Origin of the sequence: Herbidospora daliensis, from assembly GCF_001570585.1 — a bacterium.
GTDB classification, from domain to species: domain Bacteria; phylum Actinomycetota; class Actinomycetes; order Streptosporangiales; family Streptosporangiaceae; genus Herbidospora; species Herbidospora daliensis.
Genome location: NZ_BBXF01000005.1, coordinates 677952 through 733217, shown reverse-complemented (window position 1 = coordinate 733217; position 55266 = coordinate 677952). Strand labels below are relative to the sequence as shown.

Sequence of the window (55266 nt, the reverse complement as noted above, 5' to 3'; positions counted from 1 at the left end):
GCGCATCTCCCGCGATCTGAGGCCTGCTGCCGGCCGTCGTGAAGTCGAACGATCAGTGCGGGACCGACCCAACACTCTGACCAGATTGAACAACCTCGCCGCCTAGCAAAAGGCGAGGGACATGGGCCAGGCCACCCGCTGCTGGAGCAGACCGAGCCGAAGAGTCGTTCTGCTTCATAGGTGGTATCGCGCAAAACTACGTCGAGGTGAGACCCCGGGTGAGCAATCGCTTGTTTCCTGTGCGGACACGCCTATGAAACAGGCGTGTCCGGGTTGCCGTGGGCGTACCCTGTCTATGATCGGCTATCTGTCAGCGCCCTTTATTCCCAGCGTGAGCTCGATGTTGTTTAACGCCATGTCTTCGCGATGCCGGTCGCCGGTCTCGCGGTAGATCGGCCCGGCCTGAAGTGTGGGCGTTGATGGCTTTTTCAAAGCGCTGAATTTCGGCCAGCACGGTCCCGAGGTTGTTGAACGTCTGGCCTTCGCCGAGCCGGTCGGCGGTCTCGCGGCAGATATGCATGTTTGCTGGAAGGCGTCGATGGCCTCCTCAAACTCCTCATCTGCCGCAGCGCGAGCCCGGGAGTACCCAACGCCCGGCCTTCGCTGCGCCGATGGCCGAAGGCTTTGGCAGCGTGGAGAGAGATGGTAGCCAAGGTGATCCTCTATGGCTGGGCGCTATTGCGGGAGCTTCGGTGGAGATCAGGGAAGCCTGGGGCACTTGCTGGGCGTCTGCTTTACGGTGAGTGATCCCGTGATGACCTCGCCTGCTATGTGTGGGCGGGTTCGGCGCGGTCCCCCTGGTGACGAGGTATGGGAGTTGAGCGGTGGAGTCAAGCTGGCCAAGGCGGTCCAGGTTGTGCGCGATGAGCTGCTGGAGGCTGTCGTCGAGGGCGGCGCCGATGGTGAGATCGCGTTCACGGTGGGCCGATCGAGATGGAGTTCGCCATGAAGTTGAAGGCCGATGCCAAGGTCGAGGCCAGTTCAAGGCGTGGGTGGTAAGAGGCGATGTGGAGCCCGCGCTTCGCGGGGCCGGACGCACAAGGTCAAGATCACGCTTTCTCCCTAGCATGGCGACGGCGCGGATCTGCTAGTTGCCGCTCCTGCCGCTCCCGGGGAGTTGGGGCCGGGGAATGTTTCGCGGCACTCGGGCCGTCTGTGACCGCACCGGAGCGCTGAGCGCGTAAACGTCGTGCAGGCGCGCGGGTTGAGGATCGGCCCAAGAGGTTAGGGCAGGGCGGATGGGTGGGGTCAATGGAGCGGCAGCGGGTGGTGGCCGTCACCGGGGCGGACGCGCTGATCACCTTGAGTCTGGTGCTCAGCTCCGCTCGTGTCACCGGGCCTGAAGGGTCGCCGGTGACGTTGTTCCAGCCGGGTCGTGAGCCGGTGTTTCAAGGCCGGGCGGTGTGGGTTCAGGAGTTGCCCGATAATGATCAGAGCATTATCGGGGTGATCATCGCTTTCCTGCTGGAGATCGACACCGACAACTCCGCCCTCGTCGTAGAAGAATTCACGCGTTCACCGGCCAGTAGATCCCCAACAGAGTGATCGACCTTCAATCCGCGGTCACCGAACTTGCAAGCGTGGACTGACGTTGATGAAGCCCGCCTCAGGACTCTGTCGAACGGTGGTCAGAGCGAACAGCACGCCAGCCTCACCGGCTGGCCGGCCGGCGCCGGGTCGGCCGATCCGATCGCCGCGTTGTGCACGCTCGGGCCGGGCGACTGGAACCACTACTCCGACGAGATCCGGTGGTGGCCGACCGTGCTGCCCTCTCACCGCGAGGTGGTCGCCGCCCACCTGCTCGAATGCTTCGCGGCGGGCGTCCGGACGAACCGGGCCCGGGTGTCGGCGCTCCGGGCGCTCGTCCAGGGGAGCGGCCCGGTCGGCCGCGCGACGGCGAGCGCCGTCACGATGGTGCTCGGCCACCAGGATCCCCAGAAACGGCACCTCGCCGTCGAGGCGATGAAGATCCTGGCCGTACGCGGCGAGCTCGCCGCCCCCGACTTCGGCTGGGCCCTGGGCGAACTGGCCGGGGCGGGCGCCGTGCTGCTGAACCGGGCCACGCCCGCCCTGGAGGAGCTCGTGCTGACGGGAGCCCACCGGGAGACGTGGGCGCTGCTGGCCGAGGCGCTGCCCCTGCTGCTGCGCCGCCGCGGGCGGCCCGTCCACGGGCTGGCCGGCCTGCTCGACGTCGCGGTCAAGGCGGCCGTGCTCGCGGGCGCCCGGGGCGAGGTGCCGGGGCTGGCCGAGGCGGTGGCCCGCAAGGGCGCCAGCCGGGTGACCGACACGGCCCGTCGCCTCCTCGACGTGCTCGGCCCGCCCGAACCGGCATCAGCGCAGGTGAGGGCGGGCAGCTGAGAGTTTCACAGGCGACCTGCGCTTCCTCGGCGGCGTAGGGGAGTTCGCTGGCCTGCCGACCAGCCGGGGCGGAGCATCCGGGCATGAGACTGCGCATGTCCCTGATCGCCGGAGCGCTGCTCGCGATCATCACCCCGCTCCCGGCCTTCGCGGCCGATACGACCCCGCCGTCGCGCCCCGGCGGCCTGATGTCCTGCCCGCCGCCGAGTTCGCAGGGCGGCATGGTCGGCATCTGCTGGACGCCCTCGACCGACGACAGCGGCTCGGTGGCCGGGTACGACGTGTACCGGCTCACCTCGACGGGGTTCGTGAAGACCTCCTCGCCCACGAGCAGCCCCACCATCGTCGGCGGGCTGACGCTCGGCCGGGCCTACTCCTTCTACCTCGTCGCCCGTGACCTGTCGGGCAACGTGAGCGCGCCCTCGTCGTTCATCACGCTGACCGCCACCACCGGCATGCAGACGCCCACCCCGTCGCCCGAACCGGGCGACACCCAGCCGCCGAGCCAGCCGCAGAACGTGCGCGACGGCTGCCTGTGGGACTTCCCCGGCACGGCGTTCTGCTGGGACGCCTCCACCGACAACGTGGGCGTGACCGGCTACGACATTTACCGGGAGTCGATCTCGGGCGGCTGGATCAAGGTCGGCAGCGTCGGCACGCAGTACCGGATGTTCAACGAGGGCGGCCTGGTCACCGGCCAGTACTACACCTACTCGGTGGTGGCCAGAGACGCCGCGGGCAACGTCAGCCCCCCGTCGACGCCCACCCCGATCCTGGCCCGGCAGGGCCTGCCCACCCCGTCGCCCAGCCCCACTCCGACCCCGAGCCCGACGCCGACGGCGGGCCCGTGTGAGGTCTCCTACGACAGCGCGATGTGGTCGACCGGCATGGCCGTGTGGATGTCGGTGAAGAACACCGGCACGACGCCCATCAGCATCTGGAGCCTGGAGTTCGACTTCCCCGACGCGGGTCAGCGCTTCGTGTCGGGCCACAACGCGAACTGGTCGCAGTCGGGACGCCACGTGACCGCCCGCAACGTCGCCTGGAACGCCCAGATCGCGCCGAACGCGACGATGAACCTCGGCTTCAACGGCTCCCACACGGGCCTGAACCCCGAGCCGACGGCCTTCACGCTCAACGGCATGAGCTGCGTGGTCAGGCCCTGACAGGCCGGGTGCCGGTGTCCGTCCCGGGACATCGGCACCCCCTACGCGGCGCGCCGCCGCCGGACCACGACGACCAGGTCGACGAGGGCGATCAGCGCCAGGATCGCCATGATGACGCCCAGCACCACGAGGCCGAGCAGGAAGGCGACGACCGCCAGGGCGCCGCAGACGACCAGCCCGAAGATCGCCAGCACCATCCGGAGGCCGAGTGCGCTGCGCGGGCGTTCGGACGTCGGCGAGAAGGTCTCCCAGAACCTGTCGCCGATCCTCTTCCGGTCGATGGGCCCCTCCTTCCGGTGGTCCCTCCCGTCCACGTTAACCAGGCCCCCCATCCCCCGGCAAATGTGACGAAGTGCATAAAGTGGCTGGTGAAGGCCACGATCAGGACGGGGGGCGTTCGCCCATGGCCAGGTTGCTCTTCATGATGCCCGCGGCGTCGTACTGGACGCTCAAGGACGGGACCCGGCACGCCACCGGATACTGGGCCGAGGAGTTCGCGGCCCCCTACCGGCTGCTCACCGAGGCGGGGCACCAGATCACCGTCGCCACCCCGCGAGGGGTGATCCCGACCGTCGACATGATGAGCCTGCGGCCCGACATGGCGGGCGGCGCGCAGGCGGCGCTCGACCTGGAGGCCACCATCCGCCGGGCCGAGGAGCTGCGGCGGCCGATCAGGCTCTCCGAGGCGCGGCTGGACGACTACGACGCCGTCTACTGCCCCGGCGGGCACGGCCCGATGGAGGACCTGTGCGCCGACCCCGACGCGGGGCGGCTGCTGACGGCGGCGCTGGCCTCGGGCAAGCCGCTCGCCATCGTCTGCCACGGACCCGCCGCGCTGCTGGCGACGCGGGTGCGCGGCGAGTCGCCGTTCGCCGGATACCAGGTCACCGCGTTCTCCAACGAGGAGGAGGCCGGCGTCGGGCTGGCGTCCCAGGCCCGGTGGTTGCTGGAGGACGAGCTGATCGCGCTCGGCGTCGACTACAGCAAGGGCGAGCCCTGGAAGCCGTACACGGTCGTCGACCACAACCTGCTCACCGGCCAGAACCCCGCGTCGGCGGAGGTGCTCGGCGAGCAGCTGCTCAAGGTCCTCAACTAGCCGGTACGTCGTCGTGGGCGATGTGCATGAGCTGCCGCCACAACACCACCAGGAACACTAGCGAGCCGCCGAACGCGAACCAGAACGGGGCCGCGACCCCGAAGCGGGTGGCCAGCACGCCGCCGATCAGTGAGCCGACCACCAGCCCGGCGTACACGCAGACGGTGTTGACGCTGCCCACGCGGCCCTGCAGATCGGCCGGGACCGCACGCTGACGGACGGTGACCGAGGTGGTGCCCCAGATGAACGCGTGCGCGCCGAACACCAGGAAGATCGCCCCGGCGACCCAGGGGGAGTGGGTCAGCGCCAGGCCCAGGTGGGTGAAGGTCTCGATGACGAGCCCGATCCGCATCAGCGCGCCCAGGCTCACCCTTCGGGTGATCGCCCCGTAGAGGCCGGTGCCGATCAGGCCGCCGACGCCGCCGATCGTGGTCATCAGGCCGAAGCCGAGCGCGCCGAGGCCGAGCTGGTCCTGGGTGTAGAGCACCAGCACCGACCAGGCCGCGCCGAAGGTGAAGTTGAAGATCAGGATCGTCAGGGCGAGCGTCCGGACGGCGGCGTGGCGGGCCGTCCAGCGGAAGCCCTCGACCAGCTCGCGCAGCGCGTTCGGCTTGCGGCCGTCGGCCTGGCGGGTCTGCGGGGGCAGGGTGATGCGGGTGACCAGCACGATCGCCGCCGCGACCAGCAGCAGCTGACCGGCGAACGGCCAGGCCAGGCCGAGGCCGAACAGCGCCGCGCCGACCGGCGGCCCGGCGAGCTGGTTGAGCGTGATGAAGCCGGTGCCCAGCCGGGCGTTGGCGACGACGAGGTCGTCGCGGTCGACCAGCATCGGCGTGAGCGTCGCGGTCGCGTTGTCGGCGAAGACCTCCGCGACGGCCCGCAGCGCGAGCAGCGCCAGTGCCGCCTCCACCGTCACCCGGCCGGTCGCCATCAGCACGACGAGCAGGATCAGCACCAGCGCCCGCGCCGCGTTCGCGGCCAGCACGATCCGGCGCCGGTCGTGGCGGTCGGACAACACGCCCGCGTAGAGGCCGAACAGCAGCGGCGGCGCCCAGCTCACCAGCGCTGACAACGAGATCATCAGCGGGTCGTCGGTCAGCGACGCGACCAGCAGCGGGCCCGCCGCGGCGGCGATGCCGTCGCCCAGGTTCGTCAGCCAGCTCGACGCCAGCAACCACCGGAACCCGCGCCCGAGACGCCGGGGAAGTACCCGCTCCACAACTGTGACCACGGGCGCAAGACCATACGTTCCGGGAGAGACCGGCGGCAACGCGTTTTCGGCGCGGGCTCAGGCCGGCGGCCGGGCGGGCGGAGCCGTACCGGAGCCGTATCTGTCGGCGAGTGCGACGGCGCGTTCGTGCAGCGCGGTGCGCAACCACTGCGGCGACAGGGCTTCGGCCCCCGCGCCGAGCCGCCACAACGCCCAGATGGCGTGGCGGGAGTCCTGGAAGGAGACCTCCAGCCGCAGGCGGCCGTCGGGTTCGTCGTCCTCGGCGATGACGGCCAGCGCGGTGCCGGCCAGTTCCTCCCGCCGCGCCGCGTCGAGCAGGACCAGCACGGTGACCTGGTCGCCGCCCGCCCGGAAGCGGGTGCCGCGCTCCTGCCAGGCCCGGTCGAGGTCGACGCGCGCGGGCCGCTCGGCCGCTTCGGCGAGCTCCTCGACGGCCGCGATCCGCGACAACCGGTAGGTGCGGTCGGCGCCCGACCGCGTGGCCAGCAGATAGCCGCGGTCGCGCACGGTCACCAGGCCGATCGGGTCGACGGTGCGCCACTCCGGCCGCTGGTCGGCGGCGGCGTAGTGGATGCGCAGCTTGCGCCCGGCGAGCACCGCGCGCAGCACCCCCGCGGCGACGGCGTCGGGCGCCTCGTCGTGGACCAGCCGCCGCGACAGCAGATCGGTCTCCGGGTCGATGAGCAGCCGCTCGGCCGCCCCGGCGGCGGTGTCGCGGTAGCTGTCGGGCAGCGCGTCGACCACCTTGAGCATCGCCGACGCCAGCGCCGACCCCAGCCCGAACGCCTGCGCGCCCCGCCGCGACCCCGCGATCAGCAGCGCGAGGGCCTCGTCGGGGGTCAACCCGGTGAGCTCGGTACGGAAGCCGGGCAGCAACGTGAACCCGCCGTGCCGGCCCCTCTCGGCGTAGACCGGCACCCCCGCCGCCGACAGCGCCTCGATGTCGCGCAGGACGGTGCGGGTCGACACCTCCAGCTCCCCGGCCAGCGCCGACGCGGACAACCGGCCGTGCCGCCGGAGCAGCAGCACCAGGGAGACCAGCCGGTCGGCACGCATACGGAAACCTTAGGAGGAATACACGACAGAGGATGTCGTGATTCGGCGGGAGGCTCTGACCGTACCCACGCGAACGAACGGAGTCTTCTCATGGCGCTGCGGCGAACGGCCGTCAACCCGGTGACGTGGTCGCTGGAACTGGGCTTCAACCAGGGCGAACTGGTCACCGGCGAGAGCCGGACCCTCTACCTGTCGGGCCAGACGGCGATGGACGCCGACGGCAAGCCCCGGCACTCCGACGACATGGCGGGGCAGCTCGCCCTGAGCCTCGACAACGTCGAGGCGGTGCTGGCCGGGGCGGACATGGCGCTGCCGGACCTGGTCCGGCTGAACGTCTACACGACCGACGTCGACCTGCTCTTCCAGCACTACGGCGTGCTGGCCGCCCGGCTCGGGGCGGCCGGGGCGGCGCCGGCGACGACGATGCTCGGAGTGACGCGGCTGGCCGTTCCCGGTCAGCTGGTCGAACTCGAAGGAACCGCGGTGGCGTGACGGGCGGCGTCTACGGGGCCGACGGGGCGGGCTCGGCGTTGGTCCAGCCCGACTCCAGCACCACGTTGACCCGGTAACCCTCCTGCTTCGGCATGGTGGAGACCTCGAAGGTCAGCACCTTGGAGGTGCCGGGGTCGATGATCAGCCTGATCGGGGGGGTGCGGTCTCCCTGGATCAGGAAGGTCACGGCGACGCCCGCCCGGCCCTGCGGGTCGGTGGCCGGGCCGTCGACCCGCACCCCGGGCAGCGTCGCCAGCGCCCGGTAGGCGGCACTGCGCACCTGAGGGGAGGCGGGCAGTTCGTACAGGAGCGAGGCCAGGGTGCGCGGCAGGCCCGCTTCCGGCGGCCCGGCGCCGTCGTCTCTGCGGATCGCCTCGAGGGCGCGCTCCTTCAGCGCTTCCGGGTCGGTGGGCAGCGCCTGGATCTCCTTCAGGGTCATCGGCAGGGCACTCCAGTAGAGCCGGGACTTCCTGCCGTTCTGGAAGAACGTGCCTTGGCCGGGGGAGGTGGAGTAGACGCCGCCGTCGGGCCCCATCGGCCACTCGGTCGGCGAGCCGTCGCGGCGCCAGGCCGCCAGGTCCGAGGGGCGGGCGATTTCCCTGAAGCCGGTCCAGGTGCGCCCGTCCTCGGCCGCCCACGTCTCCGACACGCCGGTGAGCTCCAGGTGGTAGGTGTCGCCCTTCTTGCCGAACGGCCGCGACCGCAATCCCGTGGACGACTCCTTGAGGTGCCAGTAGGCCCCCGTGGGGGCGGCTTCGGCTTTGGCGGCCGCGACCAGCAGGATCGAGACCGGTGCGGCCGGGGGAGAGGGCGGTGCGGTGGGGGTGACCTGGTCGAGGAGCAGCGCCGTCGCAGCCGCGGCCGCCGCGAGCCCGATGGCGCCGGCCCGCCACGGCCGTCGCCGGGCTGTCCGGCGCGGCTGTGGCTGAGTGCTCAGGATCGCCTCGCGCAGTTCGCGCGCGCCGGGCCCCGGCTCCGGCGCGTGCGGTGCGGGGTCGATGGCCTTCACCAGGTGGTCGATGTCGCTCATGTCTCTCCCATCGCGATCGTCAAGGACGCCTGCCGCTCCAGCGCCGCCGCCAGCCGCTTGCGCGCTCGATGCAGCCGGGTCCGGGCGGTGAAGGCCGTGCATCCCACCACTTTGGCGATCCGGTCGCTGGTCAGGCCCTCCCAGCAGGCCAGCGCCAGGACCTCGCGGTCGCGTTCGCGCAACTCGTCGAAGGCGGCGCGGACGTGCTCCAGCTCGACCGGCGTGACCGGCCGGTCGGCGGCCAGTTCCGCGCGCAGCCGTTCGGCGAGCACCGCCCTGCGGGTCGCGCCGCGCTGCTGGTTGGCCAGGACGCGGCGGGCCACCCCGTACAACCACAACAGCGCCTCCTCGCCCTCGGGCAGGTCGCCGATGCGCCGCCAGACGGTGAGGAAGGTCTCGGAGATGACGTCGGCCGTGTCGTCGGGGGAACCGGTGCGGCGGGCGGCGTACTGGTGTATCGCCGGGTAGTACGCGTCATAGACCGCTTCGAAGCGATCTCGATGTGTCACGGCGTCTCCTTGCCGCAGGTGGTCGGACACCTGGTAGATGTCCGGCACCCTGCGGAATGTGACGGGTCGGGATCTCACCATCGTTTCGGCGGAATTGTGAGATGGGGGAATCATCCGCGTAACACGGCCGTTGACCCGGATGCGGCCCGACGACGGGATCCGCCCGGACGAGACGCGCCGTACCCGGACCGCCAAGACGACGCTCCCACAAGGAGTCGTCATGGCCTGGATCCTCCTCATCGCCGCCGGTCTCTTCGAGGTCGCGATGGCCTACTCGCTCAAGCTCAGCGACGGGTTCTCCGTGCCCGTCCCGGCCGTCGCCTTCGTCGGCTTCGCCGTTCTCAGCTTCGGGCTGCTCGCGGTCGCGCTGAAGAGCCTGGACGTCGGCACCGCCTACGCCGTCTGGACCGGCATCGGCGCGGTCGGCACGGCCACCCTCGGCATGATCCTGCTCGGCGACGACGTGAGCCCTCTCAAGATCGTGTCGATCTTCCTCATCCTCGCGGGCGTGGTCGGCCTCAACCTGGCGGGCGCCGGTCACTGACCGATCAGAAATCCGCGGCCGGGCCGTCAGTTCCTTCGTGAGGCCCCGGTGGAAGGATCGACGACCATGACCGACGACGCCGCGCGGTTCGCGCTGCTGACCGAGCGCCATCGGCGTGAGCTGCAGGTGCACTGCTACCGCATGCTCGCGAACTACCAGGACGCGCAGGACCTGACGCAGGAGACGCTCCTGCGGGCGTGGCGCCGGCGGGAGACGTTCCAGGGGCAGGCGAGCCTGCGGACCTGGCTCTACCGGATCGCGACCAACGCCTGCCTCGACCACCTGGAGAAGCGCACACCCGTGCCGGCCGGGCTGGCGGACCTCCAGCCCTACCCCGACGTGATGCTGCCCGAGGACCCGCAGGAATCGGTGGTGGCGCGGGAGACGATCGAGCTGGCGTTCGTCGTCGCGGTCCGGCACCTGCCGCCCCGGCAGCGGGCGGTGTTCATCCTGCGCGACGTCCAGGGCTGGCCGGCGGCGAAGGCGGCCGAGACCCTCGGGCTGACCGTCGCGTCGGTGACCAGCGCGTTGCAGCGGGCCCGGGTGACGGTGCGCGAGCGGTTGCCCGGCCGCCGCCTCGACTGGCGCAGCCCCGCCACGCACGAGTTGTCGGAGGAGGAGCGCGGCGTCGTGAGGGCGTACATGGACGCCCATGAGCGCAACGACCTCGACGGGCTGAGCGCCCTGCTCCGCGACGACCTGCGCTTCGCGATGCTGCCGGTGCCGGGCACGGTGACCACGACGGCCAGGGAGGCGGTGGACGGCTGGGTCTCCGGCGGGCTCTTCCGGCCCGGCCACGACGACTGGCGCTGCGCCGCCACGACGCTCAACCGCATGCCCGCCGCCGCGCTCTACCTGCGCGCCCCCGGCGACACGCGGCACCGGTTGTACACGATCGCGGTGCTGCACGTCGTCGACGGGCGGATCGCCGAGCTCACCGGGTTCGACGCCAGGGACCGACCCTGGCTGGGCCTGTCCCCGGCGTTGTGAGGTCAGCGCCTCGTCTCGTACCGGGTCAGCAGCACGCCGCCGGGGAACGTGCGCGTCTCCACCAGGGTCAGGTTCACCCAGCCGTCCAGGGCCGTGAAGAACGGTCTGCCGCCGCCCAGCAGGACCGGGGCGGTGACCAGCACGTACTCGTCGATCAGGCCGGCCCGCATGGCGGTGGCGGCGAGGGTGGCGCCGCAGACGTCCATCGGGCCGCCGTCTCCGGCCTTGAGCCGGGTGATCTCGGTGACCGCGTCGCCGGTGACCAGGCGGGTGTTCCAGTCGACCGTGTCGATCGTCGAGGAGAACACCGCCTTCGGCATGTCCCGCCAGCGGCGGGCGAACTCGATGTGCGCCGGGGTGGCGCCGGGCCGCCGGTCGGCGGTCGGCCAGTCGGCGCTCATCGTCTCCCACATCCTGCGCCCGTAGAGCGCCAGGGCGGTCGCCCCCACCCGGTCGGACCACCACTGGAACAACTCGTCGCTCGGTGTGCTCCAGCCGAGGTCGTCGCCGGGTGCGGCGACGTAGCCGTCGAGGCTCAGGTTCATGGCGAAGACCAGTTTCCGCATCGTGCCTGCCTTCCGTGAGTTTCGGTTCACACGTACAGACGGGCACGACGCGGAGAACTCATCGCTTCTCTATTGGGTCGAGGTGTACGACACGAACGACGCGCGGTCGGCACGGGTCACGTTGGTCCAGCACTGGACGTTCCGCACCGTGGCGACGCCGCCCATGGTGTTCCAGATCGACTGCAGGTTGCAGTGGTCGGGGTTGTTGCCGTAGGCCGTCACCTGCACGTGGTCGATCGCGTATCCCACCAGCGGGAACGTGACCATGCGCAGGCCCAGGCCGGTCGACCGCACCGTGTTGACCCCGCCCTGCGAGTTGTAGTTGACGCCGGCCGGGGCCGGCGCGTAGGGCCCGGGGTTGGCCGGGGTGTGGTCGAAGGTGTACCCGAACGCCTTCGGCGGCACCCAGCGCCCGTTGATGTTGCGCTCCCGCTGGTAGGTCAGGCTCCAGCCGGAGTGCATCGGGGTGTTGACCGCGTTGAAGCACCGGACTTCGATCTGCTGGACGACCGCTCCCGGCGCCCAGTTGACCACCTTGCACCTGGCCTGGGCCAGGTCGTTCTGCGCCGTCACCTGGATGCCGCCGGCCACGGCGGCGGAGCCGAGGCCGTTCATGTCGACCTTGTACCAGCCGACGCCCAGCACGCTGACGAGGTTCGCGCCGAACGCGGAGTTGTAGGAGGCGATGATCCCGCCGTTGTAGTGGACGTAGCCGAAGCCCTGGGTGCCGGGCCCGGCCATGGGGGGCGTGCTCTCCGACCAGGTGACCGTGAACGGAACGGTGGTCGGCGCGCCGCCGAACTGGTGACACCTGACCACGACGATCTGGTCGGGGCCGATGGGCATCCACTTGGCGACCTGGCAGATGTGCGGCCCGGTCGACACGGCGGTGGCGTGGGCGACGCCGCCCGGCCCGGCGATCTGCGGGAACCGGACGATCGTCTCGCCGGCCCCGCCCGGGGTGACGCTCACGTTGAAGCCGCCCGGCCAGCTTCCAGCCTGGTGGGCGAGGCTGGGGACGCCGACGGGGACGTTGACGTAGGCGTAGCCCCAGCGGTTCGGCACGGCGGCCTGCGCGGGGCTGGTGGCGACCTGCACGAGGCCGAGGGCGATCGCGACCGCCAGCAGGATTCTTGATAATCGCGTCACGGGTTTCCTTCCGGTGGGGAGAAGTTCTCACGCCGTTCATAAACCGGAAACGCGATGGTGAGAAGCGGGGATCCCGCTAAGTGAGACGGTTCACCTGCGCGGCTTTTCGGGCCGCGGAAATCGAATTCGGGCCGATGACGGAAATAGCGCTACGAAGAATTCGCGCCGCGATCCGTCAGAGCCACAACCGGCGCGTGAGACCCGTCAGGATGCGCGTCGCGGGTTCGGCCGTGGCGTTGTGGTAGCCGGTGCCGGCCCACAGATTGACCCTTTCCGCGTCGCCCTTGGCGGCGGCGGCCTTGCGGATCGGGCTGGTCAGGTGGTGGAGGGCGGGATAGCCCAATGGGGCCTGGGCGGTGTAGCGGTCGGTGAACTCGTTGCGCAGCCCCCGGGCCGGGCGGCCGGTGAAGGCGCGGGTGATCACCGTGCAGCGCCGCCGGGTGTCGGCCAGGGCGTCGCGGTGCGGGGTCGACGCGCCGCTCTCGTCGGAGCGCAGCAGCACCGTGCCGACGCTCACCGCGGCGGCTCCGGTGGCCAGGGCGGTGCCGACGGCGGTCGGGGTCGCGATGCCGCCCGCGCCGATCAGCGGCAGCCGCACGGCCGCCCCGACCTCGCCGAGCAGCTGGGGGAGGGGCGTCTCCGGCGGGACCCGCTCGGGCGTGAGGGTGCCCGAGTGGCCGCCGGCGGCGGACGCCTGGACCGCGAGGAGATCCACGCCCAGCTCGGCGGCGGCCCTGGCCTCCTCGGCCGAGGTGACGGTTTGCACGACGAGGGTGCCGGCCGCGCGCAGGGCCGCGACGGTCCGGGCGTCGGGCAGGCCGAAGGTGAAGCTCACCACCGGGACCGGGTCGGTCAGCAGCAGGTCGATCTTCTCGTGCCAGTGGTCGTCGTCCTCGGTCGGCGTGCCGCCGCCGACCTCCACGCCGTAGCGGTCGGCCTCGGCGCGCAGCAGGTCGGCGTACGCGCGGTAGAGGGCCGGGTCGACGGGGACGGGGTTGGGGGCGAAGACGTTCACCCCGAAGAGCACGCCCGCCGCGCGGACCTGGCCGATCTGCTCGGCGAGCAGATCGGGGGTCTTGTAGCCCGCGGCGACGAACCCGAGGCCACCGGCCTTCGCCGCCGCGATCACCAACGCCGGGGTGCTGGCCCCGCCGGCCATCGGAGCCGCCAGGACGGGGGAGGTCAGTCCCAGACCGGTGAGGACACTGTGCACGATCGATCCTTTCGGTGCGTCGTCACTCCGACGCTAGAGCGGCCCCGGGGCTTCCGGAAATGCCTATTGTCGTGCATCTATGCTTGACGGTTATGGATGTTGAGCTCCGCCATCTGCGGGCGTTCGTCACGGTGGCCCGGCTGGGGTCCTTCACCCGCGCCGCCGACGAGATGGCGCTCACCCAGCCCGCCCTGAGCCGGACCATCCGCCAGCTGGAGGACGTGCTCCAGGTGCGGCTGCTCGACCGGAGCTCCCGGCACGTCGAGCTGACGTGCGAGGGACGGCAGTTCCTCGACGACGCCGAGCGGGTGCTGGCCGACGTCGACCGCGCCGTGGCGACGGCCCGGCACCAGAGCAGGCTCCGGCTGGGGTTCAGCTGGCTGCTGCCCGACCCGTGGGCGCAGGAGATCGTCACCCGGTTCGAGGAGGCGACCGGGAGCACGGTCGTCATGGTCCGCGCCGACGACGTGATCGCGGCCGTCGAACGCGGCACGGTCGACGTCGCGCTGCTGCGCGGCGACCCGAGGTCGCCCACCTCGGGCGAGCTGCGGCTCGTCCATCTCTTCGACGAGGCCCGGGTGGCGGTCTGCTCCGCCGACTGCGAGCTGGCCGCGCTCGACCACGTCGACTGGGACGAGATCCCCGACTGGCCCCTGGTCGTGAACGTCCTGAGCGGGACCACCGGCCCGTGGTCGTGGCCCGACCGGCAGCCCCGCGCCGTCGTCGAGACCGAGAACTTCGACGAGTGGATCGAGTCGGTCGCGGCCGGGCGCGGCATCGGGGTCGTGCCGGAGGTCGCCATGCGGCGGTCGGTGCACCCCGCCGTGACGTTCGTGCCGCTGTGCGACGCCCCGCCGATCCCGGTGTCGCTGGCCTTCGTGCCCGGCCGCCAGGAGCGGCTGGTGCGCGCGTTCGTGGAGGCCGCCGTCCAGGCTTAGGGTGCCAGGCCGGTCTCGTACGCGATGATCACCAACTGCACCCGGTCGCGGGCGGCCAGCTTCACCAGGAGCCGGGTCACGTGGGCCTTGACCGTCGCCGGGGTGATGAACAACTCGGCCGCGATCTCGGCGTTCGACCGGCCGCGCCCGATCAGGGTGAGGACCTCGCGCTCGCGTTCGGTGATCACGCTCAGCGCCCGGTGTTCCGGACGGGCCCGCGGGCGGGCCGCGAAGGCCGCGATCAGCCGCCGGGTCACGGCGGGTGCGATCAGGGCGTCACCGGCGGCGACCACCCGCACCGCGCTCAGGATGTCGTCGAGCGCCATGTCCTTCACCAGGAACCCGGCCGCTCCGGCGCGCAGAGCGCCGTAGACGTTCTCGTCGTCGTCGAAGGTCGTCAGCACGACCACCCGCGCGCCGCCGCCCGCCTCGGTGATGCGCCGGGTCGCCTCGACGCCGTCCATGCCGGGCATGCGGAGGTCCATCACGACCACGTCGGGGCCGAGTTCGCGGGTGAGGCGGACCGCGTCGGCGCCGGTCCCGGCCTCTCCGGCGACCTCCAGGCCGGGCGCGTCGGCGATGACCATTCGCAGCGCGGCCCGGATCAGCGGCTGGTCGTCGGCCAGCAGCACGCGCACGGTCATCGTGCCTCCACCGGCAGGCTGGCCGCGACCCGGAACCCGCCGCCGGGCACCGGACCGGCGGTGAACACGCCGCCCAGCAGCGTGGCCCGCTCCCGCATGCCGGCCAGCCCGAAGCCCGGCACGACCGGCCCCCGGCCGCCCCGGCCGCCGTCGACGACCTCGACGGCCACCTCGGCCTCCCGGTAGTCGACGGTCACCGCGCACGAGCCGGTCGCGGCGTGCCGGGCCACGTTGGTGACCGCCTCCTGAATGATCCGGTACGCCGCCATGTCGACCTCCGGCGGCAACGTCCGCCGCGCACCGAGTTCCCTGAACTCCACGCGCACCCCCGTCGAGGCGAGCCGCGACAGGTCGGCCAGCCCGCCCGAGGGGGCCGGGTCGCCGTCGCGCAGCGCCACCAGCATGCGGCGCAGCCCGGTGAGCACCTCGCGCCCGGCCGTCTCGATCTCGCCGAGCGCCCGCGCCGCCTCCTCGGGCCGGGTGCCGATCACCCGCCGGGCGGCCCCGGCCTGGAAGGCGATCACCCCGATGGAGTGGGCGACCGTGTCGTGCAGCTCGCGGGAGATGCGCAGCCGCTCGTCGGCGACGGCCTGGGCGGCGGTCCAGCCCACGCGGGCCGCGGCGTGCTCGCCGGCCTGCCCGACGGCCCGGCCGAGCAACCAGGCGATCACGGTGACCAGCACCAGCACGAAGGAGACGGGCGGGGCGGACAGCAGGCAGAGGATCTCCACGCCCGCCGCGGCGGCCAGCGCGATCGACGAGACGCGCCGGGCGGCGGTGGCGGCGATCCGGTAGAGGCCGAAGGCGACCACGGCGAACTGGGCGAACGGCAGCACCCCGACGGAGAGCAGCCCGCCGACCGGCAACGTGACCAGCAGGAACGCGAGGCCGGGCAGCGGCCGCCGGTCGAGCAGCGCGCCGCCCGCCACGACGAGCACGGTCGTGACCGCCAGCACGGCCAGGTCGGAACCGGCCGGGGAGCCGCCGCGCGACAGAACCACGACGAGCACGCCGACCGCTCACGGCGGGACCGTCCACCACAAGCCCGGTTGAATCATGGGCCGATCGTAGGTTCGCGGCGGTATACGGGGAATCGGACCGTGGTCGTACGCCCCGGCTCCGATGCGCCGCCACCACGGCCTCCGGCATCGTCCCCGGCATGAAGCGACTGCTCGGATCCCTCCTGCTCACCGCGTCGGTGGCCGTGCCGGTCGGCGGCCAAGGCGTCGCCGCGCCACCGGAGACCCCGGTGGCCTTCGGCCCGGCGCAGTACGCGCTGACCAGGGAGGCCATCGGCCAGGCCGCCCGGCTCGCGGCCGAACGCGGCGACGCCACCCGGGCCGCGTCGCTGCGCGCGATGGCGAGCCCGTCGCGCGCCTTCCTGGCCTTCGACGGCCACGACGGCGGCACGGCGGTCGAGGTGGTCGGCGTGCTCCCGGCCCGGACCGTCGCGGTCGTCGTCCCGGGCGCGGGCACCACCCTCGACGCCTACGGGCGGCTCCGGGGCGGCGCGACCCGTCTCCAGGCCGCGCTCGGGCCCGGCTCGGCGGTGATCGCCTGGCTCGGCTATCCGGCCCCGCGCCTGCTCAGCCTCGGCTCGGTGACCACCACGCGCGCCGACGCGGCGGCCCCGCGCCTGCGCGCGTTCGTCACCGGGCTCGCCGCCGCCCACCCGGGCGCGCGGATCTCCCTGCTCTGCCACTCCTACGGCGCCGTCGTGTGCGCCCGCGCCGCGCCGGGCCTGCCGGTCGAGAACCTGGTCCTGTACGGCGCCGCTGGCGTCCCGGCCGAATCGGCCGCCGCCCTGCGCAGCCCGGCGACCGTCTGGGCCGGCCGGGGCCGCGACGACTGGATCGGGGACGTGCCCGCGATCTTCGGAGCCGACCCCGTGTCCCCGGGTTTCGGCGCGCGGCCGTTCGACGCCGGGGAGGCCGGGCACGGCGACTACCTGCTGGGCCGGTCGCTGACGAGCATCGCCGGGATCGTGGCCCATGCGTGACCGGGGCGTCGACGCGCTGCGCGCCCTCGCGATCGCGGGGGTGGTGTGCGGCCACTGGCTCGTCACCGCGCTCGTCGCCGACAGCGGCACGATCAGGGTGACGAGCCCGCTGAAGCACCTGCCCGAACTGGCCCCGGTGTCGTGGCTCCTCCAGACGATGGCGCTGTTCTTCCTGGTCGGCGGCATGGTCGCGGCCCGGAGCACGACCCCGCTCCGGTTCCGGCTGGCCCGGCTGCTGCGCCCGCTGCCCGCCCTCGCCGGGGTGTGGGCGGTCGTGGTGGTGGTGCTGCTCGCCTGCGGCGCGGACCCCGGCACGGTGGCGGCGCTGGCCAAGCTGGTGTGGGCGCCGCTGTGGTTCCTGCCCGTCTATGGCGCGCTGATGGCGGTCACGCCGCTGGTGGCCAGGCTGCATCCCGGCTGGCCGGTGGCCGTGGTCGCGGCCGTCGACCTGGCCCGGTTCGCCTTCGACGCCCCGGGCTGGGTCGGCTGGCTCAACGTGGGGGCGGCCTGGCTGGTGCCCTACTGCGTGGGACTGGGCCGGCGGCGGCACAACGGCTGGGTGCTGCTGGCGGGCGGGGCGGTCGCGACCGGCGTCCTGGTCACGGCCGGGGGTTACCCGGCGGCCATGGTTGGGGTGCCCGGAGCGGCGGTGTCGAACCAGTCGCCGCCGACGCTGGCCGCCGTGACGTTCGGGCTGGCCCAGGCGGGCGCGGCGCTGCTGCTGCTCGGCCCGCTGCGCCGGCTGATGCGCCGGCCGGCCCTGTGGGGCCTGGTCGCGGCGGTGAACCTGTCGGCGATGACCGTCTACGTCTGGCACCAGACGGCCCTCATCAGCGTGACCGCGCTCGGGCTGCCCTTCGGGCCGCTGGCCGGGCTGCACACCGGGCCCGATGATCCGGGCTGGGTGGCGGCCCGGCTCGCCTGGCTGCCGCTGTTCGGGCTCGCCCTGCTGGCCTGCCGGGCCGTGTTTCAGCGGCCCGTCACGGTGTCGCCCCGGTGAGCTGGGCGTGCAGCCGCCGGCACTCGTGGACGAAGCGGAGCGTGCGCGGACTGCGCGCGTTCTCGGCGACGACCGGGATCGCCCCGCGCGCCCCGGCCAGGCGGGCGACGTCGGCGGCGAAGGCGACGAGTTCGGTCAGCGTCAGCGTCATGTGCTCGCGTTCGCTCGGCAGCACCGACGGCAACACGGCGCTCAGGACGCGCCACACCTCCGCGTGGCCGCCGGCCTCGGCGAGCTCGCGCAGCACCGCGACGGTGGGGCGGGTCTGCCGGCCGGTGCGGCGCAGCACCAGCACGAGCTGGCGGGCGACCTCCTCGGCGGGCAGTTCGCCCGTGGCCGCCATGGCCTGGAACAGCGGGACCACACCGGGCGCGCCGCAGGCCACCAGGAACGCGACGATCACCGCCGTCGACCGGCCGACCGGGCCCTCGCCGAGTGCCAGGCCGGTCAGGTCTGGCGTCACCCGTTCGCCCAGCAGGTAGGGCAGCAGGTTGAGCGCCACGACCTCGCGATGGGAGGGCAGCATGGCGGGCCAGTCGCCCAGCTGTCCGGCGGAGTCGTCGACCATCCAGTCGCGGGGTTCGCGCAGCAGCACCTCGTCGATCAGCGGGAGGCCGGTCGGGGTGGTGACCCGCAACATCGGCCGCAGCCGGAGCTCTAGGCGCTCGTCGAGCTCGTCGTCGCCGAGGTCGACCATGGTGGCGTTCACCATGCGCTGCCAGGTGAACCCGCACTCGGGGTCGGCCAGGCCGTCGCCGGCCAGCCAGCGGGCGGCCTCGCCCGCCGCGGCCGAGCCGATCCGGGCGGCCCGCTCGGCCGCCGCCGGGTGGCGGCCCCGGGGCAGGCGCAGCAGCGCCTGCGCGAGGTCGGCGGGGAGCGGCTCCACACCGGCGGCCGCGCAGGTCTCCAGCCGGTCGACCAGCACGCCGGGGTCGAGGTGGCCGCTCGGGCGGGTCGGCGTCGCCAGCAGCACCGGCGGCAGGGCGTCGTCGCGGAGGGCGGCGGCGACCTCCGCGTAGCGGTGCAGCTGGAACTCGTGGAGCGGGGCCAGGGCGCCCGAACGCGGCAGCCGGTTCCGCCGCCGCCACTCGTCGGGCCCGGACAGTTCCTCGGGCAGGACCGAACGCAGCCGCGACGGGACGAAGGCGACGGTGACCTCGACGAGGGGCTCGCCGGGGCCGGGCGGGGGCACCTCCACGTCGGCCCGCATCGCAGCGATCCGGACGGGGTCGACGCCGAGCTCGGCCATGCGCGCGAAGACGTGGTCGTGGAGGTGGTCGGGCATGACCTCCTCGGCGTCGTCGTAGACGACGCCGGGACGGATCACCGGGTCGTGGTCGTAGCCGGACCAGGCCCGCGCGGGCGGCGGCGGGCGTTCGACGTCGGTGGGGGCGCCGTTCAGGTGGATGCGGCCCCGCGCGTAGGGGATCTCCCGGTCGCCCTCGCGGGCCACCGCCCCGCTCGGGCCGTCGTCGCTGGTCCAGGTGACGAGGAAGACACGCCTCGGGGTGTCGTCGGCGGCGGGGTCGCCGGGATGCCGGCCCATGACGACGAACCGCCGGGGCGGCCAGGCGGGGTCGGGCTCCTCGCCGCGGGTCACCACGCGGACCCTCGTGGAGTGGCCCGACCCCTCCCAGTAGCGGTGCGGTTCGATCGGCGGCACCGCCAGGGCGCTGCCCGGCGTGACGAGCTCGGCGGCCAGCGCGGCCTGCCACTGGGCGGGGTGGAGGTAGGTCTCGCTGGACTGCCGACATCCGTCGTCGGCGTCGACCTGGGACCGCAGTTCGTCGCGCAGCGCCGCCCGATCGGCGGCGGCTCCGGCGACGAAGGTCGCCAGCCAGCGTTCGCCGGAGCCGGGGGGTTCGGTCCAAGGGGTCATGGCGGGCACCCTAGGTCCCGCCACCGACAAACTCGATCAGCCGAACCAGCGGGCCAGGTGGACGTCCAGATCCCGCTGGTCGTCGCCGATCCAGGCGACGTGGCCGTCGGGGCGGAGCAGCACCGCCGGGACGTCCAGCGCGGCCGTCGGATCGGCGAGGTGGTCGACCCGTCCGGACCGGCCGCCGGGGGTGAGGCCGCCGGTCCGGTCGAGCAGCAGGCCCCGGCCGGGCCGCAGCACGCCGAAGAGGCTGCCCTCCTTCAGGCCCACGTCGGGCAGGCGGCGGCCCAGCAGGTCGGGGCCCGGCCCGAAGTCGTACCGGATGTCGATCGCGGTGATCTTCTCGACCAGGCGGCGGTTCACCTCGTCGATGTCCATCAGTTCGGTGAGCAGCCGCCGCACGGCCTGGGGGCCCGGTTCCGGCCGCGAGAGCTCCATCTGGGCGCGGGTGTTGTCGAGCACGGCGGCGGCGACCGGGTGGCGTTCGGCGTGGTAGGTGTCGAGCAGGCCGTCCGGGGCCCAGCCGGCGATCTGACCGGCCAGTTTCCAGCCGAGGTTGACGGCGTCCTGGACGCCCAGGTTGAGGCCCTGTCCGCCGATGGGCGGATGGATGTGCGCCGCGTCGCCGGCCAGCAGCACCCGCCCGACCCGGTAGTGCTCGGCCAGCCGGGTGGCGTCGCCGAAGCGCGACAACCAGCGCGGGGAGTGCACGCCGAAGTCGGTGCCGATGAGGGCGCGCAGCCGCTCCTTGAAGTCGTCCAGGGTGGGCGGTTCGGTGCGGTCGGCGACCTCGGCGGCCGGGACGACCACGCTGTAGACGCCGCCGATCTGCCGGAGCCAGAAGCGCTGGTGGCGGTCGCCGAGCCCGGCGATCGTGGCGGCGATCTCCTCGGGCGGCGCGGCCGCCTCCATCTCGCCCATGAGCGTGTCGTTGCGGGAGGGCTCGCCGGGGAAGCCGACGCCGAGGAGCTTGCGCACCGTGCTGCGCGCGCCGTCGCACCCGACGAGGTACCGCGCGCGCAGCCGCTGCCCGCCGGTCAGTTCGACGGTGACGCCGTCGTCGTCCTGCTGGAAGCCGGTGACGGCCTGCCCGCGCCGGATCTCCGCGCCGAGGCCGGTCGCGTGGTCGGCGAGCAGGCGCTCGATGACCGGCTGCTGGATGCCCACGATGTAGGCGTAGGGGGAGTCGAGGTTCTCGGGCGCGGGTTTGGGGATGGCGGCGAAGAAGCCGGCGGCCGGACGCCGCCGGCCGTGCTCCAGGATCGGGTCGAGGAGGCCGCGCGTCGCCATCAGTTCGAGCGTGCGGATGTGCAGACCGACGATGCGGACGGACGACTTGGGCGCGGTCTCCTTCTCGACGACGAGGACCCGCACACCGTGCGGCCGCAGCTCGGCCGCGAGCATCGCGCCGGTCGGCCCGCTGCCGGCGATGATCACATCGGCGTCGACTTGCGGAGAGTTCATCAGGTGAAGCCTTTCGGGAGTGCCTGGATGACGGCGCTCCCGGCGACACCTATCTCGGTCGCCCGGCCGTGACGGATCGGGGGAGCACCCACGTCGATACAGCGTTCATGGGTCTCACCTCCTCGGGTGTGTCACGGTCGACGGCAAGCTACAAGCCCGCGCTGCTCCCCGTCCACTGCTTTTTCACGACATGTGCGGATCGCCGAGGTACGGGAACCGGTCGAGCGTGTCGGTGTGCGGCGACAGGCCGGTGGGCGGGGCCTCGTTCCTGGTCAGGAACGCGACCCGGATGTCGATGACGTCCTCGGTGAACGTGCGGCCGTTGGGGTAGAACGCCGGCTTGGCCGGGTCGAAGTGCAGCACGTCGGGGAGCAGGCCGTGGTCGTCGATCGCGGCCCGCGCCTCCTCCTCGGTGTAGCCGCCGGTGTGGCCCAGCAGGTGCACGAACTGGTCGGTCCACCGCTCGCGGTCGTGCACCGGCTCACTGGCGTTGTACTCCTCCTTCGTGTCGTCGGTGTTGAAGAAGCTGCTCATCGACGGGTGCCCGGCGCGGTCGGCGTGCACGAGCTCGCCGTCGCGCCGCACGCTGCACCGGCCCCAGACGCGCAGCGTCGGGCTGGGCCGCAACGCGGCGGTCGGCAGCTCGATCGCCATCGAGAAGACGTTGGCGGTGGTGTTGGAGTCGACGCCGGTCCACGGCGACTTCCCGCCCAGGTGCGGCGCGGTGAAGTTCCGGTTGCCGCTGGTGTCGAACAGGTTCTTGATGCCGTCGAAGTCGAAGAAGAACGCGTCGCTGCGGCTCCCGGCGGCCACCGTGTACGCCCCGCTCTCGACCACGTTGGCGCGCGGGCCGAACGAGACGGCGGCGTCGGTCACGATCGGCGTGCCGGCCGCTTCGGGGTCGCGGGCCTGCTCGCCGGTCGCCATGGTGACGCTGTAGGTCTGCGCGCCGTCGGGCCCCGGCGTGCCGAAGACCCAGCTGAAGGCGACGTCGGTCAGCAGGTCGCCGTCGGTGTCGACGTTCATCCGGTAGATCGCGTCGGGGTGCAGGGCGTCGGCGTTCGGATTGGCGTTCAGGATGAGCACGGTCCGGTCGGGGTCGCCGGGCGCGGTGAAGGCGTAGAGGTCGCACAGGTCGAGACGCTGGTCGCCCATGGGCGGGCCGAGGCTGAGGCCGGTGAAGTGGTTGGACATATTTCCGCAGGTTAAGCGGCAGATGGCGACGATCGCGGTTCCCGCGCGGTGTGTCGCTACGCCACGGCGTCGGCGAACTCCCGGGTCCGCATGAGGCCCAGGCTGTCCTCCTCGTCGAGCACGACGTTCCGGGCGTTCGGGGCCACCGGCGACCAGTCGGCGGCCTCGCCGGTCGCGGTCCGCGCCGTCTGGAAGACCAGGGCCGGTCCCCGGTAGGGCCGGGGGTCGTAGTTCTCCTGCGCGAACGCGCCCGCGGCGGCCACCACGGCGTGCCAGAAGAGGTCCTCCGGTTTCACCCCGTCGAGCCGGAACGTCTCCTCGAAGACGGCGAGCACGTCGGCGCGGTTCGCCGCCAGGTCGAGGTCGCCGAACATGAGCTGCACGTAGGCGAGCCGTTCGAGGTAGAGGTCGGCGGGTCCGGTCCCGGCGGGCCGTTGCCGCACGCCCGGCCTGATCGAGTTCACCCCGCCCGCGTCGAGGGAGAACGCCGACGGCAGCAGCGCCAGCACGGGCACCTCCTCGCCCGCCTCGGCCAGCCGGTGGGCCATCTCGAACGCCACGTGGCTGCCCATGCAGAACCCGCCGATCGTGTACGGGCCGTGCGGCTGCACGCGGCGGATCTGGGCGACGTACTGCTGAGCGATCTCGACCATCGACAGCGGGGGGCGGGTGCGGTCGCGCAGCCCGATGGCCTCGATGCCGTAGACCGGGCGGCCGCGCCGGAAGTCGTCCACGACCTCTTCCATGAAACGCACCTGGCCGAGGCCGGTGTGCACGAAGAACAGCGGCGGGCCCGCGCCGTCGGCGAGCCGCACCAGCGTGTCGGCCTCCGACGACCACACCGACGTGCCCTCCTCCCACAGGTCGGCGAAGGCCGGGTACTCCCCGGGCGCGTCGGGCGGCCGGTTCCGCAGGGCCTCCGCCAGCAGCGGCACGGTCGGCGAGCGGAGCAGGTCGCGCATGCTGACCGGGAGGCCCGACTGCTGGAGGCCCACCACGAAGGCGACCATCGCCGCCACGCCGCCGGGGCCGGACAGGAAGCCGTCGCCCGCCCCGGGCGCGATCCGCCGCCAGCGGGACCGCAGGTAGTCGTCCATGATCGAGCCTCTCTTCACGACGGAGCCCGCCGCACGGCCAGGATCGGCCGGGCCAGCGGGAGGGACAGATGGACGACCGCGTGCACGACGGTGATCGCGACGACGGTCGCCGACGTGCCGGCCGCGGCGGCCACCGCGCCGACCGCCAGGTAGCCGAGCGGGGCGAAGAACACCGACCCCATCCAGTCGTAGGAGCTGATCCGCGAGATGACGGCCGGGTCGACGTTCTCCTGGAGCGCCGACTCCCACAACGTGTCGGCCGCGACCAGCCCTGCGCTCGCCGCGACCGAGGCGAACACCAGCGCCACCACGGGCAGCCCGGCGGTCAGGCCCAGCAGGAACGGCACGTCGAGCAGCAGCAGCGCGCACGCCAGCGCGACCGGCCGGCGAGGTCGCCGGCGCAGGAGCAGCAGCCCCCCGGCGATGGCCCCGACGCTGCGCGCCGTCAGGACGGCCGCCCACCCGCCCGCGTCTCCGGTGATCAGCGGCCCGAGCACGTAGACGACCGGCAGCACGGTGGCCTGGTAGACCGCGAACGACCCCACCATCAGCCACACCCAGGTGGTGCGGCGGAACACCGACCACCCCTCGGCCAGCTCCCGGGTGAACGACGCCCGTCCGGCCGGCGCGGACAGCCGCGGCAGCCCCGCCACCGCCGCGGCGGACACCAGGAACGTGGCCGCGTTCGCCAGCAGCGCCCACTCCGGCCGCCAGACGGCCGCGATCCCGGCGGCGGCCGGAGGGCCGAGCACCGCCGCCGTGTTCATGGCCGTGCGCAACACGGCGTTGGCCCGTTGCAGGCCGGTCACCGGCACGAGTTGCGGCAGCACGCCGATGAGCGCGGGCACGGCCAGGGCGCTGGCGCAGCCGTACAGGATCTGGACCAGGACCAGCAGGTGCAGCAGGCTCGTGCCGCCGTGCCACAGCAGCAGGGCGGTCGCGATCTGGGTGGACGCCATCAGCAGGTCGCCTGCGACGAGCACGGCCCGGCGGTCGAGGCGGTCGCCGAGCACGCCTCCGGCCAGCAGGAACACCGTCTTGGGCAGGATCGCCGCGCCGAGCACCACGCCGAGGGCGGCGGCGCTCGCGCCGTGCCAGATCAGCGCCACCGGCAGCGCGACGGCCGCCATCTGGTTGCCGAAGGCCGACACCGACGAACCGGCCACGTAGCGGCGCACGGGCGAGGTCGTCACCGCAGGCATGCGGGCCAGTCCCCGGTCACGGCTTCGCCGTGCTCGCCGGTGAACGCGAACGCCGCGTGGAGGTGGTCGGCCAGGTCGCGGAACCGGTCCCAGAGCTCCCGGTGGTCTGCGCCCGCCAGCCAGACCGTGGCGACCGCGTCGTCGGTGCCGCGCCGCCAGTCGCACGGCTCCCCGGCCCCGCGCACCTCGTCGACGGCCAGCACGCCGGGACGGCGGCCCAGGCTGCGGCGGTCGGGGGCCCGGCTGATCCGCCGCGCGCCCTGCGGCGCGGGGAACAACATGACGGCCACGCACCGCCGCCAGGCGATCGACGCGGGTGCTCCGGAGGCGCCGGCCGCGACGTCGAGGGCCAGCCTGCCCACGTCGACGTCGGCGCCGTAACGGGCCGCGCGGGCGACGAAGCCGCCCAGCCGGCCGTTGACCTCGATGATCTCGTCGCGGTCGACGCCCGGCTTGAGCTCCACGTGGTAGCTCCCGGGGCCCGCCCCGAGCGCCGCCAGCGCCTCGCCGGCCGTGGCGACCAGCCGGGCCACCACGCTCTCCGGCCGCGACGTCGGCCACATCAGCCCGGTCTCCCGGCACGGCGCGGCCAGCGGGGCGCGGTCGGTGCCGAACGCCAGCGGGCCGACCAGCTCGACCGAGAGGTAGTCGGCCGGCAGGGACGCCGTGCCGGGCAACCCGGCGACGAACTCCTCGGCGAACAGCCGGTGCGGGCCGGCGGTGAACGCGTCGACGTCGGCGGGGGTGCGGAGCAACCAGGTGTGCGCGCTGGCGACCCCGTCGACCGGTTTGACCACCACGCCGCCGCCCCACTCGGCCAGGAGGGGCCGGACCTGCTCCGGGTGGTCGAGCACGGCCGACCGCACGCGGGAGACGCCCGCCGCGACCAGGCGGCGGCGCTGCTCCTCCTTGTCCGGCCAGCGTTCGCGGCGGATGCGCGCCGCCAGGGGGCAGAGCCGGTCGGTGAACGTCGTGACCGCGCCGGCCCCGGCGGCGGCGATGACGGCCGCGCACCCCTCGGCGTCGGCGAAGTCGGCGTGGACGGTCGGGGCCAGCGCCTCGGCGACCGTGCGCAGGCGGTCGTCGGTCCGGTGGTCCAGGACGAACAGGACCGGCAGGTCGTCCCCGGCGGCCGTGACGATCTCCACCGGGGTCAGGGAGGCGCGGTCGGCGACCAGGACCGCCAGCGGGCCGGTCACCGCAACGCCCGGCGGTCGACCTTGCCCGCGGTGGTCCTCGGGAGCGCGGCCACGGGTTCGATGCGGGCCGGACGCATGGCGGCGGGCAGCCGTTCGGCCAGCCAGCGGCGCAGGCTCCGCACGTCCACGCCCTCGCCGACGACGAACGCGGTGAGGTGGGTGCGGGCCGGGTCGTCGCGGGCGCTGACCACGACCACCGCCTCCGACACGCTCTCGTGCGTCTCCAGCGTGCGTTCGATCTCGCCGAGCTCGATGCGGTGGCCGCGCAGTTTGACCTGGTCGTCGTCGCGGCCGAGGAACTCGATCCGGCCGTCGCCGCGCAGCCGGCCCCGGTCGCCGGTGTGGTAGCAGAGCCGGGTGCCGTCGGGGGTCTCGCGGGGGCGGAACCGGTCGGCCGTCAGGTCGGGCCGGTCGAGGTAGCCGAGGGCGAGGCCGTGGCCGTACAGGAGGATCTCGCCCTCCGGGGACAGGCACCGGCCGCTGCCGGGCAGCGCGGCGCCGAGGGCGACGTCGTCGGCGGAGGAGACCTCGTGGGCCGAGGCCCAGATGGTCGCCTCGGTCGGGCCGTAGACGTTCCAGAGGCGGCGGCCCCGGGTCAGCAGGTGCGCGGCCAGGGTGGTGGTCAGCTCCTCGCCGCCGCACCACAGGTCGGCGCCGGGCGCGCCGGGCCAGCCGGCGGCCACGGCCAGCCGCCAGAAACTCGGGGTCGCCTGCACGACGTCGGGGGAGTGCCTGCGCACCGCCGCCGCGAAGATCTCCGGGTCGAGACGGGCTTCCTCCGGGGCGGCGACCACGGTGCCGCCGACGGTCAGTGGCAGCAGCAGCTCGGCGATCGAGATGTCGAACGACAACGCGGTCATCGCCAGCATGGCCTGGCCCGCCCGCAGCCCCGGCACGGCGGCCAGGCCGGTCAGCCGGTCGGCCAGCGCCCGATGGGAGACCAGCACGCCCTTCGGGCCGCCGGTCGAGCCGGAGGTGTAGAGCAGATAGGCGACTTCTTCCAGCCCGGCTCGCGGCACGCCCGGTTCGCGCACGACGTCGAGCGGCATGGTTTTGCCCGGCCGCAGGACGGCGGCCGGGCGGGCGTCCGCCAGCAGAACCGCCCGGTGCAGGGGCGGGCTGTCCTGGTTGAGCGGCGTCAGCGCGCAGCCGGAGCGGGCGGCGGCCAGATAGGCCAGCGCGCCCAGGGCCGGGTCTCCCGTGTCGAGCGCGACCAGGCCGCCGCGGAAAGGCTCCAGCCAGGAGCCGAGGTCGTCGGCGCGGGCCCGCAGTTCGCCGTAGGCGACGACCCCGGCGTCGGAGCGGATCGCCGGGTGCTCCGGTTGGCGTTCGGCGTGTTCCAGGAAGGCGGTCCAGACGGTCACGCGCGGCCGTCCACCAGTTCGTGCACCCCGGCCGGGGTGGGGCGGCGGATGACGTCGATCATGCGCAGGGTCACGCCGGTGCGCTCCTGGATGCGCGCGATCAGCGTCAGCACCAGGAACGAGGTGCCGCCGACCTCGAAGAAGCTCTCGTCGGCCGCCAGGTCGTCGGTCTCCAGGATCTCGGCCATCAGGCCGGCCACCTCTGACTCGGTCATCCGTCACTCCTCTCGGGCCCGCGCGCGAGCCGCCTGGTGTTCTCGGCGTCGAGCACGCCGCCGTGCAGCGGCTCGAACACGGCGCCCCTCGACGCCTTCGGGGTCCGGGCGGCGGTGCCCGCGCGGATGGCGGTCAGCCCGTGCGCGCGGGCGTACGCGTGCGGGCGGTGGTGGATCAGGTCGAGGTAGAGCGCCAGCCGGGCCGGGTCGTCGGAGGGCGGCAGGCCGATCTCGTGCAGTTCGAGGCCGCCGCGCCAGACCAGGGCGGTGAGCACGCCGCGGTGCGGCCCGGCGCGGCCGTCGAACACGATCACCTCGACCCCCTCGCAGGCGGCCCACTGGTCGTGGCGCAGGCGCACGAACTCGGCGTCGTCGAACGCGCCCATCCGCAGGTTGTGCGCGGCGACGAGCCCGGCGGTGGCCGGATCGGCGTCCCGCCACGGCACGACCGACACGGCCGTGGCGGCCCGCTCGATCAGCCGCCGGTCGCGGCGCAGCACCCCGCGCACCCGCGACGGCGGCTCGCCGAGCGTGAACCGGGCCTCGTGCGCCACGACCGCCCAGCGCACCCGGCCGCCGGTGGCGGCGTCGACCATCCGGCGGGCGCGGTCGTAGAGGAACGGGAAGACCAGGCAGCGGTCCTCCTCGACGGCGATCCGGGCCGCCGCGCGCAGCCCTTCCCGGGCCAGGTGCGCGGGCAGGTGCAGGGCGGTGCGGCGGTCGTACACGCCCCCGACGAGCAGGCAGCGGACGGGGGCGATCTCCGGGTCGGGGGTGTAGGCCCGGTCGGGCCAGACGCGCCCGGCCGGGCGGTAGAGCGGCACCAGCGCGTCGAGGCCGCCGGCCGATTCCGCCGCGACGTAGGAGCAGCGCCAGCGTCCGTCGGCCTCGACGCCGAGCAGCCGGGCCGGTGCGCCGGCCGCGCCCGCGTCGGGGTCGAACGCGGCGGGCGTGAGGCCGGGCAGGTCCGACAGGGTCGTGGCGGTCCGGAACCGGACCTCCGGGTCAGGCCACCGGTCCATGGGGCCGGTTGACGACGTGACCGCCGAACTCCTCCCGCAGCGCCGAGAGGACCTGCCCGCCGAAGGAGGTCTCCTGCCGGGAGCGCAGCCGCGTCAGCAGGGCGGCGGTCATCGCGGGGGCCGGGACGTTGCGGTCGATCGCCTCCAGCACCGCCCAGCGGCCCGTCCCGAGGTCTTCGACGTAGTCGGAGAACTTCGACAACTCCGGATCGGAGTCGAGTTTCCCGGCGAGCAGGTCGAGCAGCCGCGACTGGACGAGGCTGTTGTGCCGCCACAGCTCGGCGATGGCGGGCAGGTCGAGGTCGTAGGTGCTGGCCTTGAGCACCTCGAAGCCTTCGGCATAGGCTTCGAGCAGCCCGTATTCGATGCCGTTGTGGATCATCTTCACGTAGTGGCCGGCTCCCGAAGGGCCGACGTACCGACATCCGCCCTCGGGGGCGATGCACCGCAGGATCGGCATCGTCTCCGCCGCCAGCTCGGGGTCGCCGCCGACCATCAGGCAGTAGCCCTCCGCCCGGCCGAGCAGCCCCGACGACGTGCCGACGTCGAGGAACCGTAACCTTTTCTCCCGGCAGCGTTCGGCCCGCTCGACCGTCTCGTGGAAGTTGGTGTTCCCCCCGTCGATCAGGAGGTCTCCCGGTTCGAGATTGTCTTCGAGGTAGGCGGTCACCTCACGTGTCGGCGGACCGGCCGGCAACATCGTCCACACGGTGCGCGGCGCGGGCAGGGCGGCGATCAGCGCCGCGAGGTCGCCGGCCCGTTCGAGGCCCTCGCCGAGCAGATCGGCGGTCGCCGCGTCGTCGAGGTCGTGGCCCACCACCCGGTGACCGTCCCGCAGCCAGTGCCGTGCGATGCCGGCCCCCATCCGGCCGAGTCCCACCAGCCCGATATCCATTTCGTCCTCCCGACGCTGCGCCCCGGCCTCGGTGAAATGTCGCGGTCAAGACGTTATCAAACACACGCCCAAATTGGCATATATACATATCCGGAAATAGGAGGCACAATGACCGACCGGATTCTCGTTTTCGATTTCGACGGCGTGATCATGGACACCGAGTCGGCGGTGGTGGCCGGATGGCGCGCCGAGTGCGCCGACCTTGACATCCATTTCGACGAAAAGGCGTTCGTGGCCACGCTCGGGCAGCAGAGCCTGCGGCCCGAACGGGTGGCCGACGTCCTCGGCGACGCCGGCGGCGACCCGCTGGCGGCGCTGCTCCGCATCCGCACGCGGGTGCGGGAACTGGCCCTCGACCTGCCGGCGCTGCCGGGCGTGCGGGAGCTGCTGGCCGAGGCGCGGGCGGCCGGGGTGCCGACCGCCGTCGCCTCGGGCGCGTCGCGGGAATGGGTGACCGGCCATCTCGACCGGCTCGGCCTCCTGCCGCAGTTCGCCGGGGTGTACGGCCGCGACGACGTTCCGGCCGCCAAACCCGCCCCGGACGTCTACCTGGCGGCCGTGGCCGGCCTGGGCGCGACGGCGGAGGCGGGCGTCGCGATCGAGGACACCGCCACCGGGGTCACCGCCGCCAAGGCGGCCGGGCTGCGCTGCGTGGCGGTCCCCGGGCCGCTCACCGCCGGGCACGACCTGGCCGCCGCCGACCTGCTGCTGCCCTCGCTGGCCGGGGTCGGGCTCGACGACCTGTTCCGCGTTCAGGCCAGCGCGGAAACCGTGTAGGTCAGCGAACGGTCACCGGTGTCCAGCACCGCCGGGACGCCGAGGGGCACGGTCAGCTGGCGGGGGCCGTGCCCCACGTCGAACCCGGCCAGAATGGGCACGCCGAGGGGCGCGAGGCGTTCGTACAGGATCGAATCGGGGTCGGGCCCGCAGTTCCGCCACCGGCCCGCCACCACCGCGACCGCGCCGTCGAACCAGCCCGCCCGCAGCAGCTGGGTGAACAGCCGGTCGAGGCGGTGGGCCTCCTTGTTGACGTCCTCCAGCACCACCACGCAGCCCGCCGCCGACCCGGCCTCTGGGCTGCCCAGCAGCGCCGCGAGCAGGTTGAGGTTGCCGCCGGTCACCGGGCCCTCGGCCCTCCCGGGTACGAGCTCGACCGCGCCGGGGCAGTGCAGCCGCCGCGTCTCGCCGGGCGCCATCAGGGTGCGGATCAGCTGCCCCGCCCAGCGGTCGCCGAGGTCGCCGGTGCCCAGCGCCGTGCCGGCCACCATGGGCCCGTAGAGGCCGACCGCGCCGGTGTGCTCGGCCAGCCAGCGGTGCAGCACCGTCACGTCGCTGGAGCCGACCAGCGGCTTCGGCGCGGCGGCGGCGAACCGGGCCGGGTCGAGGTGGCCGAGGAGCCGCAGCGCGCCGTAGCCGCCCCGGGCGCAGAGCACCGCGCGCACCCGCTCGTCGCACCAGGCGGCGGTCAGATCGGCGGCCCGCTGCTCGTCGGCGCCGGCGAACAGGCCGTGCCGGGCCAGCACGTGGTCGCCCACGACCACGTCGAGACCGGCCTTCCGCAGCCGCTCGCAGCCGTACGCCAGCCGTTCGGGCGACACCGGCCCGCTGGGCGCGACCACCGCCACCCGGTCGCCCGGACGCAACCTCGGGCTTAACCGGGACATGTCATATGACATTATTTCGAATTGCCCGTCTCACCTGGCGGAACGCCTCCTTTTCCCGCTCGTGTTTCCGGTTTATGAACGGCGTGACACCTTGTCGCACCGAAAGGAAGCACATGTCGCGATTATCAAGGATTCTGCTCAGCGTCGCCGTCGCGCTGGGCGTGATCCAGGTCGCCGCCCCCACGGCCCAGGCAGCGGTGCCGAACCGCTGGGGGTTCGCCTACGTCAACGTCCCGGCCGGAATCCCCAGCCTCAGCCACCAGGCTGGAAGCTGGCCGAGTGGCTTCAACGTCAGCGTGACCCCGGGTGGGGCAGGTGAGACCATCGTCCGGTTCCCGCAGATCGCGGGCTTCGGCGGCGTCGTCCACGTCACGGCGGTCTACGACGGCCCGGCGATCTGCCAGGCCGCCAAGTGGATGTCGATCGGCCCGGACATGGTCGTCCACGTCCGGTGCCACCAGTTCGGCGGCTCGCCGCTGACGGTTCCGTTCACGGTCACCTACTCCGAGAGCAGCGGCGCCATGACGGGCCCGGCCACCTCGGCGTTCGGGTACGTCCACTACGACTCCGGCATCGTCACCCAGTACAACTCGGCCGGTCTCGGCAACATCGTCGCGGTGCTCGGCACCGGCTACTACAAGGTCACGCTCCCGGGGCTCGGCTTCACGGCCGCGGCGGGCAACCTCCAGGTGACGGCGGTCAACGACCTGGCGCCGGCCCGGTGCAAGGTCTCGATGTGGGCGCCCGGATCGGCGGCCCAACAGGCCGAGGTACGGTGCTTCAACGCGGCCAACACGCCGCAGAACAGCGGGTTCTCCCTCACCTACCAGCGCGAACGCAACATCAACGGGCGCTGGGTGCCGCCGAAGACCTACGCCTACACCTTCGACCACACCCCGACGAACGCCGGGCCCTACGCCCCCGCCCCCGTGGGGGTCAACTTCAACTCGCAGAGCGCCACCAACACCGTGCAGAGCTCCGGCACGGGCCTGCGCATGGTCACCTTCCCGAAGGTCGGCTATGCGCAGGACCACGTGCAGGTGACGGCCTACGGCAACTCGGCCGACTACTGCAACCTGCAGATGTTGTGGAACACGTGGAGCGGGATCGCCACGGTGCGCAACGTGGTCTGCTGGAACGCCACGACGAGACTCAACCGGGCCTCGTTCGTGTCGTACACGTCGACCCTCTGACGTGACGGGGCGGGCCCCGCGCCCGCCCCGTTCTTCAGCGCCGCCCCAGCACGCAGAACTCGTTGCCCTCCGGGTCGGCCATGACCGTCCACGGCACGTCCCCCTGCCCCACGTCGGCGGGCTTGGCCCCCAGCGCCTCCAGCCGGGCCAGCTCGGCCGCCTTGGCGTCGACGGGGTTCGGCAGCAGATCGATGTGGACGCGATGCGCCGTGGTCTTGAGGTGGGGGACGCGAAGGAATTCCAGGTAGGGCCCCATGTTCTCGGCCGCGCGCAGCCGCGCGCGGTCGCCGGTCTCCTCGTGGACGACCCAGGCGGTCGCCTCGCCCCAGAACGCGGCCATGGCGTGCGGGTCGGCGCAGTCGACGACCACGGCGGCGATCGGCCCGGTGTCGCCCTCCCGGGGCTCCCGGACGCAGAAGACGTTGCCCTCCGGATCGGCCAGCACCGTCCACGGCACGTCGGCGTCGACGGGCGTCGCGCCGAGCGCGGTCAGCCGGGCGACGAGTTCGGCGTGGTGGGCGTCGGAGGAGGTGCCGAGGTCGAGGTGGGCGCGGTGGCGCACGGCGGTGGGATCGGGCACGGCGACGAAGTCGACGCAGACGGCGGAGGGATGGGGCCAGTCGAAGCCGACGGGCTCGATGTTGCTCACCCCGGGCTCCTCGGTGTCGACCTCCCACCCGAGCGCATCGGCCCAGAACCGGCCGAGCGCCACGTCGTCACCGGCCTTGACGTTCACCTGAACGAGTCGCAGTCCCATGTCGAGGACCCTAACCCCCGGCGGCCGGCGCGACGGGTCGTGGGAACGGGACGGACGGTTGTCCCGCCGCCGTCATCCGCCGGGGGTCAACGTCGCACGGGGCAGCGACTCCCACAGAGCTTCCTCGTCGCCGACGACGACGTCGAGCCCGCCGTCGACGACCTGGCCGACGGCGGCACCGTTGACGAACGGTTCGGACGTCTCCCCGAAGACCTTGATCAGCATCCTGGTGGGGGTGCAGAACAGAGCCGCCTTGGAGCTGGAGGCGGTCACCGTCGGCTCGACCGGTCCCGAGAACCCGTCGGGTCGCATCGGGCCGCCCTCGGACCGGGTCAGGTCGATGGACATGTCGACGTCGGTGCGCTCGCTCCACTCCGAGCCGGCCAGCCCGCACACGCCCGAGGGATCGATCCACGCGTGCAGGTCGTAGCGGCCGACCCGGATCTGCGCCAGGGGCCGCCCCGCCTCGTCGGGCAATTTCGGGTCGCCGGTCATACCCGCGAGCTTGACCAGCGGCCACTGGGACGGGTCCTTCAGCACCGGGTTCGCGGGAGGCGGCGTGGAACAGGCCCCCAGCACGAGTAAGACCACGAGGGTGGTCGCAGCCCGAACCCGTCGATCGATCACGGTCTCCCCGTTCTGCCGCAGAGTTGATCTTCAGCTTAGGCGTCGCTCGGCTCCAGGGGACGAAAACCGGCATCGGGGCTGCGCCCCGCCCGCTTCCTGATCGATCTCGACCTGAATCAGGAGCCCGTTTCCGCGGTGCCGGTCGTGTCCGTGAGGATGGGGGCGGCCAGGGTGATCGGGTCGGGGGAGAGCCAGGGGCGGACCCAGGCCTCCTCCTCGCGCCGGATGGGCTCCCCGCACGCCTGGCACACCCCTCCCGGCGTCGTGACCTGGCCGCAGCGCTGGTGGATCACCTGCATCGAGCCGGTCGTCGCAGCCGGCTCGGTGTGTTCCTCGCCCCAGACCGCCAGGGCGTGCAGGACCGGCAGGACCTCGGCCCCGGCGGCTGTGAGCCGGTATTCGTGCCGGGTCCGGCCGCCCTCCCGATAGGGCACCCGCAGCAGCAGGCCCGCCTCGACCAGGCGGGCGAGGCGGTTGGACAGGATGTTGTCGGCGATGCCGAGTTCGGCGCGGAAGGCGTCGAAGCGGGTGGTGCCGAGGTTGGCGTTGCGCAGGATGAGGAGCGTCCATCGTTCGCCCAGGAGGCCGACGGCGCGGCCGATCGGGCAGGGTGCGTCCGCATTACTGGCTTGCATAGTGCAAGTCTACGCTTGTCATCGGGAAGTGGCAGGCGTAGAGTGGCTTTTGATTTGAAAGTCAGCTTATGTCCGACCTGGTGAAGGGGGATCACCATGACGGCCATCACGACCGATCGGGTCCAGGACGTCGCGCGCGAGGTCCACCGGCTGACCGTCGACACCGGCCTGCCGTTCGAGACCTTCCTGGAGCGCTACGAACGGGCGGTGCCGCCGTTCGAGCTCGCCCGCTACGCCGACCGGGGCGACTGGAACGCCGTCCTGCGCGCCGCCGCGGCCGACGCGCCCTACGACTTCATGATCTTCTGGAAGCTCGACAACACCGCGCTCATGCGGGCCTCCGGCGACCGGTGGCAGAGCGTGCAGTACCTGATGGGCAATCACACCATCGCCCAGCGCATGTTCCACCACGATCCCGGCATCCTGCTCTACGCGCCGCTGCGCACCACGATCTACCAGGACGCCACCGGGGCCACCCGCTTCTCCATCGACCAGCCGAGCGCCCAGTTCGCCTCCTTCGGCGATCCCGAGATCGCCGCCGTCGGCGTCGAACTCGACCGCAAGGTCGCCGCGCTCCTCGACCACCTCGACGTGCCCGTGCCCGAACGGCTCGTGTCGGCATGAAGAGGTTCGCCGAGGTCGACGGCGTGAAGATGGCCTATCTCGACGAGGGGGAGGGCCGGGCGATCGTGTTCCAGCACGGCAACCCGACCTCGTCCTACCTGTGGCGCAACGTCATGCCGCACCTCGAAGGGCTCGGCCGGCTGATCGCCTGCGACCTCGTGGGCATGGGCGACTCCGGCAAGCTGCCCGGGTCGGGGCCCGGCCGTTACTCCTACCGGGAGCAGCGCGACTACCTGTTCGCGCTCTGGGAGCAGCTCGATCTCGGGGACGACGTCGTGTTCGTCGTCCACGACTGGGGTTCTGCCCTCGGCTTCGACTGGGCCCACCAGCATCCCGACCGGGTCGGCGGCATCGCCTACATGGAGGCCATCACCGCCCCGGCGACCTGGGACGACCGGCGGGAGAGCTCGCGGCGGACCTTCCAGGCCCTCCGCTCGCCCGCCGGCGAGTCGATGGTGCTCACGCACAACGTGTTCGTCGAGGAGGTGCTGCCGTCGGGCGTCCTGCGGCAGCTGAGTGAGGAGGAGATGGCGGTCTACCGCGCGCCCTACCTCATCCCCGGCGAGAGCCGCCGGCCGACGCTGAGCTGGCCGCGTCAGCTGCCGATCGAGGGGGAGCCCGCCGACGTGGTGGAGATCGTCGAGGGGTACGGCCGGTGGCTGGCGACGTCCACGGTGCCCAAGCTGTTCGTCAACGGCGACCCGGGCCACCTGCTCATCCGGGGGCCGCGCGAGTTCTGCCGCACCTGGCCCAACCAGACCGAGGTGACGGTGCCGGGCAGGCACTTCGTCCAGGAGGACAGCCCCGATCTGATCGGCGCCGTGGTCGCCGACTTCGTGCGCGGGCTGCCCTGAGGAGGGTGGAGCGGGCTCCACCTCCGTTGGGCGGCGGGCAGGATGGCTGCGCTGACCTGGCCGAACCAGACTTCCCACCATGAAAACGATCAGAAAGACCACCGCCGCCCTCGCCGCCGCCGTCATCGCCCTGGCCCTGGTCCCGCTGCCCGCCTCGGCCGGCCAGCGGGGAGACATCGTGTCGGCCACCCGCCTGGAGAAGTTGTCGCCCAAGCAGGTCACCACCGCACTCAAGGGTGACGCCTGGGACACCGGCAAGGTCCGCTACGGAGTGGAGACCTACCGGCTCGTCTACCGCACCGTCGACGCCACCGGCCGCCCGACCACCGCCAGCGGCCTGGTCGCGTTACCCCGCAACGGCGAGCGCCGCCTGCGGGCGGTGTCGTTCACCCACGGCACCGAGCTCTACAAGGGCGACGCGCCCTCGACCACGGAAGACGTCTGGGGCAAGGCGCCCGCGCTGACCTACGCGTCGGCCGGGATGGCCGCCGTGGCCCCCGACTATCTCGGGCTGGGCACGGGCCCCGGCCCGCATCCCTGGATGGACGTCCCCTCGGAGACCACCGCCTCCCTCGACATGCTGCGCGCCGCCCGCGCGTTCGCGGCCGGGTCGGGCCGCACGCTGGAACGCGGGGTGCTGGTCACCGGGTTCTCGCAGGGAGCCTCGGCGGCGCTCGGGCTGGCCCGCGCCCTGCAATCCGACGCCGACCCGTGGTTCAGGCTCAGGGCCGTCGCCCCGGTCAGCGGCGGCTACGCCTTCCGCAAGGCCGAACTGCCCGCCCTGCTGAAGGGCCAGACCGACCCGAAGGCGGGCGTCATCTACGCCGCGCTCACCTTCGTGGCGTTCAACCGGCTGCACCACGTCTACGACTCGCCGGGCGAGGTCTTCAGGGCGCCGTACGACCAGAAGATCGAGAAGCTCCTCGACGGCACCCACACCGGCCGGGAGATCGTGCCGGCCACCCCGAACACCGTCGACGACCTGCTGACGCCGCGCGGCCGGGCCGCGCTCGCCCACCCGACCGGCGCGCTCGCCGCCGCCCTGCGGGTCGCCGACTCCGTGTGCTCGTGGACGCCGAAGGCGCCGATCAGGCTGTACCTGGCGAAGGGGGACGAGCAGGCGGTGACCGCCAACAGCCGGGTCTGCCGGGCCGACTTCCGGTCGCACGGCGCCGACGTCCCGCTGCTCGACCTCGGCACCCCGGACTACGGCGGCTCGCGCCACCTGGGCTCGCACCAGAAGGCCACCGCGTCGATCGTGCGCTGGTTCGCCTCTCTCTGAAACCGGGTCGGGGGAAGATCGCCTGGCGGTCTTCCCCCGGCGGCGTCAGTAGGGGTAGTGGACGGGCAGGTCCGTGGTGGTCAGCCAGCGCCGGGTGGTGAACTCCTCCAGGTTGTCGTCGCCGCCCGACCGGCCGCCGAGGCCCGACTGGCCGACGCCGCCGAACGGCACGCCCGCCTCGTCCTGCGGCGTCGCGTCGTTGACGTGGACCATGCCGCCGCGCAGCCGCCGGGCCACCGCCAGGCCGCGTCGCAGGTCGGCCGTCACGACCGAGTTGACCAGGCCGTATTCGGTGTCGTTGACGACCCTGATCGCCTCCTCCTCGTCGGCGACGACCAGCACCGGCGCGACGGGGGCGAAGATCTCCTCGCGCCAGAGCCGCATGCCCTCGTCGACCGAGGTCACCACGGCGGGGCGGAAGAACGGGAGCTCGCCCGGACCCCCGGTGAGCACCGAGGCCCCGGCCGCCACCGCCTCCGACAGCATCTCCGCGGCGCGGGTGAACTGGCGTTCGTTGATCATCGGGCCGAGGCCGACCGCCTCGGTGAAGGGGTCGCCGACCTTGACGGCCGCCGCCCGCCGCGTCAGCTCCTCGACGTAGGCGTCGGCGATGCCGGCCTGGACGATGTGGCGGCCGGCCGTGATGCAGGTCTGGCCCTGGTAGTGGAAGCTCGACCAGGCGCCGATCATCGCCGCCTGCTCCAGGTCGGCGTCGTCGAGCACGACCAGGGCGTTGTTGCCGCCGAGCTCCAGCGACACCTTCTTCAGCAGGCCGCCCGCCTGGGCGGCGATGGCACGGCCGACCGCGGTCGAGCCGGTGAAGTGCACCATCGCGGTGTCGGGGTGGGTGACCAGGCGTTCGCCGACCTCGGGGCCGCCCTGCACGATCTGCAGCACGTCGCCGTCGAACAGGTCGGCGAACAGCGCGCCGCCGCTCAGCGGGGTCTCCGGGGACGGCTTCAGCACGACCGCGTTGCCCAGGGCGAGCGCGGGCGCGACCACCCGCATGCCGAGGACCAGCGGGAAGTTCCACGGCGTGATCGCGGCGACCACCCCGAGGGGGAGGCGCTCGGCCAGGCTGAACCGGCCCGCGTGGTTGGAGGGCAGCACCTCGCCGACCGGGCGGGCGGCCAGCGCGGCGGCGGCGTGCAGCTCGCCGATCGCGGCGCCGATCTCGTAGTCGGCCTTGCCGGGGATGCAGCCGGTCTCGCGCACGATCAGGTCGCGTACCTCCGCCGCCCTCGCCTCCAGGCGCGCGGCGGCGGCGCGCAGCACGGCGGCGCGTTCGGTGTACGGCAGCCCGGCCCACTCGGGCTGGGCGGCGGCGGCCCGGCCGACCGCGGCGTCGACGTCGGAGACCGTCGACTCCACCACGGAGCCGAGCGATTCGCCGGTCGATTTGTCCCTTGATTTCATGTCTGCTCCCCAGGTTGGAGACGCCGGGCGAGCGCGACCGCGCCCGTGACAGGGGGTTCGTTCAGCAGGTGGACGGTCAGCCCCGGATGCTCGCGGGCGACCGCGTCGCGGAAGGCGGCGAAGAGGTCGGGCTGGCCCGTCATGACCCCGCCCGCCGCGACGACGTCGGCGACCCCCGCGCCCCGGCCGGCCAGCACCCCGACCAGGTACGCCAGGCTCTCGGCGCCCGCCACGATCGTCGCGCGGGCGTCGGTCGACCCTCGTGCGGCGGCGGCGAACACGGCGGGGGCCTTGGGCGCCCAGTGCTCGGCGGTCGGAAGGTCGTTGACGCTGCGGGCCAGCCCGACCGCGTCGGCCACCCCGAACGCCTCGACCAGCAGCGCCAGCAGCACGTCGCCGCCGTCGCCGGTGTCGTTCCTGGTCAGCGCGGCCCGCACGGCCTCCCTGACGAGGGCGGGCGCACTGCCCTCGTCACCGATGACCCAGCCCCAGCCGCCGGCGAACATCAGCCCGCCGTCGGGCCGCACCGCCACGGCGATCGAGCCGGTGCCGGAGATGACGCCGATGCCTGACGTCAGCCCGGCCGCCGGGACCAGCAGCGCCGCGTCGTTGGTGACCGCGGCGGGGACCCCGGCCGCCGCCGACAACGCGTGCGACAACTCGGCGCAGTGGTGCTCGTCGTCGCAGCCCTGCGCGCCCACGGCGACCGCCGCGAGCGCGACCCCCGCCGGGCGGTGCCGCTCGACCAGATCGGCGATCCAGCGGGCCGCCCCGTCGACGGGCGTCGCCGACCACGTGTCGGTCGGGTCGACCACGTCGGCCAGGACCCGGCCGTCGGGGGTCTCGAACCGCAGGTGGGTCTTGGTGCCGCCGATGTCGAGACCAGCCAGGACGGTCACAGGGCCGCCCCGACCTTGGTGTCGGCGTTGTCGAAGACGAACTCCTCGATGTCGACGCCGGAGTCCTCGGCGACCCGGGCGACGAGCGCCTGGAGCACGAACGCCTCCAGCACCGCCCGCTGGTTCGCCGGGACCGGCGGCAGCCGGACCACCTGCAACGCCGGGCCGGGCGCGACGTCGGCCGAGGTCACCAGGATGACCGGGTGGCCGGCGGCGGCCAGCGTGCGGGCCAGGGTGAGCTCGCGGTCGTCGCCGAACAGCACGTGGACGGTGTCGCCGGCCGACTCCATCGCGCCGTGCAGGTACTGGCGGGTGCTCATCGCCGCCGAGGGCAGCCGGACCGTCTCGCGGAACAGCAGCGCCCCGGCCTCGGCCGAACCGGCCGACGGCCCGCCGCCGACGAAGTCGCCGGCCCGCGCGGTGGCGAACGGCGTCGCCAGCGCGGCAACCCGCCCGGCCAGCTCGGCCTCCAGGGCGTCGACGTGGCCGGGCAGCTGCGCCCAGGACGGGTCGACGGTCCCGCCGTCCCACGCTTCGGCGATCATCCCGAGGGCCACGACGGTCGCGGTGTAGCCGATCGTCGAGGCGTAGCTGTCGGGGATGCCGCCCAGCGACAGGGCGCGGCCCGCCAGGTCGGAGATGGGGGAGGGGGCGGCGTTGGTGACCGCGTACCGGAGATCGGGGTCGACGGTGCCGAGCACGGCCAGCGTCTCGGAGCTGCGCCCGCTCTGCGACACCGCGACCAGTGGGTGCCCGCTGCGCGGGAACGGCAGCGGGTGGTCGCCCGCGCTCAGCCGCCAGGAGTGCACGCCCCGGCTGCGCAGCGTCCACACCGGCGCGCAGGCGGCGGCGTGGCTGGCCCCGATGGCGACGAAGATCGGGCCGTCTCCCCGGAACCAGCCCTCGGCCTGCCGGACCGTGACGTCCCTGCTCAGCCGCTCGATCGCGGTCCGCAGCGCGGCGGCCTGACCGGCCCGCGCGGACGCGAAGGAGATGTGGCCTTCTTTCGGCGTTGACATGCTTGCTTTCCCCAGATGTCGATGAGTCACGAATGGCAGTGCGTGGCGCCGCCGGACGCCGGGATGTCCAGCGTCGGGTTGCGGCCGAAGAAGCCCGATGGCTTGAGCTTGAAGCCGGTGGTGTCCACCGGCATGACCGGCCAGTCCTCCAGGCGCGGGAAGTGCGTCATGCCGAAGGTGTGCCAGAGCACGATCGGCGCGCCGTCGACGTCGCGGTCGGCGGCGACCCAGGCGGGCATGCCCGCCCCGCCGGGATGCTGGTTGACCAGGTCGCCGGCCGGATAGAGCTCGGCGGGGTCGTAGGCGGTGACCCACAGGTGGCCGGAGGCGAAGACGGCCCGGCCGTAGAGGTCCGACTCGGGGTCGGCCAGCAGCACCGGCATGCCCTCCGGGTGCAGGACGTAGGCGACGTCCTTGCCCAGGCGGTTCTGGACCTCGGGGTTGCCGACGCGCCAGACCCGGCCGCACCGGCCGTCGGCCAGGCGGGGGGCGTCGCTCTCCCTGCGCAGCCGGGTGACCCGCTGGGTGATGCCGGTGCCGGTCGGGTTCTCCGGGCCGCGCGGCACCGCGACCGCGTCGATCTCCTCGACGTAGTTGGCGGGGCCGTCGACGGCCATCTCCAGGCGGGCGCTGAACAGGTGCTGGTGGTGCGGGGCGCCCAGGCCGGGGGCGACCTCGGTGGCGTAGGCGTAGTCGCCGCCGGGGTTCGGGTGGCCCGAGGTGAACACGACGCCGGTGGCCTTGACCTCCAGCTCGATCGTGCCGTCGAGGTAGAGGTACCAGTAGAAGCCGTAGTCGTAGTTGCCGACCGTGACGAAGAAGGAGATCACCAGGCGGCGGTTGCGGCGCACCTCGCTCGAATCGGTGAAGTGGCTGGTGTGCTTCCAGAGCACCCCGGCGTCCTCTTCGTGGATGCAGATCGCCTGGGGGATCACGCGCGGGTTGCCGGCGTTGTCGGCGACCACGGCGTCGAGGTAGGTGATCTCGCCGAGGCAGTCGCAGCCGAGCTTGAGGGAGTTGGCGAAGTTGCCGAGCAGGTACTCGCCGCCGTCGAAGAAGGTCTGGAACCAGCGCTGGGGGCTCGGGTCGGCGTACGGGACGACCATTTCGGCGATCGAGGCGCGGTCGACGACCTTCCTGTCGTTGATCGACAGGTCGCGCAGGACCAGGCCCTCGCGCGAGTCGAAGCAGACCTGGACCTTCCAGCCGAGCCAGTCGAGCACCTGGTCGTCGTCGATGGTGAAGCTGGGGCCGTGCGGCTGGGTGATCTCGATCGGCTTCAGGCCCTCCCTCGTCGCTCCGACGAAGGACGGAAGGTGGAAGTTGCCGTCCTCCTGCGGCACGTCCAATACGGCACTGTCGAGCACCTCGACGACGGTCTTCGCGATGACGTCCACGTAGGCGACGACGCCGTCGACCGGGTGGGCCCACGGCAGGTCGTGCTCGTCCTTCTGCAGGAAGGTCAGGGTGCGCTGGAGGCGGCGGCCCCGCTCGTCCTCGGTCATCGCCCGGCCCGCCGACAGCGGTTGCACGCGCAGCTTCGACAGGTCGGTCAGGCCGCGCCGGCGCATCGCGGCGAGCCAGCGCTCGTCGGCCTGCACGATGGCCTCGACCATCGCGAACTCCAGCATGACGACCGGCACCTGGCCGTCGACCGCCGGGTCGAGCTCCACCGCCGAGACCAGCGCCGCGTCACCCGGCCGGACCACCACGTCGTGGGAGCGGCCGTCGGCCATGTCGACGAGCATCGCCCGCAGCTCGCGCGCCCCGGCCGGCTTGCGCTTGTCCTGCTCCTTCAGGCCCAGGTACGACACGTGGGTCGTCTCGTTCAGCAGGCCCTCGCGGACGAGGATCTCGCGTGCCGCCGATATCTCCTCGGCGCGGAGTGTGCTGTGTTCCCTCACGATGACTCCTCTCATAACCAGATTAGTACCAAAGTGTGTACCACGCCATACCAATGAAGGCGTGGCGATACCGAATGGCTTGATTCGGGTGACCGTAACGGCAGGAGAGCCTGCCTGTTCATGCCGGTGACTACGTGTTTGTCGGGATATCCGACCGGGCTAAACCAGGACTCATCTGGTCTTCTGTGGTTTGCGTACCGGAGGGTGGTTCCGCGATAATGCGAACGTGAACGCCCCGACGTCGACGTCGATCCACGCCGATCACCCCGAGCCGCTGTGGATCCAGGCGGTGAACCTGATCAAAGAGCAGCTCGGCACCGGCGTGCTGAAGCCGGGAGGCCGGCTGCCCCCCGAGCGCGAGTTGTGCGAGCGCCTCGGCATCAGCCGGGTCACGCTGCGCAAGGCGCTGCGCACCCTGGTCGAAGAGGGCATCCTCAGCCCCTCCCACGGCCGCGGCTGGTACGTCGCGCCGGGCGCCGGAGCGCCCGCCCGCGAGTGGCCCAACAGCCTGGAGTCGTTCACCGAGACCGCCCGCCAGATGGGCCTGACGCCCAGCTCGACCGTGCTGCGCCACGAAGTGGTGCCGGCCAACCTCGACGAGGCCGAGCAACTGTCCATCGCGCCCGGCACCCCGCTGTTCGTGCTCGAACGGGTGCGCCTGCTCAACGGCGTGCCGACCGCGCTCGACCTGACCCAGGTCCCGGCCGAGCTGGTGCCCGGCTTCGCCGAGCTCGACTTCACCGGCGGCTCGCTCTACGAGCAGATCGCCTCCGTCGGCCTCCACCCGGCCCGCGCCAACGCCACCATCGAGGCCCGCGAGTCCGACGACCACCTCGCCGGCCACCTCCAGCTGGAGATCGGCAAGCCGGTGCTGGTGATGCGCCAGCTCGTCTACAGCGCGAGCGACACCCCGCTGTTCGCCTCGATGGTCTGCTACCGGGGCGACCGCTACCGGCTGCGCACCAGCTTCCAGCGCTGACAGGTTCACTTGCCGATGCCCGCGCTCAGGCCCTGGATGAACTGCCGCGAGAACACCACGAACAGCACGATCAGCGGCACCGCGCCCAGCGTGAGCGCGCCCAGCAGCGCCGGGTAGTCGTTCAGGAACTGCCCCACGAACTGCTGCACGCCGAGCGTCACCGTCTGGTTCTCCTTGCTCGGCGCGAGGATCAGCGGGAACCACAGGTCGTTCCAGATCGGCAACATCGTCACCGACGCCACCGCCGCCAGCCCCGGCCGCACCATCGGCAGCGTGATCGTCAGGGTGCGCAGCTCGCCCGCGCCGTCGATGCGCGCGGCCTCCTTGATGGCGCCCGGCACCGCCTTGAAGTACGTCATGAGCAGCGCGATCGCCAGCGGCAGGCTCATCGCCGTGTAGACCAGGATCAGCGCCACCAGCGTGTCCATGAGCTGCCACGAGATCATCGTCTTGATGATCGGCACGGTGCCCAGGCGGATCGGCAACATGATGCCCAGCACGAAGAACCCGCCCACGAGCGGCGCGAACCGCACCTTGTACTCGGTGAGCGCGAAGGCCGCCAGCGTCGCCAGCACCAGCGTGGCGACCGTGGAGCCGACCGTGACGATGAGGCTGTTGCCGTAGTTGGTGACGAACTGCCCGCGCGTGAACACCCGCTCGTAGCCGCCGAGGCTGAAGGTCTCGGCGTTCGGCAGCGCGAACGGCTGGCCGAAGATGCCCTGCGTGGTCTTGAACGAGTTGACCACGATCACCAGGATGGGCGCGACCGCGAGCAGCGCGAAGAAGATCAGCAGCGCGTGCGTCACGAGCGACCCGGCGCGGTCTCGGTTGCTTTTCACAGTTCGTAACTCCTGAGACGGCGGTGCAGCAGCCCGAAGTAGGCGGCGGTGACGACCAGGATGATCAGGAAGATCACGCTGGCCACCGTCGCGCCCAGGTCGAGGTCGGAGAGTTGCCCGCTCGATCCGAAGAACGTGCGGTAGAACAGCGTGCCGAGGATGTCGGTGCTGTAGTTGGGGCCGGGGGCCGAGCCGTTCAGCGCGAAGACCAGGTCGAAGCCGTTGAAGGTCCAGATGTACGTCAGGATCGCGATCAGCCCGAACTGCGGCGCGATCAGCGGGAACTTCACCCGCCAGAACGTCGACCAGGCGCCCGATCCCTCGACCCGGGCGGCCTCCAGCACGTCGTTGGGGACGGCCAGCAGGGCGGCGTACAGAAAGATCATGGGGATGCCGACGTACTGCCAGACCGACATCAGCGAGATGGTCGGCAGCGCGGTGCGCTCGTCGCCGAGCAGGGGGAAGTCGACCAGGCCCCACAGCGGGTTGATGATGAGCCGCCACACGAAGCCGACGATCACCACCGACAACGTGGTCGGGATGAACAACAACGTCCGGTAGAGGCCCGTCGACCGGCGCAGCCTGCCGGAGGTGAGCAGCGCGGCCAGCAGCAGGCCGAGCGGCACCTCCACGAGCAGGTGGATGGCGAAGAACTCCAGGTTGTTGGTCAGCGCGTTCCAGAAACGCTCGCTGGTCGTCGGGTTGGTGAACAGGTAGACGTAGTTCTCCAGGCCGACGAACCTGGCGACGCCCGAGTCGGTGTCGTACAGGCTGTACCAGATGGAGTTCACCAGCGGGAGCGCCGCGAACACCACGTAGACCGCGAGGGCGGGCAGGGTGAACGCGAGGAAGTAGCGGTAGTGGGCCCGGTTCAAGACGTGCCTTTCGGATCGCAGAAGGGTGCCGGGCCCCGAGGGAGGGGGCCCGGCACGGTTCTCACTGCTGCGGCGTGTACCAGCTGGCGAGGCCCTTCTGGAGTTCCTCGGTCGCCTTCTGCGCGCTGAGGTCCTCGTTGAGCATGAGCTGGAGCACCCGCCACACCTCGTCGTCGAACGGGGGAGTGCCGGCGCTGAGCCGGTCGAGGCCGAGGCGCGGGGTGAGCTTGGCGCCGTTCTTCAGGTCGGCGAAGCTCTGGGCCAGTGCGTTGGTGTACGTCACGGGCTGCTTGGCCATCGAGAAGAAGCCGGGCAGCTTGTTGACGTACAACTCCAGGAACTCGGGGGTGGCGGTCCAGGCGAGGAACTCCTCGGCGGCGGCCTTGTTCTTGCTGGCCGCGCTGACGCCGATCGCCATGTCGGGCATCTCCTGGAGGTAGCGCTCGCCCCCGGCGACGTCGGTCGGCGGGCCGAAGACGCCGACGTTGAGCCCGTCGACGGCGACCTGGTTGATGTTCCACGAGCCGTCGGGCAGGATCGCGGCCTTGCCGAGCGTGAACAGCTGCGTCATGTCCGGGTACTTCAGGCTCTCGAAGCCCTTGGGCAGGTAGGGCTTCCACGCGGCGAACGCCTCGAAGGCCTTCTGGAAGTCGGGGTCGGTGACCTTCTTGGTGCCCTTGATGAGGCCCTGCCGGCCCTCCTCGCCCTTCCAGTAGACCGGGCCGATGCTGTAGAGGCCGTTGTAGGCCAGCTGCCACGACTCCGACGAGCCGACCGCGAGCGGCGTGTACTTGCCGTTGTCCTTGATCTTCTTGAGCACCGCCAGGAACTCCTCCTGGGTGGTCGGCACCTGGAGGCCGAGCTCGGCGAAGATGTCCTTGTTGTAGTAGAAGCCGGCCAGCACGGCGGCGGTCGGCAGGCAGTAGCGGCTGCCGGCGTCGTCCGACCACGGGTCGAGCGCGAGCGGCTCGAACGAGTCGAGCATCGGCTTGCCGTCGAGCTTCTCGAAGTAGCCCTTCTTGATCCACGAGCGGTTCACGTCGTAGGGCCGGCAGGTGATGAGGTCGGGGCCGGTGCCGCCGTCGACCTGCGACTGGATGGCCGCGTTGTACTCGTTGGTGTTGGTCGCCGCGAACTTGACGTCGATGTTCGGGTGGGACTTCTCGAAGGCGGGGAGGATCTCGTCCTCCCACATCGCCAGGTCCTCGGTGCGCCAGCTTCCCAGTGTCAGCACGGTCTTCTCGCCGGCGGCGGCCGGGGCGGAACCGCCGCCGGTGGTCACGGGTGTCGCCGACGGCGCGCAGGCCGAGGTCAGGACGGCAGCCGCTGCCGCGACCAACGCAACGGATGCACGTATTGCATGCATGGGGTTGCCTCTCGCTTCGTTGTCATCGCTTGCTCCCCCGGAGGCCAGCGCCTGATGCGGCAGCGTACACAGACGACCTGCGTGGTAACAAGAGGTATTGCTTTGGTTTACGGTGATGCTACCTTTCGAACCACGGCGTGCCCTTTGCCGCCTGGAACCGCGTCCGGAGGACCAGATGATCGGTGTCGGCCTGCTCGGTGCAGGGTTTATCGGTGAGTGTTACGCCGACGCACTCGACGACGTGAAGGGTGCGGAGCTCGTCGCGCACTACTCCCGATCGCCCGAGAGGGCCGCCGCTTTCGCCGCCCGACCGGGACGCAACACGAGACCACACGAGACCATGCAGGCGCTCTGCGAGGACCCGGCCGTGGACCTCGTCGTCGTCGCCCTGCCGAACGAGGTCCACCTGGAGGCGGTCCGGCACGTGGCCGCCGCGGGCAAGGGCGTCGTGTGCACGAAGCCGCTCGCGCGCACCGGCCCGGAGGCCGAGGAGATCCTCAAGGTGGTGACCGAGGCCGGCATCTGGCACGGCTACGCCGAGAGCTCGGTCTTCTCGCCCAACATCGCCAAGGCCCACGAGATCGTCGAGGCGGGCGGCATCGGCGACGTGCTCTGGATGCGCGCCCGCGAGGGCCACTCCGGCCCGCACGCCCCCCACTTCTGGGACGCCGAGACCGCGGGCGGCGGCGCGCTGCTCGACATGGGCTGCCACACGGTCGAGTCGGCCCGGCACTTCTTCGGCAAGGACAACCCGGTCGTCGAGGTCTTCGCCTGGGGCGCGACGCTGGCCCACAAGGACAAGACCACCGGCGAGGACACCGCCATCGCGCTGCTGAAGTTCGCCGGGGGCCAGGTCGCCTCGATCGAGTCGTCGTGGGTGGAGAAGGGCGGCATGCAACTGCGGCACGAGTTCGTCGGCAGCGCCGGCCGCCTGGTCACCGACACCGCCTCGACACCCGTGTGGGGCTTCATCACCCAGCCCGTCGGCTACCTGGTGGAGAAGGCCGACGCGGACACCGGCTGGGTCTACCCGGTGCCGGAGGAGACCCGGGCGTACGGCTTCTCGCAGCAGATGCGGCACTTCGTCGACCGGTTCGCCGCCGGGGAGACGCCGCTGGAGACCTTCGACGACGGCGTGGTGGTCAACCGGATCATCGACGCCTGCTACCTGTCGATGAAGACCGGACGCTGGGAGCCGGTCGAGCACAGGCCCTAAGGTTCGGTGCATGTCCGAAATGCCGTCACGGGTGGAACTGTCCCCCTTCACCGCCGCCGACCAGGACGAGTTCTGCTCCCTGGTGGCGGCGAGCGCCGAGCTCCACCATCCGTGGATGCAGCTGCCCGCGACCCCGGAGGCGTTCCACGCCTGGATGACCCGCTTCGCCGACGGCGCCAACCTCGGCTTCCTGATCAGAGTCAGGGAGACCGGCGCCGCCGTCGGCGTGGTCAACATCAACTCGATCATCCGCGGGCGCTACCAGGGCGCGTCCATCGGCTACGCGGCGTTCGCGCCGTCGGCCGGCCAGGGCTACATGACGGAAGGGCTCGTCCTCACCCTGCGCCACGCCTTCGGGGAACTGCGGCTGCACCGGCTGGAGGCCAACATCCAACCGGGCAACGCGGCGTCGCTGGCGCTGGTCCGGCGGCTCGGCTTCCGGTACGAGGGCCTGTCGCCCGCCTACCTCTACATCGACGGCGCCTGGCGCGACCACGAACGCTGGGCGATCTCCGCGCCGTCTCCCTGGACCCCCCACCCGTCGCTGCCGGCGGCCTAAGCGGCGTTATTTGAAATATCACAATATTTTCCGCCGGGCCGGAATTCGTGCGGCAAAAAAAGTGGCGACGGTAAATTGAAATGGCGTCGACCGCGGCTCACACTCAGGGTCAAGGAGGCCTGACCCCTCATTGTTTGGAGCCGCAATGGACCGAGCCGTAATCGGAATTCACAAGCGCCGGAAATCGATGTTCCGGCGCATCGCGTCCGTCACCGTCGCCATGCTCTCCGTGGCGTTCCTCGCCGTGCCGCCGGCCGCCGCCGTCTCGCTGCCGTCGCCGAAGGAGCTGACGGCCTACCTCGATCTGGAATGCTTCAAGACCAGCTACTACCAGCCGCCGGCCACCGTGCTGCAACTGCGGCACATCAACCCGGTGCTGGCCAACCTGCCGATCGAGACCGTCACGCTCGGCCCGCGCGAGCAGCTCTGCGTCCCGGTCGCCAAGAACAACCAGATCCCGCCGTCGCCGTCGCTCGACTTCATCCGCTACATCGACCTGTCGTGCTACCGGATCTCGGGCGCCACCGTGAACACCGGGTTGGTCCTAAGCCACCTCAACCCGCTGCTCCAGGGCTTCCCGCGCACGCAGATCACCATGACCAGCCCGCAGCACCTCTGCGTGCCGGTGATCAAGAACAACGCGGTCCCGCCGGACGACGTGCTGAAGCTGGTGCGGCACATCGACCTGAAGTGCTACGGCATCACCCCGAACGCGCCGCTGAACACGCAGCTGGGCCTGCGCCAGCTCAACCCCGTGCTGGCGCCGATCATCCCGGCGCACGCCGCCCAGGTCGGCTACGCCCGCCAGTTGTGCGTACCGGTGCAGAAGGCCGGTGACAACATCCCCAGCGACGTCTTCAGCATCATCCGCTGGATCGACCTGGAGAAGTTCGACCTGAACGTCGCCGCCACGCCGCAGGTCGGGCTGCAGCTGCGGCACATCAACCCCGTCCTCGCCCATCTCCCGGCGGAACAGGCCGTGCTGACCGGCGCCAGCCAGCTGGCCCTGCCGGTCGCCAAGAACGGCGCCTTCCCGCCGGGCTGACCTTTTTGACAAAGCGGAGCCCTTTTCCCGCGAAAGGGCTCCGCTGTTTCTTCGACAATTGAATTCACTCACTCGTGCAGCGCCGGGGCGAGTAACAGGAGGAGGAATCCGGCGACGGCCATCGCGGTGCGCACGAGATGGAGGTTCCACCATTCCGCGCGCGCCCGCGCCCAGTCGGCCGGCAGCAGATCGGGATCCCACGAGTCGGCGAGCCGGTTGAGCGCGTCGAGCCGCGTCACCGTGAGCACGATCACCGCGACGACGAGCACCACCGCGCCGGCGCTCAGCCAGAACCCGGTCCCGCCGCGCCCGTATCCCAGCACGCACGCCGCCACCAGCAGCGCCAGGCACGTCAGCGGGTCGGGCCCGTCCACCGCGTCCTGCGGGCCGCGGCGGCCGCCGACGCCGGGCTGGCCGAGGTGCTGGCCGCCACCGAACACCAGCGCCTCGCCGGCGGTCGCGGCCCGGCCGCCCACCTGAAGGAGGTGGGCGCGCTGCGCGACGGCCTGACGGTCGAGCGGGCCGCCGCCCACATCTACGCGCTGACCTCGCCGGAGGTGTTCGAGCACCTGACGGAGGTGGCCGGCTGGACGCCGGAGGAATGCCGTGACTGGCTGTCCCGCGTGCTTTGCGACACCCTCCTGGCCTGACGCCTAGACTGCGCCCGTGATCACGACTCCCACCGTCCGGCTGGCCCACGGCGCCGACATGCCGCGACTCGGCCTGGGCACCTCGCCCATGAACGACGCCCAGACCGAGCGCGCCGTCGCCTCCGCCATCGAGGCCGGCTACCGGCTCATCGACACGGCCGAGGCGTACGGCAACGAGGTCGGCGTCGGCCGGGGCATCAAGGCCGCGGGCGTCGCCCGCGACGAACTGTTCGTCACCACCAAGTTCGACCGCCACTGGCACGGCCGCGACCTGGTCCCGCAGGCCTACGACGCCAGCCTCGACCGTCTCGGCCTCGACTACGCCGACCTGCTGCTCATCCACTGGCCCAACCCGGGCCTCGACCGCTACGTCGCCGCCTACGAGGGCCTCGTCGACCTGCTGCAGGACGGCCGCCTCAGGGCGATCGGCACCTCGAACTTCAAGCCGGCCCACCTCGACCGCGTCATCGGCGAGACCGGCGTGGTGCCCGACGTCAACCAGATCCAGCTCAGCCCCGCGGTCACCCGCGACGAGGCCCGCGCCTACCACCAGGCCCACGGCATCGTGACCGAGTCGTGGTCGCCGCTGGGCGGCCAGGGCGCCGACGTCCTCGGCCAGGAGGTGATCAACTCGATCGCCGAGGAGATCGGGCGGACGCCCGCCCAGGTGATCCTCCGCTGGAACATCGAGCTGGGCCTGGTCACCATCCCGAAGTCGGCCAACCCCGAGCGCCTGCGCGAGAACCTGGCCGTCTTCGACTTCAGCCTCACCCCGGAGCAGATCGCCGACATCGGCGCCCTCGACCAGGGCGAGTCGGCGGCCGTCGACTCCGACGCCTTCGGCCACTGACGCGACGCGGCTACGTCGCGGGCGGGAGGGCCGCCGCGACGCAGTCGAGGACGCGCCGCAGCCCGTGCCGGAACTGGTCGTCGCGGCTGAGATGGGGGCGGCGCGCCTCCGTCACGATCTTGGTGAAGATCGGGTGGTCCCCGCTCTTCACCAATCGGTCGACGTGCGCGTGGCTGCGCGCCATCCACTCGGGCTCGCTGAGCCCGCTGCGGCGCAGCTGCTCGGCCGCGCCGATCTCCTCGCGCACGACGCCCTCGACGTAGCCGTTCAGCAGGGCCACCAGGCCGAGGTTCTCGTCGATGGGCACGTGGGGGTCGAGCACCCCCATCAGCCGCTCGATCAGCACGAGCTGGTTGGGGCCGAGGCCGGGCAGTGAACGCCGCACGCCGCCGATCCACGGGTGCCGCCGCCACATGGCCCGCAGCTCGTCGGCGTAGCGGGTCAGGTCGGCCCGCCAGTCGCCCGACGGCACACCCGCGAGGTCGAGCTCGCCCGTCAGCCGGTCGGCCATGAGTTCGAGCAGGTCGTCGCGGCTCGGGACGTAGCGGTAGAGGGACATCGCGCCCGTGCCGATCTCGGCGGCGACGCGCCGCATGGTGGCGGCCTCCAGCCCCTCGGCGTCGGCGACGCGGATCGCCGCCTCGGTGATCTGGGCGCGGCTGTAGACCGGTTTCGGCCCCCGGGCGGGGCGCTCGGGCAGCGTCCAGATGGTCATGTCGTCCTTCCCGCTGATTGCGTACATCGTACTCGGTGACCGAGCCTGACCCGCAATTGCGTACAACGTACTCAGTGGAGGGGTCATGGAATCGATCGTGGTCGCCGAAGGGCTGCACAAGTCCTTCGGTGACGTCCGGGCGCTGCGCGGACTGGATCTGAACGTCCGGAGGGGAACGGTCTGCGGGGTGCTCGGGCCCAACGGCGCCGGGAAGACGACGGCGGTGCGCGTTCTCGCGACCCTGGCCGCGCCCGACGCCGGGCACGCGAGCGTCGCCGGGCACGACGTCGTCCGCGAGGCCGCCGAGGTGCGGGCCAGGATCGGGCTCGCGGGCCAGTACGCCGCCGTCGACGAGAAGCTCACCGGCCGCGGCAACCTGCGCATGTTCGGGCGGTTGTCCCACCTGCCGCGGCGCGAGGCGCACCGGCGGGCCGACGAGCTGCTCGACCGTTTCGGCCTCGCCGACGCCGCCGACCGGCGGGTGGCCGGCTACTCCGGCGGCATGCGCCGCCGTCTCGACCTGATCGCCAGCCTCGTCCGCCGTCCCGAGGTGCTCTTCCTGGACGAACCCACCACCGGCCTCGACCCGCGCAGCCGGGGCGAGATCTGGCAGGCCGTCCGCGAGCTCGTGGCCGACGGGACCACCGTGCTGCTCACCACGCAGTACCTCGACGAGGCCGACCGCCTGGCCGACGACGTCGCCGTCGTCGACCACGGGCGGGTGATCGCCACCGGCACCCCCGACGAGCTGAAGGCCACGGTCGGCGACCGTCTCGACGTCGTCGTCGAGGACCCCGCCGACCTGCCCCGGGCGGCGGCCGTGCTGACCGGCCTGGCGGGGGCGGAACCCGCGGTCTCGGGCGGCGACCGGGTCAGCGTCGCCCTCCCGGGCGGCCTGCGGCTGGCCGGGGTCGTGCGCGAACTCGACCGGGCCGGGGTCGCCGCGGCCGACGTGCGGTTGCGCCGTCCCACCCTCGACGAGGTGTTCCTGCGCCTCACCGGCCGGACGGAGCCGGTCGCATGATCCGCCTGCGATGGGCGCTCGCCGACGGCGTGACCCTGGTCGGCCGCGAGTTCGCCCGGCTGCGGCACGACCCCGGCGAGATCGTCGCGGCGCTGCTGTTCCCGGCCGTCATGGTGGTGCTGTTCGGCTACGTCTTCGGCAGCGCGATCGGGGTGCCGGGCGGCGGCGACTACCGCGAGTACCTGATGCCCGGCCTGTTCGCGATGGTGACCTTCTCCTCGGTGACGGGGGTGATGACGCGCACGGCCGCCGACGCCTCGCGCGGGGTGATGGACCGGTTCCGCTCGATGCCGATGGCGCGCTCGGCGGTGCCGTTCGGGCAGACCGGCGCCGACCTGCTGATCGGCCTGCCGATGCTGGCCGTCATGGTGGTCGCGGGCCTGCTGGCGGGCTGGCGCCCGCACCTCGGGCCGGTCGCCACGGCCCAGGCGTTCCTGCTGATGGTCGTGTTGCGGTACGCCCTGAGCTGGGTCGGCGTCTACGCGGGCCTGGCGGTCCGCGACGACCGGGTCGCCGACGCGCTGGTGCCGCTGTCCCTGCCGGTCACGATGGTGTCGAACGCGTTCGTGCCGACCGGCGGCATGCCGGGCTGGTTGCGGTTCCTGGCCGACTGGAACCCGGTGAGCGCGCTCACCGCCGCCACGCGGGAGCTGTTCGGCAACCCGGGCGTCCCGGCCGGCGACCTCGCGTGGCCGCTCGCGCATCCGGTGGCCGCCGTGCTGCTCTGGTCGGCCGCGCTGCTGGCCGTCTCCGTTCCGCTGGCGCTGAGAGCGCTCTCGCTCTGACCTGCGCCGGGAGAGATTAACGTCCGGGAAATCAGTCAGAAACATTGACGAGCGGCGTTTCGGGCACTAGTTTCCGCGCAGAGAGCGCTCTCTGCGTAGTGGAGTCAGACCTCACCCCCTCGCACCCGCCAGGTCGTCCCTCACGGAGGAAGAATGGACCAGCCCATCGGGGCTCAGTTACCCGGCACCTCGCCGCCCGGCCGCCTGACCGCGTCGCGGTCGCTCGTGGTCAGCGTCGTGCTGGCGATGATCGCCGCGATGCTCGCGTTCGTGGCCAGCACGCCCGCCGCCCAGGCCGGCACGGTCGGCGCCGGTTCGTACGCCGACACGCTGCCCGCCGGTCGCGCGCTGCCGTCCGGCTGCGGATCGTTGTCGACCAACCCGCGTCTCTACGTCACCGCCAACGCCCCCGCCGGCGCGGTCCCCACCAACGACTGGTGGTCGTCGCTGCTCTGGAAGCGGTTCGACTGCGCCTACAGCGAGCCGCTGCACGCGCACCCGGTCTCCTACGACACCTTCGCCGGCGGCCTCGGCTTCTCCTACAACACCGTCGCCACCATCAGCGGCTCGGCGACCGGCGTGGGGGAGTACCACTACCCGTACGTGCAGGACATCCTGGTCGGCGTCACCGGCCTCAACTCCCCTGACGCCAAGGTCGACGGCTGGACCGACTGGACGGTCTCCCCGTACTGGAGCGACGGCACGCGGACCCTTCGGGCCACCATCGGTCACGGCCTGCCGTTCGCCTACTTCACCAAGACCGGCGGCAACGCCCAGATCACCACCAGCGGCACCCCGACCGTGTGGTCGAACAGCGGCGGCACCATCGGGTTCACCGTCAACGGCAAGGACTACCTCGGCTTCGCGCCCAGCGGCTCCACCTGGACGGTCAGCGGCACCAGCATCTCCTCCACGCTGAACGGCCAGAACTACTTCTCGGTCGCGGTCCTGCCGACCACGCCCTCGACCCCGGCCGCCACCCGCACCAGCCTGGCGAGCACCTACGCGACCTACGCCCACGCGCACGTCACCGGCACCCGGGTGTCCTACTCGTACAACCCCGGCAATTCCAACGTCAGCACGACGTACACCTTCACCACCACGGCCCGTGAGGGCAGCGCGAGCGGCACCGTCATCGCGCTCTACCCGCACCAGTGGAACTACCTGACCGGTTCCACGCCGCTGTCGCAGACCTACGTCTCGGCGCGCGGGCAGATGAAGGTCGTCACCGGCACCTCGTTCAACACCACGATGAAGTTCCAGGGCGTGCTGCCCGAGATCCCGGCGGTCGCCGACAACTCCGGCGGCGACCTGACCACCATCACCAACTACCTGAACGCCGAACTGGGCGACCCCACGGCGGGCCTGGGCGACGACACCTACTGGACCGGCAAGGGCCTCGGACGGGCGGCGCGCATCGCCGAGATCGCCGACCAGCTCAACCTGACCTCGGTCCGCGACTCGGCGCTCAACCGCATCAGGACCCGGCTCACCGACTGGTTCACCGCCAGTTCCGGCAAGACCAGCCGGGTCTTCTACTACAACTCCTCGTGGGGCACCCTGCTGGGCTACCCGGCCTCCTACGGCTCCGACCAGGAGCTCAACGACCACCACTTCCACTACGGCTACTACATCGCCGCCGCGGCGACGCTGGCCAAGTTCGACCCGACGTGGGCCACCAACGCGCAGTACGGCGGCATGGTCGACCTGCTGATCCGGGACGCCAACAACTACGACCGCAACGACACCCGCTTCCCCTACCTGCGTGACTTCGACATCTACGCGGGCCACGACTGGGCGGCCGGGCACGGCGCGTTCGGCTCCGGCAACAACCAGGAGTCGTCGTCGGAGGGCATGAACTTCGCCAACGCCCTGATCCAGTGGGGCCAGGCGACCGGCAACACCGCCGTCCGCGACGCCGGCGTGTTCATCTACGCCACCCAGAGCGCGGCGATCCAGGAGTACTGGTTCGACGTG

The 55266-nt window shown here is 72.2% G+C and carries 57 protein-coding genes and 1 riboswitch (1 of these 58 cut by a window edge); of the genes, 24 read left to right on the top strand and 33 right to left on the bottom strand.

What is annotated here, in order from left to right; genetic code table 11:
- Positions 1 to 1251 precede the first annotated feature (1251 nt).
- From AW274_RS26600 to AW274_RS26590, 3 genes are all read left to right on the top strand, one after another.
- On the top strand, positions 1252 to 1545 hold the full coding sequence (locus tag AW274_RS26600; RefSeq protein WP_062437274.1) for a hypothetical protein: 294 nt from the start codon (positions 1252 to 1254) through the stop codon (positions 1543 to 1545).
- A gap of 27 nt (positions 1546 to 1572) precedes the next feature.
- Positions 1573 to 2358 carry a hypothetical protein gene (locus AW274_RS26595; RefSeq protein WP_157520746.1) on the top strand — a complete coding sequence of 262 codons (786 nt, stop codon included), beginning with the start codon at positions 1573 to 1575 and terminating at the stop codon, positions 2356 to 2358.
- Positions 2359 to 2441: 83 nt separating this feature from the next.
- The gene (locus tag AW274_RS26590; RefSeq protein ID WP_083974837.1) at positions 2442 to 3524 is read left to right on the top strand and encodes a cellulose binding domain-containing protein; all 1083 of its coding nucleotides are present in this window, start codon (positions 2442 to 2444) and stop codon (positions 3522 to 3524) included.
- 41 nt (positions 3525 to 3565) lie between these two features.
- Here AW274_RS26590 and AW274_RS26585 read toward each other — a convergent pair whose 3' ends face one another.
- Positions 3566 to 3838 carry a DUF6343 family protein gene (locus tag AW274_RS26585; protein ID WP_198169423.1) on the bottom strand — a complete coding sequence of 91 codons (273 nt, stop codon included), beginning with the start codon at positions 3836 to 3838 and terminating at the stop codon, positions 3566 to 3568.
- 89 nt (positions 3839 to 3927) lie between these two features.
- Between AW274_RS26585 and AW274_RS26580 the strand changes: the two genes are divergently transcribed.
- Positions 3928 to 4620, top strand: a complete 693-nt coding sequence (locus AW274_RS26580) for a type 1 glutamine amidotransferase domain-containing protein (RefSeq protein ID WP_062437271.1) — start codon at positions 3928 to 3930, stop codon at positions 4618 to 4620.
- Here the strand turns inward: AW274_RS26580 and AW274_RS26575 are convergent.
- Positions 4613 to 5851, bottom strand: coding sequence for an MFS transporter (locus tag AW274_RS26575; RefSeq protein WP_062437270.1), 1239 nt, complete (start codon positions 5849 to 5851; stop codon positions 4613 to 4615). The genes AW274_RS26580 and AW274_RS26575 overlap by 8 nt on opposite strands.
- A 57-nt stretch (positions 5852 to 5908) precedes the next feature.
- Complete coding sequence (locus tag AW274_RS26570) at positions 5909 to 6907, bottom strand: helix-turn-helix transcriptional regulator (RefSeq protein ID WP_062437269.1); 999 nt, start codon at positions 6905 to 6907, stop codon at positions 5909 to 5911.
- A gap of 96 nt (positions 6908 to 7003) precedes the next feature.
- On the opposite strand from AW274_RS26570, the gene AW274_RS26565 reads away from it, so the two are divergent.
- Positions 7004 to 7399 carry a RidA family protein gene (locus AW274_RS26565; RefSeq protein ID WP_062438000.1) on the top strand — a complete coding sequence of 132 codons (396 nt, stop codon included), beginning with the start codon at positions 7004 to 7006 and terminating at the stop codon, positions 7397 to 7399.
- A 10-nt stretch (positions 7400 to 7409) separates the two neighbouring features.
- Here the strand turns inward: AW274_RS26565 and AW274_RS26560 are convergent, their stop codons facing one another.
- Together AW274_RS26560 and AW274_RS26555 are read right to left on the bottom strand one after the other, a co-directional pair.
- The gene (locus tag AW274_RS26560) at positions 7410 to 8429 is read right to left on the bottom strand and encodes a CU044_5270 family protein (protein WP_062437268.1); all 1020 of its coding nucleotides are present in this window, start codon (positions 8427 to 8429) and stop codon (positions 7410 to 7412) included.
- The gene (locus tag AW274_RS26555; protein WP_232320386.1) at positions 8426 to 8938 is read right to left on the bottom strand and encodes an RNA polymerase sigma factor; all 513 of its coding nucleotides are present in this window, start codon (positions 8936 to 8938) and stop codon (positions 8426 to 8428) included. Before AW274_RS26555 ends, AW274_RS26560 begins: the two co-directional genes overlap by 4 nt.
- A 138-nt stretch (positions 8939 to 9076) precedes the next feature.
- A riboswitch (guanidine-III (ykkC-III) riboswitch) is annotated at positions 9077 to 9144 on the top strand.
- 14 nt (positions 9145 to 9158) lie between these two features.
- On the opposite strand from AW274_RS26555, the gene AW274_RS26550 reads away from it, so the two are divergent.
- Complete coding sequence (locus AW274_RS26550; RefSeq protein WP_062437267.1) at positions 9159 to 9482, top strand: DMT family transporter; 324 nt, start codon at positions 9159 to 9161, stop codon at positions 9480 to 9482.
- Positions 9483 to 9548: 66 nt separating this feature from the next.
- A complete protein-coding gene (locus AW274_RS26545) occupies positions 9549 to 10472 on the top strand; it encodes an RNA polymerase subunit sigma-70 (RefSeq protein ID WP_062437266.1) in 924 nt (307 codons plus the stop codon).
- 2 nt (positions 10473 to 10474) lie between these two features.
- Here the strand turns inward: AW274_RS26545 and AW274_RS26540 are convergent, their stop codons facing one another.
- The 3 genes from AW274_RS26540 to AW274_RS26530 form a co-directional block, all read right to left on the bottom strand.
- A complete protein-coding gene (locus AW274_RS26540; RefSeq protein WP_062437265.1) occupies positions 10475 to 11038 on the bottom strand; it encodes a dihydrofolate reductase family protein in 564 nt (187 codons plus the stop codon).
- Between the two features lie 69 nt (positions 11039 to 11107).
- Positions 11108 to 12187 carry a hypothetical protein gene (locus tag AW274_RS26535; RefSeq protein ID WP_062437264.1) on the bottom strand — a complete coding sequence of 360 codons (1080 nt, stop codon included), beginning with the start codon at positions 12185 to 12187 and terminating at the stop codon, positions 11108 to 11110.
- Positions 12188 to 12362: 175 nt separating this feature from the next.
- A complete protein-coding gene (locus tag AW274_RS26530; RefSeq protein WP_062437263.1) occupies positions 12363 to 13400 on the bottom strand; it encodes a nitronate monooxygenase in 1038 nt (345 codons plus the stop codon).
- Between the two features lie 92 nt (positions 13401 to 13492).
- Between AW274_RS26530 and AW274_RS26525 the strand changes: the two genes are divergently transcribed.
- Entirely contained in the window at positions 13493 to 14338 is an 846-nt protein-coding gene (locus AW274_RS26525) for a LysR family transcriptional regulator (RefSeq protein ID WP_062437262.1), read from the top strand.
- On the opposite strand, the gene AW274_RS26520 is transcribed toward AW274_RS26525, so the two are convergent.
- Together AW274_RS26520 and AW274_RS26515 are read right to left on the bottom strand one after the other, a co-directional pair.
- Positions 14335 to 14982 carry a response regulator gene (locus tag AW274_RS26520; RefSeq protein ID WP_062437261.1) on the bottom strand — a complete coding sequence of 216 codons (648 nt, stop codon included), beginning with the start codon at positions 14980 to 14982 and terminating at the stop codon, positions 14335 to 14337. The genes AW274_RS26525 and AW274_RS26520 overlap by 4 nt on opposite strands.
- Positions 14979 to 15992, bottom strand: a complete 1014-nt coding sequence (locus AW274_RS26515; RefSeq protein ID WP_062437260.1) for a sensor histidine kinase — start codon at positions 15990 to 15992, stop codon at positions 14979 to 14981. Before AW274_RS26515 ends, AW274_RS26520 begins: the two co-directional genes overlap by 4 nt.
- Before the next feature lie 149 nt (positions 15993 to 16141).
- Here AW274_RS26515 and AW274_RS26510 point away from each other — a divergent pair, with 149 nt between their 5' ends.
- Both AW274_RS26510 and AW274_RS26505 read left to right on the top strand, forming a co-directional pair.
- On the top strand, positions 16142 to 16981 hold the full coding sequence (locus tag AW274_RS26510) for an alpha/beta hydrolase (RefSeq protein WP_062437259.1): 840 nt from the start codon (positions 16142 to 16144) through the stop codon (positions 16979 to 16981).
- Positions 16974 to 17981: an acyltransferase family protein gene (locus AW274_RS26505; protein ID WP_062437258.1), complete on the top strand. Its 1008-nt coding sequence runs from the start codon at positions 16974 to 16976 to the stop codon at positions 17979 to 17981. The genes AW274_RS26510 and AW274_RS26505 overlap by 8 nt, the downstream gene beginning before the upstream one ends.
- On the opposite strand, the gene AW274_RS26500 is transcribed toward AW274_RS26505, so the two are convergent.
- From AW274_RS26500 to gnd, 10 genes are all read right to left on the bottom strand, one after another.
- Positions 17962 to 19860, bottom strand: coding sequence for a hypothetical protein (locus tag AW274_RS26500; protein ID WP_062437257.1), 1899 nt, complete (start codon positions 19858 to 19860; stop codon positions 17962 to 17964). The two genes, AW274_RS26505 and AW274_RS26500, sit on opposite strands and share 20 nt — an antisense overlap.
- Before the next feature lie 36 nt (positions 19861 to 19896).
- Positions 19897 to 21324: an FAD-dependent monooxygenase gene (locus AW274_RS26495; RefSeq protein WP_062437256.1), complete on the bottom strand. Its 1428-nt coding sequence runs from the start codon at positions 21322 to 21324 to the stop codon at positions 19897 to 19899.
- Between the two features lie 183 nt (positions 21325 to 21507).
- Positions 21508 to 22518 carry a DUF4331 family protein gene (locus AW274_RS26490; protein ID WP_062437255.1) on the bottom strand — a complete coding sequence of 337 codons (1011 nt, stop codon included), beginning with the start codon at positions 22516 to 22518 and terminating at the stop codon, positions 21508 to 21510.
- Between the two features lie 56 nt (positions 22519 to 22574).
- Entirely contained in the window at positions 22575 to 23615 is a 1041-nt protein-coding gene (locus AW274_RS26485; protein WP_157520745.1) for a thioesterase domain-containing protein, read from the bottom strand.
- A gap of 14 nt (positions 23616 to 23629) precedes the next feature.
- Positions 23630 to 24817: an MFS transporter gene (locus AW274_RS26480; protein WP_083974833.1), complete on the bottom strand. Its 1188-nt coding sequence runs from the start codon at positions 24815 to 24817 to the stop codon at positions 23630 to 23632.
- The gene (locus AW274_RS26475) at positions 24805 to 26016 is read right to left on the bottom strand and encodes an ATP-grasp domain-containing protein (protein ID WP_062437252.1); all 1212 of its coding nucleotides are present in this window, start codon (positions 26014 to 26016) and stop codon (positions 24805 to 24807) included. The genes AW274_RS26480 and AW274_RS26475 overlap by 13 nt, the downstream gene beginning before the upstream one ends.
- Entirely contained in the window at positions 26013 to 27380 is a 1368-nt protein-coding gene (locus AW274_RS26470) for an amino acid adenylation domain-containing protein (RefSeq protein WP_062437251.1), read from the bottom strand. The genes AW274_RS26475 and AW274_RS26470 overlap by 4 nt, the downstream gene beginning before the upstream one ends.
- Complete coding sequence (locus tag AW274_RS26465; RefSeq protein WP_062437250.1) at positions 27377 to 27595, bottom strand: phosphopantetheine-binding protein; 219 nt, start codon at positions 27593 to 27595, stop codon at positions 27377 to 27379. The genes AW274_RS26470 and AW274_RS26465 overlap by 4 nt, the downstream gene beginning before the upstream one ends.
- Positions 27592 to 28617 (bottom strand): hypothetical protein, encoded by a 1026-nt coding sequence (locus AW274_RS26460; protein ID WP_062437249.1) that lies wholly within the window; start codon positions 28615 to 28617, stop codon positions 27592 to 27594. The genes AW274_RS26465 and AW274_RS26460 overlap by 4 nt, the downstream gene beginning before the upstream one ends.
- Positions 28601 to 29512: a phosphogluconate dehydrogenase (NAD(+)-dependent, decarboxylating) gene (gene gnd / locus AW274_RS26455; RefSeq protein ID WP_062437248.1), complete on the bottom strand. Its 912-nt coding sequence runs from the start codon at positions 29510 to 29512 to the stop codon at positions 28601 to 28603. Before gnd ends, AW274_RS26460 begins: the two co-directional genes overlap by 17 nt.
- Positions 29513 to 29620: 108 nt before the next feature.
- Here gnd and AW274_RS26450 point away from each other — a divergent pair, with 108 nt between their 5' ends.
- Positions 29621 to 30289: an HAD family hydrolase gene (locus tag AW274_RS26450; RefSeq protein ID WP_062437247.1), complete on the top strand. Its 669-nt coding sequence runs from the start codon at positions 29621 to 29623 to the stop codon at positions 30287 to 30289.
- On the opposite strand, the gene AW274_RS26445 is transcribed toward AW274_RS26450, so the two are convergent.
- Complete coding sequence (locus AW274_RS26445; protein ID WP_157520744.1) at positions 30265 to 31176, bottom strand: S66 peptidase family protein; 912 nt, start codon at positions 31174 to 31176, stop codon at positions 30265 to 30267. The genes AW274_RS26450 and AW274_RS26445 overlap by 25 nt on opposite strands.
- 113 nt (positions 31177 to 31289) lie before the next feature.
- On the opposite strand from AW274_RS26445, the gene AW274_RS26440 reads away from it, so the two are divergent.
- Entirely contained in the window at positions 31290 to 32369 is a 1080-nt protein-coding gene (locus tag AW274_RS26440; protein WP_157520743.1) for a hypothetical protein, read from the top strand.
- Between the two features lie 34 nt (positions 32370 to 32403).
- On the opposite strand, the gene AW274_RS26435 is transcribed toward AW274_RS26440, so the two are convergent.
- The 3 genes from AW274_RS26435 to AW274_RS26425 all read right to left on the bottom strand — a co-directional run bounded on the left by AW274_RS26435 (position 32404) and on the right by AW274_RS26425 (position 34388).
- Complete coding sequence (locus AW274_RS26435) at positions 32404 to 33126, bottom strand: VOC family protein (protein ID WP_062437244.1); 723 nt, start codon at positions 33124 to 33126, stop codon at positions 32404 to 32406.
- A gap of 72 nt (positions 33127 to 33198) precedes the next feature.
- A complete protein-coding gene (locus AW274_RS26430) occupies positions 33199 to 33753 on the bottom strand; it encodes a hypothetical protein (protein ID WP_157520742.1) in 555 nt (184 codons plus the stop codon).
- Between the two features lie 116 nt (positions 33754 to 33869).
- Complete coding sequence (locus AW274_RS26425; protein ID WP_062437242.1) at positions 33870 to 34388, bottom strand: winged helix-turn-helix transcriptional regulator; 519 nt, start codon at positions 34386 to 34388, stop codon at positions 33870 to 33872.
- 96 nt (positions 34389 to 34484) lie between these two features.
- Here AW274_RS26425 and AW274_RS26420 point away from each other — a divergent pair, with 96 nt between their 5' ends.
- The 3 genes from AW274_RS26420 to AW274_RS26410 all read left to right on the top strand — a co-directional run bounded on the left by AW274_RS26420 (position 34485) and on the right by AW274_RS26410 (position 37148).
- Positions 34485 to 35012, top strand: a complete 528-nt coding sequence (locus AW274_RS26420; protein WP_062437241.1) for a DUF302 domain-containing protein — start codon at positions 34485 to 34487, stop codon at positions 35010 to 35012.
- Positions 35009 to 35866 carry a haloalkane dehalogenase gene (locus tag AW274_RS26415; RefSeq protein WP_062437240.1) on the top strand — a complete coding sequence of 286 codons (858 nt, stop codon included), beginning with the start codon at positions 35009 to 35011 and terminating at the stop codon, positions 35864 to 35866. The genes AW274_RS26420 and AW274_RS26415 overlap by 4 nt, the downstream gene beginning before the upstream one ends.
- 79 nt (positions 35867 to 35945) lie before the next feature.
- On the top strand, positions 35946 to 37148 hold the full coding sequence (locus AW274_RS26410) for an alpha/beta hydrolase family protein (RefSeq protein ID WP_198169422.1): 1203 nt from the start codon (positions 35946 to 35948) through the stop codon (positions 37146 to 37148).
- Positions 37149 to 37193: 45 nt separating this feature from the next.
- Here the strand turns inward: AW274_RS26410 and AW274_RS26405 are convergent, their stop codons facing one another.
- Genes AW274_RS26405 through AW274_RS26390 form a run of 4 tightly spaced genes read right to left on the bottom strand, consistent with a single transcriptional unit; the run spans position 37194 to position 42386 of the window.
- Positions 37194 to 38564, bottom strand: coding sequence for an aldehyde dehydrogenase family protein (locus AW274_RS26405; protein ID WP_083974829.1), 1371 nt, complete (start codon positions 38562 to 38564; stop codon positions 37194 to 37196).
- Entirely contained in the window at positions 38561 to 39463 is a 903-nt protein-coding gene (locus AW274_RS26400) for a BadF/BadG/BcrA/BcrD ATPase family protein (protein WP_062437239.1), read from the bottom strand. The genes AW274_RS26405 and AW274_RS26400 overlap by 4 nt, the downstream gene beginning before the upstream one ends.
- Positions 39460 to 40482 carry an SIS domain-containing protein gene (locus AW274_RS26395; RefSeq protein ID WP_062437238.1) on the bottom strand — a complete coding sequence of 341 codons (1023 nt, stop codon included), beginning with the start codon at positions 40480 to 40482 and terminating at the stop codon, positions 39460 to 39462. The genes AW274_RS26400 and AW274_RS26395 overlap by 4 nt, the downstream gene beginning before the upstream one ends.
- A gap of 26 nt (positions 40483 to 40508) precedes the next feature.
- Entirely contained in the window at positions 40509 to 42386 is a 1878-nt protein-coding gene (locus AW274_RS26390) for a primary-amine oxidase (protein ID WP_232320384.1), read from the bottom strand.
- 226 nt (positions 42387 to 42612) lie between these two features.
- On the opposite strand from AW274_RS26390, the gene AW274_RS26385 reads away from it, so the two are divergent.
- The gene (locus tag AW274_RS26385) at positions 42613 to 43365 is read left to right on the top strand and encodes a GntR family transcriptional regulator (protein WP_062437236.1); all 753 of its coding nucleotides are present in this window, start codon (positions 42613 to 42615) and stop codon (positions 43363 to 43365) included.
- 5 nt (positions 43366 to 43370) lie between these two features.
- Here the strand turns inward: AW274_RS26385 and AW274_RS26380 are convergent, their stop codons facing one another.
- From AW274_RS26380 to AW274_RS26370, 3 genes are all read right to left on the bottom strand, one after another.
- Entirely contained in the window at positions 43371 to 44204 is an 834-nt protein-coding gene (locus AW274_RS26380) for a carbohydrate ABC transporter permease (protein WP_062437235.1), read from the bottom strand.
- Positions 44201 to 45079, bottom strand: coding sequence for a carbohydrate ABC transporter permease (locus AW274_RS26375; protein ID WP_062437234.1), 879 nt, complete (start codon positions 45077 to 45079; stop codon positions 44201 to 44203). The genes AW274_RS26380 and AW274_RS26375 overlap by 4 nt, the downstream gene beginning before the upstream one ends.
- 61 nt (positions 45080 to 45140) lie before the next feature.
- Positions 45141 to 46361 carry an ABC transporter substrate-binding protein gene (locus tag AW274_RS26370; protein WP_062437233.1) on the bottom strand — a complete coding sequence of 407 codons (1221 nt, stop codon included), beginning with the start codon at positions 46359 to 46361 and terminating at the stop codon, positions 45141 to 45143.
- A 259-nt stretch (positions 46362 to 46620) separates the two neighbouring features.
- On the opposite strand from AW274_RS26370, the gene AW274_RS26365 reads away from it, so the two are divergent.
- The 3 genes from AW274_RS26365 (at position 46621) to AW274_RS26355 (ending at position 49265) form a co-directional block, all read left to right on the top strand.
- On the top strand, positions 46621 to 47661 hold the full coding sequence (locus tag AW274_RS26365; RefSeq protein ID WP_062437232.1) for a Gfo/Idh/MocA family protein: 1041 nt from the start codon (positions 46621 to 46623) through the stop codon (positions 47659 to 47661).
- 10 nt (positions 47662 to 47671) lie between these two features.
- Positions 47672 to 48220, top strand: coding sequence for a GNAT family N-acetyltransferase (locus tag AW274_RS26360; protein WP_062437231.1), 549 nt, complete (start codon positions 47672 to 47674; stop codon positions 48218 to 48220).
- Positions 48221 to 48407: 187 nt separating this feature from the next.
- The gene (locus AW274_RS26355) at positions 48408 to 49265 is read left to right on the top strand and encodes a hypothetical protein (RefSeq protein ID WP_062437230.1); all 858 of its coding nucleotides are present in this window, start codon (positions 48408 to 48410) and stop codon (positions 49263 to 49265) included.
- 68 nt (positions 49266 to 49333) lie between these two features.
- On the opposite strand, the gene AW274_RS39560 is transcribed toward AW274_RS26355, so the two are convergent.
- Positions 49334 to 49741 carry an anthrone oxygenase family protein gene (locus tag AW274_RS39560; protein WP_232320382.1) on the bottom strand — a complete coding sequence of 136 codons (408 nt, stop codon included), beginning with the start codon at positions 49739 to 49741 and terminating at the stop codon, positions 49334 to 49336.
- A gap of 9 nt (positions 49742 to 49750) precedes the next feature.
- On the opposite strand from AW274_RS39560, the gene AW274_RS41520 reads away from it, so the two are divergent.
- A complete protein-coding gene (locus AW274_RS41520) occupies positions 49751 to 49915 on the top strand; it encodes a hypothetical protein (protein WP_198169467.1) in 165 nt (54 codons plus the stop codon).
- Between the two features lie 16 nt (positions 49916 to 49931).
- A complete protein-coding gene (locus AW274_RS26345) occupies positions 49932 to 50765 on the top strand; it encodes an aldo/keto reductase (protein WP_232320380.1) in 834 nt (277 codons plus the stop codon).
- A 10-nt stretch (positions 50766 to 50775) separates the two neighbouring features.
- On the opposite strand, the gene AW274_RS26340 is transcribed toward AW274_RS26345, so the two are convergent.
- Positions 50776 to 51480 carry a TetR/AcrR family transcriptional regulator gene (locus tag AW274_RS26340; RefSeq protein WP_232320379.1) on the bottom strand — a complete coding sequence of 235 codons (705 nt, stop codon included), beginning with the start codon at positions 51478 to 51480 and terminating at the stop codon, positions 50776 to 50778.
- Between the two features lie 85 nt (positions 51481 to 51565).
- On the opposite strand from AW274_RS26340, the gene AW274_RS26335 reads away from it, so the two are divergent.
- From AW274_RS26335 to AW274_RS26325, 3 genes are all read left to right on the top strand, one after another.
- The gene (locus tag AW274_RS26335; protein WP_062437229.1) at positions 51566 to 52504 is read left to right on the top strand and encodes an ATP-binding cassette domain-containing protein; all 939 of its coding nucleotides are present in this window, start codon (positions 51566 to 51568) and stop codon (positions 52502 to 52504) included.
- Complete coding sequence (locus AW274_RS26330) at positions 52501 to 53289, top strand: ABC transporter permease (protein ID WP_062437228.1); 789 nt, start codon at positions 52501 to 52503, stop codon at positions 53287 to 53289. Before AW274_RS26335 ends, AW274_RS26330 begins: the two co-directional genes overlap by 4 nt.
- Before the next feature lie 153 nt (positions 53290 to 53442).
- Positions 53443 to 55266, top strand: partial view of a glycosyl hydrolase gene (locus AW274_RS26325; protein ID WP_083974821.1) — the 5' portion only. Its footprint extends 1533 nt past the window's final position; the window shows 1824 of its 3357 coding nt (coding positions 1-1824); the start codon lies at positions 53443 to 53445; its stop codon lies beyond the right edge, outside the window.

Excerpts from the sequence above, each read along its gene's own strand:
- AW274_RS26600 (WP_062437274.1), top strand. The coding sequence starts at position 1,252 with ATGGAGCGGCAGCGGGTGGTGGCCGTCACCGGGGCGGACGCGCTGATC.
- AW274_RS26590 (WP_083974837.1), top strand. The coding sequence starts at position 2,442 with ATGAGACTGCGCATGTCCCTGATCGCCGGAGCGCTGCTCGCGATCATC.
- AW274_RS26415 (WP_062437240.1), top strand. The coding sequence starts at position 35,009 with ATGAAGAGGTTCGCCGAGGTCGACGGCGTGAAGATGGCCTATCTCGAC.
- AW274_RS26440 (WP_157520743.1), top strand. The coding sequence starts at position 31,290 with ATGTCGCGATTATCAAGGATTCTGCTCAGCGTCGCCGTCGCGCTGGGC.
- AW274_RS26425 (WP_062437242.1), bottom strand. The coding sequence starts at position 34,388 with ATGCAAGCCAGTAATGCGGACGCACCCTGCCCGATCGGCCGCGCCGTC.
- AW274_RS26420 (WP_062437241.1), top strand. The coding sequence starts at position 34,485 with ATGACGGCCATCACGACCGATCGGGTCCAGGACGTCGCGCGCGAGGTC.
- AW274_RS26355 (WP_062437230.1), top strand. The coding sequence starts at position 48,408 with ATGTTCCGGCGCATCGCGTCCGTCACCGTCGCCATGCTCTCCGTGGCG.
- AW274_RS26505 (WP_062437258.1), top strand. The coding sequence starts at position 16,974 with ATGCGTGACCGGGGCGTCGACGCGCTGCGCGCCCTCGCGATCGCGGGG.
- AW274_RS26340 (WP_232320379.1), bottom strand. The coding sequence starts at position 51,480 with ATGACCATCTGGACGCTGCCCGAGCGCCCCGCCCGGGGGCCGAAACCG.
- AW274_RS26525 (WP_062437262.1), top strand. The coding sequence starts at position 13,493 with ATGGATGTTGAGCTCCGCCATCTGCGGGCGTTCGTCACGGTGGCCCGG.
- AW274_RS26570 (WP_062437269.1), bottom strand. The coding sequence starts at position 6,907 with ATGCGTGCCGACCGGCTGGTCTCCCTGGTGCTGCTGCTCCGGCGGCAC.
- AW274_RS26335 (WP_062437229.1), top strand. The coding sequence starts at position 51,566 with ATGGAATCGATCGTGGTCGCCGAAGGGCTGCACAAGTCCTTCGGTGAC.
- AW274_RS26435 (WP_062437244.1), bottom strand. The coding sequence starts at position 33,126 with ATGGGACTGCGACTCGTTCAGGTGAACGTCAAGGCCGGTGACGACGTG.
- AW274_RS26460 (WP_062437249.1), bottom strand. The coding sequence starts at position 28,617 with ATGGACCGGTGGCCTGACCCGGAGGTCCGGTTCCGGACCGCCACGACC.
- AW274_RS26560 (WP_062437268.1), bottom strand. The coding sequence starts at position 8,429 with ATGAGCGACATCGACCACCTGGTGAAGGCCATCGACCCCGCACCGCAC.
- AW274_RS26500 (WP_062437257.1), bottom strand. The coding sequence starts at position 19,860 with ATGACCCCTTGGACCGAACCCCCCGGCTCCGGCGAACGCTGGCTGGCG.
- AW274_RS26330 (WP_062437228.1), top strand. The coding sequence starts at position 52,501 with ATGATCCGCCTGCGATGGGCGCTCGCCGACGGCGTGACCCTGGTCGGC.
- AW274_RS26465 (WP_062437250.1), bottom strand. The coding sequence starts at position 27,595 with ATGACCGAGTCAGAGGTGGCCGGCCTGATGGCCGAGATCCTGGAGACC.
- AW274_RS26485 (WP_157520745.1), bottom strand. The coding sequence starts at position 23,615 with ATGGACGACTACCTGCGGTCCCGCTGGCGGCGGATCGCGCCCGGGGCG.
- AW274_RS26480 (WP_083974833.1), bottom strand. The coding sequence starts at position 24,817 with ATGCCTGCGGTGACGACCTCGCCCGTGCGCCGCTACGTGGCCGGTTCG.
- gnd (WP_062437248.1), bottom strand. The coding sequence starts at position 29,512 with ATGGATATCGGGCTGGTGGGACTCGGCCGGATGGGGGCCGGCATCGCA.
- AW274_RS26540 (WP_062437265.1), bottom strand. The coding sequence starts at position 11,038 with ATGCGGAAACTGGTCTTCGCCATGAACCTGAGCCTCGACGGCTACGTC.
- AW274_RS26445 (WP_157520744.1), bottom strand. The coding sequence starts at position 31,176 with ATGTCCCGGTTAAGCCCGAGGTTGCGTCCGGGCGACCGGGTGGCGGTG.
- AW274_RS26395 (WP_062437238.1), bottom strand. The coding sequence starts at position 40,482 with ATGTCAACGCCGAAAGAAGGCCACATCTCCTTCGCGTCCGCGCGGGCC.
- AW274_RS26490 (WP_062437255.1), bottom strand. The coding sequence starts at position 22,518 with ATGTCCAACCACTTCACCGGCCTCAGCCTCGGCCCGCCCATGGGCGAC.
- AW274_RS26510 (WP_062437259.1), top strand. The coding sequence starts at position 16,142 with ATGAAGCGACTGCTCGGATCCCTCCTGCTCACCGCGTCGGTGGCCGTG.
- AW274_RS26520 (WP_062437261.1), bottom strand. The coding sequence starts at position 14,982 with ATGACCGTGCGCGTGCTGCTGGCCGACGACCAGCCGCTGATCCGGGCC.
- AW274_RS26545 (WP_062437266.1), top strand. The coding sequence starts at position 9,549 with ATGACCGACGACGCCGCGCGGTTCGCGCTGCTGACCGAGCGCCATCGG.
- AW274_RS26495 (WP_062437256.1), bottom strand. The coding sequence starts at position 21,324 with ATGAACTCTCCGCAAGTCGACGCCGATGTGATCATCGCCGGCAGCGGG.
- AW274_RS26365 (WP_062437232.1), top strand. The coding sequence starts at position 46,621 with ATGATCGGTGTCGGCCTGCTCGGTGCAGGGTTTATCGGTGAGTGTTAC.
- AW274_RS26550 (WP_062437267.1), top strand. The coding sequence starts at position 9,159 with ATGGCCTGGATCCTCCTCATCGCCGCCGGTCTCTTCGAGGTCGCGATG.
- AW274_RS26405 (WP_083974829.1), bottom strand. The coding sequence starts at position 38,564 with ATGAAATCAAGGGACAAATCGACCGGCGAATCGCTCGGCTCCGTGGTG.
- AW274_RS26360 (WP_062437231.1), top strand. The coding sequence starts at position 47,672 with ATGTCCGAAATGCCGTCACGGGTGGAACTGTCCCCCTTCACCGCCGCC.
- AW274_RS26450 (WP_062437247.1), top strand. The coding sequence starts at position 29,621 with ATGACCGACCGGATTCTCGTTTTCGATTTCGACGGCGTGATCATGGAC.
- AW274_RS26410 (WP_198169422.1), top strand. The coding sequence starts at position 35,946 with ATGAAAACGATCAGAAAGACCACCGCCGCCCTCGCCGCCGCCGTCATC.
- AW274_RS26580 (WP_062437271.1), top strand. The coding sequence starts at position 3,928 with ATGGCCAGGTTGCTCTTCATGATGCCCGCGGCGTCGTACTGGACGCTC.